The organism is Paraburkholderia sp. GAS334, assembly GCF_050436625.1.
GTDB lineage: Bacteria > Pseudomonadota > Gammaproteobacteria > Burkholderiales > Burkholderiaceae > Paraburkholderia.
The window spans coordinates 1-43,856 of record NZ_JBNDMO010000036.1 but is presented as its reverse complement, the minus strand read 5'-3'; the positions used below and the strand labels follow the sequence as shown (position 1 = coordinate 43,856).

Annotated in this window: 41 protein-coding genes and 4 pseudogenes; 14 read left to right on the top strand and 31 right to left on the bottom strand. The window is 59.6% G+C overall.

Annotated features, from left to right (window positions below; genetic code table 11):
* Together P3T21_RS33830 and P3T21_RS33825 are read left to right on the top strand one after the other, a co-directional pair.
* On the top strand, positions 1-681 hold a 681-nt coding region (locus tag P3T21_RS33830), incomplete at its 5' end, for a tyrosine-type recombinase/integrase (protein ID WP_429260279.1).
* A gap of 73 nt (positions 682-754) precedes the next feature.
* Positions 755-1,222, top strand: coding sequence for a hypothetical protein (locus tag P3T21_RS33825; RefSeq protein WP_429260278.1), 468 nt, complete (start codon positions 755-757; stop codon positions 1,220-1,222).
* 72 nt (positions 1,223-1,294) lie between these two features.
* Here the strand turns inward: P3T21_RS33825 and P3T21_RS33820 are convergent, their stop codons facing one another.
* From P3T21_RS33820 to P3T21_RS33785, 8 genes and pseudogenes are all read right to left on the bottom strand, one after another.
* Positions 1,295-1,549 (bottom strand): hypothetical protein, encoded by a 255-nt coding sequence (locus P3T21_RS33820; protein ID WP_429260277.1) that lies wholly within the window; start codon positions 1,547-1,549, stop codon positions 1,295-1,297.
* 106 nt (positions 1,550-1,655) lie between these two features.
* Positions 1,656-1,883 carry a DUF2471 family protein gene (locus P3T21_RS33815; RefSeq protein WP_429260276.1) on the bottom strand — a complete coding sequence of 76 codons (228 nt, stop codon included), beginning with the start codon at positions 1,881-1,883 and terminating at the stop codon, positions 1,656-1,658.
* Between the two features lie 21 nt (positions 1,884-1,904).
* Positions 1,905-2,303, bottom strand: a pseudogene (locus tag P3T21_RS33810) (HEPN domain-containing protein); the annotation flags it as partial.
* A 100-nt stretch (positions 2,304-2,403) separates the two neighbouring features.
* Positions 2,404-2,574: a hypothetical protein gene (locus P3T21_RS33805; RefSeq protein WP_429260275.1), complete on the bottom strand. Its 171-nt coding sequence runs from the start codon at positions 2,572-2,574 to the stop codon at positions 2,404-2,406.
* Between the two features lie 97 nt (positions 2,575-2,671).
* Positions 2,672-2,950 carry a transcriptional regulator gene (locus P3T21_RS33800; RefSeq protein WP_233468980.1) on the bottom strand — a complete coding sequence of 93 codons (279 nt, stop codon included), beginning with the start codon at positions 2,948-2,950 and terminating at the stop codon, positions 2,672-2,674.
* A 59-nt stretch (positions 2,951-3,009) separates the two neighbouring features.
* The gene (locus tag P3T21_RS33795; protein ID WP_429260274.1) at positions 3,010-3,294 is read right to left on the bottom strand and encodes a toxin-antitoxin system TumE family protein; all 285 of its coding nucleotides are present in this window, start codon (positions 3,292-3,294) and stop codon (positions 3,010-3,012) included.
* A gap of 323 nt (positions 3,295-3,617) precedes the next feature.
* Positions 3,618-3,827: a hypothetical protein gene (locus tag P3T21_RS33790; protein ID WP_429260273.1), complete on the bottom strand. Its 210-nt coding sequence runs from the start codon at positions 3,825-3,827 to the stop codon at positions 3,618-3,620.
* Positions 3,828-4,052: 225 nt separating this feature from the next.
* Positions 4,053-4,610: pseudogene (locus P3T21_RS33785) on the bottom strand (IS110 family transposase); the annotation flags it as partial.
* 825 nt (positions 4,611-5,435) lie between these two features.
* Here P3T21_RS33785 and P3T21_RS33780 point away from each other — a divergent pair.
* The gene (locus P3T21_RS33780) at positions 5,436-6,479 is read left to right on the top strand and encodes an acyltransferase family protein (protein ID WP_429260272.1); all 1,044 of its coding nucleotides are present in this window, start codon (positions 5,436-5,438) and stop codon (positions 6,477-6,479) included.
* 865 nt (positions 6,480-7,344) lie between these two features.
* On the opposite strand, the gene P3T21_RS33775 is transcribed toward P3T21_RS33780, so the two are convergent.
* From P3T21_RS33775 to P3T21_RS33740, 8 genes are all read right to left on the bottom strand, one after another.
* A complete protein-coding gene (locus P3T21_RS33775; protein ID WP_429260271.1) occupies positions 7,345-7,968 on the bottom strand; it encodes an MlaC/ttg2D family ABC transporter substrate-binding protein in 624 nt (207 codons plus the stop codon).
* Between the two features lie 595 nt (positions 7,969-8,563).
* Positions 8,564-9,628, bottom strand: a complete 1,065-nt coding sequence (locus tag P3T21_RS33770) for a mandelate racemase/muconate lactonizing enzyme family protein (protein ID WP_429260270.1) — start codon at positions 9,626-9,628, stop codon at positions 8,564-8,566.
* 112 nt (positions 9,629-9,740) lie between these two features.
* Positions 9,741-11,099, bottom strand: a complete 1,359-nt coding sequence (locus P3T21_RS33765; protein WP_429260269.1) for an MFS transporter — start codon at positions 11,097-11,099, stop codon at positions 9,741-9,743.
* A gap of 271 nt (positions 11,100-11,370) precedes the next feature.
* Positions 11,371-12,009 (bottom strand): 3-isopropylmalate dehydratase small subunit, encoded by a 639-nt coding sequence (gene leuD, locus P3T21_RS33760; protein WP_429260268.1) that lies wholly within the window; start codon positions 12,007-12,009, stop codon positions 11,371-11,373.
* Positions 12,009-13,442 (bottom strand): 3-isopropylmalate dehydratase large subunit, encoded by a 1,434-nt coding sequence (gene leuC, locus P3T21_RS33755; RefSeq protein WP_429260267.1) that lies wholly within the window; start codon positions 13,440-13,442, stop codon positions 12,009-12,011. Before leuC ends, leuD begins: the two co-directional genes overlap by 1 nt.
* A 203-nt stretch (positions 13,443-13,645) precedes the next feature.
* Positions 13,646-14,569 (bottom strand): LysR substrate-binding domain-containing protein, encoded by a 924-nt coding sequence (locus P3T21_RS33750; RefSeq protein ID WP_429260266.1) that lies wholly within the window; start codon positions 14,567-14,569, stop codon positions 13,646-13,648.
* Between the two features lie 416 nt (positions 14,570-14,985).
* Positions 14,986-15,450, bottom strand: coding sequence for a nuclear transport factor 2 family protein (locus P3T21_RS33745; RefSeq protein WP_429260265.1), 465 nt, complete (start codon positions 15,448-15,450; stop codon positions 14,986-14,988).
* A 30-nt stretch (positions 15,451-15,480) separates the two neighbouring features.
* Positions 15,481-16,131, bottom strand: coding sequence for a TetR/AcrR family transcriptional regulator (locus tag P3T21_RS33740; RefSeq protein WP_429260264.1), 651 nt, complete (start codon positions 16,129-16,131; stop codon positions 15,481-15,483).
* 346 nt (positions 16,132-16,477) lie between these two features.
* Here P3T21_RS33740 and P3T21_RS33735 point away from each other — a divergent pair, with 346 nt between their 5' ends.
* Complete coding sequence (locus P3T21_RS33735; RefSeq protein WP_429260263.1) at positions 16,478-17,365, top strand: alpha/beta hydrolase; 888 nt, start codon at positions 16,478-16,480, stop codon at positions 17,363-17,365.
* Between the two features lie 268 nt (positions 17,366-17,633).
* On the opposite strand, the gene P3T21_RS33730 is transcribed toward P3T21_RS33735, so the two are convergent.
* Complete coding sequence (locus tag P3T21_RS33730; protein WP_429260262.1) at positions 17,634-17,966, bottom strand: DUF1330 domain-containing protein; 333 nt, start codon at positions 17,964-17,966, stop codon at positions 17,634-17,636.
* 530 nt (positions 17,967-18,496) lie between these two features.
* Here P3T21_RS33730 and P3T21_RS33725 point away from each other — a divergent pair.
* From P3T21_RS33725 to P3T21_RS33710, 4 genes and pseudogenes are all read left to right on the top strand, one after another.
* Positions 18,497-18,949 carry a nuclear transport factor 2 family protein gene (locus P3T21_RS33725; RefSeq protein ID WP_429260261.1) on the top strand — a complete coding sequence of 151 codons (453 nt, stop codon included), beginning with the start codon at positions 18,497-18,499 and terminating at the stop codon, positions 18,947-18,949.
* Between the two features lie 187 nt (positions 18,950-19,136).
* Positions 19,137-19,307, top strand: a pseudogene (locus P3T21_RS33720) (alpha/beta hydrolase); the annotation flags it as partial.
* Positions 19,308-19,666: 359 nt separating this feature from the next.
* Positions 19,667-19,954: a DUF1330 domain-containing protein gene (locus P3T21_RS33715; RefSeq protein ID WP_429260260.1), complete on the top strand. Its 288-nt coding sequence runs from the start codon at positions 19,667-19,669 to the stop codon at positions 19,952-19,954.
* 124 nt (positions 19,955-20,078) lie between these two features.
* Positions 20,079-21,038 (top strand): alpha/beta fold hydrolase, encoded by a 960-nt coding sequence (locus P3T21_RS33710; RefSeq protein WP_429260259.1) that lies wholly within the window; start codon positions 20,079-20,081, stop codon positions 21,036-21,038.
* Between the two features lie 674 nt (positions 21,039-21,712).
* Here the strand turns inward: P3T21_RS33710 and P3T21_RS33705 are convergent.
* The 7 genes and pseudogenes from P3T21_RS33705 to P3T21_RS33675 form a co-directional block, all read right to left on the bottom strand.
* Positions 21,713-22,108 carry a VOC family protein gene (locus tag P3T21_RS33705; protein ID WP_429260258.1) on the bottom strand — a complete coding sequence of 132 codons (396 nt, stop codon included), beginning with the start codon at positions 22,106-22,108 and terminating at the stop codon, positions 21,713-21,715.
* A 189-nt stretch (positions 22,109-22,297) separates the two neighbouring features.
* A pseudogene (gloB, locus tag P3T21_RS33700) lies at positions 22,298-23,092 on the bottom strand (hydroxyacylglutathione hydrolase); the annotation flags it as partial.
* Between the two features lie 191 nt (positions 23,093-23,283).
* Positions 23,284-23,865 (bottom strand): DJ-1/PfpI family protein, encoded by a 582-nt coding sequence (locus P3T21_RS33695; protein ID WP_429260257.1) that lies wholly within the window; start codon positions 23,863-23,865, stop codon positions 23,284-23,286.
* Positions 23,866-23,959: 94 nt separating this feature from the next.
* Positions 23,960-24,241, bottom strand: coding sequence for an aldehyde dehydrogenase family protein (locus tag P3T21_RS33690; protein WP_429260256.1), 282 nt, complete (start codon positions 24,239-24,241; stop codon positions 23,960-23,962).
* Entirely contained in the window at positions 24,217-25,338 is a 1,122-nt protein-coding gene (locus P3T21_RS33685; protein ID WP_429260255.1) for an aldehyde dehydrogenase family protein, read from the bottom strand. The genes P3T21_RS33690 and P3T21_RS33685 overlap by 25 nt, the downstream gene beginning before the upstream one ends.
* A gap of 11 nt (positions 25,339-25,349) precedes the next feature.
* On the bottom strand, positions 25,350-25,724 hold the full coding sequence (locus P3T21_RS33680; RefSeq protein WP_429260254.1) for a GFA family protein: 375 nt from the start codon (positions 25,722-25,724) through the stop codon (positions 25,350-25,352).
* Positions 25,725-25,821: 97 nt separating this feature from the next.
* Positions 25,822-26,073, bottom strand: coding sequence for a hypothetical protein (locus tag P3T21_RS33675; protein WP_429260253.1), 252 nt, complete (start codon positions 26,071-26,073; stop codon positions 25,822-25,824).
* A gap of 155 nt (positions 26,074-26,228) precedes the next feature.
* Here P3T21_RS33675 and P3T21_RS33670 point away from each other — a divergent pair, with 155 nt between their 5' ends.
* Complete coding sequence (locus P3T21_RS33670) at positions 26,229-27,125, top strand: LysR family transcriptional regulator (RefSeq protein WP_429260252.1); 897 nt, start codon at positions 26,229-26,231, stop codon at positions 27,123-27,125.
* 626 nt (positions 27,126-27,751) lie between these two features.
* On the opposite strand, the gene P3T21_RS33665 is transcribed toward P3T21_RS33670, so the two are convergent.
* Together P3T21_RS33665 and P3T21_RS33660 are read right to left on the bottom strand one after the other, a co-directional pair.
* Positions 27,752-28,504 (bottom strand): hypothetical protein, encoded by a 753-nt coding sequence (locus P3T21_RS33665; protein WP_429260251.1) that lies wholly within the window; start codon positions 28,502-28,504, stop codon positions 27,752-27,754.
* Between the two features lie 574 nt (positions 28,505-29,078).
* Positions 29,079-29,795 carry a hypothetical protein gene (locus tag P3T21_RS33660; protein WP_429260250.1) on the bottom strand — a complete coding sequence of 239 codons (717 nt, stop codon included), beginning with the start codon at positions 29,793-29,795 and terminating at the stop codon, positions 29,079-29,081.
* 649 nt (positions 29,796-30,444) lie between these two features.
* Between P3T21_RS33660 and P3T21_RS33655 the strand changes: the two genes are divergently transcribed.
* On the top strand, positions 30,445-30,711 hold the full coding sequence (locus P3T21_RS33655) for a hypothetical protein (protein WP_429260249.1): 267 nt from the start codon (positions 30,445-30,447) through the stop codon (positions 30,709-30,711).
* Positions 30,712-30,900: 189 nt separating this feature from the next.
* Here P3T21_RS33655 and P3T21_RS33650 read toward each other — a convergent pair whose 3' ends face one another.
* Genes P3T21_RS33650 through P3T21_RS33640 form a run of 3 tightly spaced genes read right to left on the bottom strand, consistent with a single transcriptional unit; the run spans position 30,901 to position 35,134 of the window.
* Positions 30,901-32,331, bottom strand: coding sequence for an FAD-binding oxidoreductase (locus P3T21_RS33650; RefSeq protein WP_429260248.1), 1,431 nt, complete (start codon positions 32,329-32,331; stop codon positions 30,901-30,903).
* Between the two features lie 7 nt (positions 32,332-32,338).
* Positions 32,339-33,646, bottom strand: a complete 1,308-nt coding sequence (locus tag P3T21_RS33645) for an MFS transporter (RefSeq protein ID WP_429260247.1) — start codon at positions 33,644-33,646, stop codon at positions 32,339-32,341.
* A gap of 57 nt (positions 33,647-33,703) precedes the next feature.
* Complete coding sequence (locus P3T21_RS33640) at positions 33,704-35,134, bottom strand: sulfatase-like hydrolase/transferase (protein ID WP_429260246.1); 1,431 nt, start codon at positions 35,132-35,134, stop codon at positions 33,704-33,706.
* A 130-nt stretch (positions 35,135-35,264) separates the two neighbouring features.
* On the opposite strand from P3T21_RS33640, the gene P3T21_RS33635 reads away from it, so the two are divergent.
* The gene (locus tag P3T21_RS33635; protein WP_429260245.1) at positions 35,265-36,215 is read left to right on the top strand and encodes a LysR family transcriptional regulator; all 951 of its coding nucleotides are present in this window, start codon (positions 35,265-35,267) and stop codon (positions 36,213-36,215) included.
* Between the two features lie 549 nt (positions 36,216-36,764).
* Here P3T21_RS33635 and P3T21_RS33630 read toward each other — a convergent pair.
* Positions 36,765-38,012 carry an MFS transporter gene (locus P3T21_RS33630; protein WP_429260244.1) on the bottom strand — a complete coding sequence of 416 codons (1,248 nt, stop codon included), beginning with the start codon at positions 38,010-38,012 and terminating at the stop codon, positions 36,765-36,767.
* A gap of 127 nt (positions 38,013-38,139) precedes the next feature.
* Here P3T21_RS33630 and P3T21_RS33625 point away from each other — a divergent pair, with 127 nt between their 5' ends.
* A complete protein-coding gene (locus P3T21_RS33625) occupies positions 38,140-39,078 on the top strand; it encodes a LysR family transcriptional regulator (protein ID WP_429260243.1) in 939 nt (312 codons plus the stop codon).
* A gap of 18 nt (positions 39,079-39,096) precedes the next feature.
* Here the strand turns inward: P3T21_RS33625 and P3T21_RS33620 are convergent, their stop codons facing one another.
* Entirely contained in the window at positions 39,097-41,823 is a 2,727-nt protein-coding gene (locus P3T21_RS33620) for an ATP-binding protein (RefSeq protein WP_429260242.1), read from the bottom strand.
* A 221-nt stretch (positions 41,824-42,044) separates the two neighbouring features.
* Between P3T21_RS33620 and P3T21_RS33615 the strand changes: the two genes are divergently transcribed.
* The gene (locus P3T21_RS33615) at positions 42,045-43,190 is read left to right on the top strand and encodes an MFS transporter (protein WP_429260280.1); all 1,146 of its coding nucleotides are present in this window, start codon (positions 42,045-42,047) and stop codon (positions 43,188-43,190) included.
* Positions 43,191-43,290: 100 nt separating this feature from the next.
* Positions 43,291-43,560, top strand: a complete 270-nt coding sequence (locus P3T21_RS33610) for a hypothetical protein (RefSeq protein ID WP_074284595.1) — start codon at positions 43,291-43,293, stop codon at positions 43,558-43,560.
* Positions 43,561-43,856: the final 296 nt, after the last annotated feature.

Genomic DNA, 43,856 nt, shown 5'->3' with positions numbered 1-43,856 from the left:
CTCGTCGATCGCCTGTGCCGATACCTCGTGGAGTCAGGCGTGCGTAGAAGCAATCCTGCCGCCGACTTTGTTCGCAAGGAACAGTGGCCCGAGGACGAGCCGCAGCCCCTCTTTCTCGACCCGGCGGCCGACGAGAGGCTCCAATCTCACATCCAGCCGCAGGCCGCCGACAACGATCGCGAAATACGGAATCGGGCGGTCGTCGCGCTTCTGTTGGGCAGTGGCATCACTGCGGGCGAGATTCGTGTAGCGCGTATTGGCCACCTCGTCATTGACGCGGTGCGGCCGCACATTCATGTTCCCAAACGCGGGGCGCGAGCGGAGCGCAAGGTGACGCTGCAGGGATTCGCAATCGCAGCTCTGGAGCGCTGGTTGCGCCGGTCTGAATGCGACGAAGCAGAACGGTTGTTGTTCCCAGCTCCGAAAGGCGGAAAGTCCATGAATGACATGCTCCTCGGGATCATCGTTCGCGATGCACTGGAAGCAGTCGAGTTCCGTGCGCCGGACATGAGCCCTCGCGTCTTGCGCAACACGTACGCGCGTCGGCAGTTACTCAGCGGCCGCAGCAATGAAGATGTGAGCCGGTTGCTCGGACTCGTCAGCCAGCGCACGGTGGTTCGCCTGCGAGCGACCATCGAGCCCGTCTCCATCGACAACTCGGATACCTCTCCATCGACTTGACTTCCCGCCCCGCTCCGTAGGCTGGTTTTGCCGGTTCGTCCGAATCGGCATCATCACGCCACTAGGAGCGTTTATGCCGTTTCGAAGCTCGTTTGCCGACATCGTCTACCCGGACGAATCGGGCGCGCCCTGCGCACTGCGGTACCGGATCGCGTTCACCGATACGACTGACCGGCTGGTCGTGATTCATCTGCTCCACGCCGACCCGGCGCTCGCCAGTCCCGCCGACTCGGCAATAGCGCGGGATCACATTCTCAATCGCATTGTCGAGAGCACGCTGCCGGGCATCCATGTGAAGAGCATCCGTCTTGTCGTCGAGGACGCGCGCGGTGCTGCGGAGTACGCTATCGAGGCGGACACCGACGATTACATTCGTCGCGGAAACCCGTACAAGTCGAGCCAAGTGAAGGCCGCAGGCTCGCGCGTCCGCGAGAGCATCTCGATTCGATCCGAAAGTATAGTTGCGGGGCGAACTCGAGTGCAGACGGTGCATGCCGTCCCCGAACCGATGTCAGCCGAAGCAACTCGCGCACTGACATGATCGTCGTCCCGTCGCAATTGTGGAAACGTTGCGACGGTCAAAGAGCTTTTCCGTTAAATACCGGCCGTTACGTTACGGCTGTTCTCGAACCGTGCGCGGCGGCTTATGCGCGCCAAGTCGGTAGTTTGTGTCGATCCAGCGTTTCGCCCATTCGATGCCACGCTCGTCGGCTTGCCGTCGATAGACCCGGTTGCCGAGGTCAGAGAACACGAAGCGCTTGCCCTCATCGTGCTCGATTACCACGGCCGCCTGAAAGAGCCGCTGCTTCGCCAGGATGATCGGCAATGCCTCGATCTTCCAGCCCTCATATTCCGCGAACCTTTTCATGGCAACCTCCACACTTGGGGCGAAGCGCAATTTCTTCCGTTGTCAGTTGACGCGTCGCCACGCATCATCAATTGCACCGAACACCAGCGGCACAAAGTCGTGCCCTTCAAAGGACACCGGCCGATCGTCCTTCGGGGTAGCCCAACACCGCTGGCGCACGTAGCATGTTGAGCATCCGTGCGCTATGTTTCCCGGTCGCGGCAACCTCCGCGAGGACTTCAGACTCGATCAGATGGAGCAGCGCCCAGGTCAATACGCCAGCCGCTCGGTGACGCAGCACGACGGTGGGTATCGCTTCCTTTACAGCCGCATCGACGGCAAATAACACGTCCATTCGCTCTCCGCTTTTCCGTCCTCAACCTTGATCGTCGATCTTGCGTTTCATCAGTACCCTTCCGGCCTTCCTAGTAGGGTCTATTTTGCCCAACCCCTCGGCTATTTCTTGCGGCATTGAATTGCATAGATCGGACACCAGAAGCGCGATCGCATGCCAATGGTCCTGGCCAATTTCGACCGGCTTGTTTCGGTTCGGGTAACGAAGCTCACCAAACTGATTCAAAAGGTCAAGCGTCTCAGCGGACTGTTCCGGAAGCTCACCAAGATGCGTTCCCTCCTGCAGGGCTATCGCAAGCTCGCGAAGGTCATGCGTCCCGTCAAAACCGCCTGCAACTTCGAGCAGCCAGGCTTTTAGCAACAGTTCCACGCCCATATGCGATAGATACCCCGCCGCGTCAAAGTGTGCGCGTCGGACGCGAACAGGAGCTGCGCAGCGGTAAGATGATCAAGCCCACAGTGGACCATATCCGCCGTTGTCACGCCGTCATCTGCGGTGAATTTCTTGCGCATTGTTTTTCCTATACGGGATCGTTGGGAAGCCACATCAGCGCGCCATCGCCCTGATTGCCTGCAATAGCGGTCCACGTCCGACCTTGTTCATCAATCGCAATGCAGCCCGGTTGCCAGTGGTTCGGGTTGCGCAGTGTATTGACCCAGCTTTGCACCGCGCCATCAAACAGCACGATCACGCCACCCGCCCGACGTACCCGTTGTCTTCTCGCCAGCGGCGCGCTACTTCGATGGGCGTCATAAAGCTTTTCCGTTGTCTGACCAACTGTTAGACCTTCATGCTGCCTTGAGCATGAAATCGACGTGCACGGCGTCATATGGAAACTCAATCGCGCCGTCCGCGTTGCGCTCCAGAACTCCAACGCTCAGCAGCGCATGCACGTCCCGGTGTACGGCTTTGACATCCCGATCAACGCGTCGCGAGATTTCCCTGATGGAAAGCGGACCTGCTCCGGTAATCGCCTGAATGATGTTCCAGCGCAATTGCGTGAGTGTTTGAAACAGCAGTTCCGGTGAATCGAAGGTTATGAACGCTCCTTGTGCCTTGCCATTCATTGCGGCAAGGAAACGCTTCGTGACAGCATCGCGAGAAGCAACGCCAAGAGTGACTGTTTTCATTGCGACCTCCAGCTATCTATGTCTGCCCAAAAATCAACGATTAACTGCTCGGGCGATGAAAACTCATAGGGCGTTTCAGACTTTCCGACGTGCCGGTGATCACCCTTGCCTTGCTCGTTGTCGTATCGCAAGACACACAGTCCGCTCACGACAAACGCGAGGCTGTACTTGAAAGAATGCGTGCTTCCTCGTACCGGTGCAGGCACCTTCCATACAAGCAATTCAGCAAACGCTTCCCGGTCTACGGCGTGACGCTCTTTGAGCAAAAGAGTTGCTTTCATGTTGGACAGTATGACAACACTTCTTTGTGTTGTCAATCGGTCCAACACAGAGGTGCTCAACCCTCGCAACGCGCGCCGTCAGGCGGTACGTTACGAGGAAGTTTGTACGGGAGGAGCCGAAATCCTGCCCGTGCGCCGCACGCGGATTGATTTCGTCGGGAAAACGACGCCTTGCACCCACCCACGCGAGGTCGCATCCACCCGCAGGCGACATGACACCAGGATCGCCAGCCGCCGGTTTTTCTGGCACGCATCGACGGCAGTCCAGTTGCGCCGCCGGCACGCCTCGCGTCACTCCAGCAATGGCCCGCTCGCGGCTTCCTTTACCGGTTTGCGTGGCGGCAACGGATACGGCCCGGCCGCCATTTCTTCCGCGGGTACAGGTTCAGGAACGAACGCGCCTCGTCGGTGCTGCGACAACCCAGCCAGTCGTCGTATGCGGACGGCGACACGATGACGACCGAGCGCTTCTCATCGCCTGGCTTGTGGAAGCGCTGCATGAGCGGATAGTTCTGCGCATTGACCGTCAGCATCGTTTCTCAATAGCGGTAACTGTTACCAAGAGCCGCCCAACCGAAGCACAATAGCGCGGTCGGCCCGCGCACCGGCATACGAACCGTCGGTCTATCTGGTCCGCTGCACCCTTCGTGAACGGCCGTTGTCGCGCAGTCCTGCTCGGCTTGGTGGTGACCGACAGGCCGTTGATGCGCGTCAGGTCCACCCCCGCCCAGCGCGCCAGCGCCGCGCGCGCATCAAACTGCGGCGATGGCGCGGATAATCGCCTGGCCCGTCAGGCCCATCACGTCGGTGGGCACTTCGCTGAGTTGCAGGTTCATCTGCACCAGTGCCTTGTGCATGCGCAGCACCCAGCTGGCCTGCTCGGTGAGCAGCACCTCGCGCTGGCGCACCACCGCACACACCACGCAGACCTCATCGCCGGGACGCCAGGCCGCCCGCAGCAGCCCCAGACTCATCAGCTTCTGCAGCCACTGGCAGTCGAGCACGTCGCTCTTGCGACCCGGCACGTACTTCATCTGCCGCGCGTCAACCAGCCACACGCTCAGCCCGCGCTGCTCAAGCACCTCGTACACCGGTATTCAGTACACACCGGTCGATTCGAGCGCCACAGTGTCAACCCCGCACGCGAGCAGCCAGTCGGCCAGCGCGTGCAGGTCATCGGTCATCGCGCCGAACTCGCGCACCGGCTCATCAGCCGCCGCTGCAGGCACCGCCACCCAGTGGCTCGAGGCACCCACATCAATGCCGGCGGCATTCGGAAACACTTCGGGACTGTCTTCGCGCTTGCGCATCGCCATCGCCTGCTCCACACTGGTTAGTGAACGGCAGCGCCATGGGATGCGTCGATATTGACTCGATCTCGTGAACGGGATGCAGCTTGCGCTGCTCACCATTGTCGCCGACGAATCCCGGACCATGCTTCCAGGCGGGCTCACTTCACGGCGTGCAGGCCGCGAGCGCGCACCATTGGTCTGTCGGTCATTGCGGCGCCGCCGTTCACCTGTATACCTCATCCTTGCTTCTCCGCGCACGCCGGCCCCGGCACGGGGTTGAACTGCTTCCAGGGTACAGCGGTCATTGCTACCACCGTTGCCCGGATTAGCCCCCCGGGCAGTGGCGATCATGAGTCTGATCCGCTCGGCCCAGCTTCAGTAGCCCGATGGGTTGGCCGACGCTGCTGCCCCATCGCTGGACGCCTGCTGCAGCTTGATCGCGGCATCGACCGCTTCCGCCAAGGTTCCTTCGTCTGGCGTCTGGCGCTTGTCAAGTCTATGGCGCGTGTCGCACTTGCATGTGCATCATCTGCGGGGGCCTTACGCCACATCATCGAACCGCCGGGATTCATCTGCCGGGAAAAGGTGGGAGCACTACATCCTGCCGTGAGGCGCCGCCCTGAAGACAGATTCGTGATCGACGTGTCGGATACCCTCGACAGGCGATGCATCCAAGCTACAGCGCGCCGTCAAGGCAATCCCGCACAGCCGTTCGCTCCGATCTGTGGCTTGGTGCACGGAACGAGACCACCTTCCCGCTATGATTGCTACGTTTGCCTGTCGCCCGACCGCCGCCGTTGCGGCCCTCGCGCGCAATCGCACTGCCGGGAATTCGAAAAGGACAGCCATGTGAAATACGAACCGTCCCTCGACGGCCTGCGTGCCGTCGCAATCGCTGCGGTATTCGTTTACCATTTTTCATTTTCCGCACTGCCGGGAGGCTGGGCGGGCGTCGACATATTCTTTGTGCTGAGCGGTTACCTGATCACAACCATCCTCGCCAACGAAATCGACTCTACGGGCAGGGTTGATCTTAAGCAATTCTATTTCAACCGCTTTCTCCGGCTCGCTCCAGCGTTCGCCTGCCTGCTCGCGTTCATGGCGCTGCGCGCGGTCACCACGGCCGACGGCGCGCATCGACAGTCGATCCTCGAATCGATCGGCATCACGGCGGTGTACATGATGAACTGGAATCGTGCGTTCAGCTGGTTCGGCCAGGACATACTCGGGCATACGTGGTCGCTGTCGATGGAAGAGCAGTTTTATATTGTGTGGCCGCTCTTGCTGCTCTTGATCCACCGGAAGCACGCAATCCGCTGGACGATGTCGCTGATTGTCGTTATCACCGTGTGGCGAGTGCACCTGGCCTTATCGGGCGCTGATCCCGAACGAACCTACAACGGCTTCGACACGCACGCCGACCCACTGTTTATCGGCTGTACGCTCGCGCTCTTCAAGCCGGGCAAGCGGCTTGCCCGGCTCGCACAAAGGACGGCTGTGCTGCCGGTGCTCGGCATCGCCGCGATACTCGCGACCGTCGGGCTTCGCACGCTCGCGGCGCAAACCATCGGACTGACGCTCGCTGCACTGTGCACCGCATGGATCATCACCGCGGCGCTCGAAGACGGCTGGTTGAAGAGAACGCTGTCGCTTCGGCCCCTGGTTTACACGGGCAAGATTTCGTACGGCCTTTACTTGTGGCACTACCCGATCATTCGGATGATACACGCGCATGTCCATCTGCCGAGCATGCTTACGCTGCCGCTCGCGCTGCTGTCGTACCCGGTTGCGGCCATCTCGTTCTGGTACGTCGAAAAGCGGTTCCTCAAATTGAAGGCGCGCTACCGGGTGCCGGTCGTGACGGTTCCGTCGGTGGCAGGCGTACAGCCCTGATCGTGCGGTGCGCGCTTGCCCATTGTGGGTTGCCGTTCGATCCTTCGACTTCCTTTGCAGCCGGGATCGCTTCGATGTTTTATGCGTCGTCACTCGGCAACGCTCTGATCTTCCTGTCGAGCTCGCGCATGAAACAGCATGTAAAAGCATTTTCGGGAAGAATGGCAGCGCAAGAGGTAGGCGCGAAGGGCAGTTGCTGCCCTGTCTCGCTAATGCGGGTTGTTCTGCAGGCATGGCAGTGATCGTCCCCGTTCCAGGTTGAAGGATTCGTACATCGGCCCAGATCTCAGAACACGCCCCGACCTTGGAAAGCCCATCGCAAACTGCCCGAGGTGCCCGCCGTTGAGAAACCCCCTGGTTGCCTGGGCGCAATAGAAAAGGCTGGTGACAGTCGCGCCTTCGGAGTTGAGCAATTCGATCCGTGCGCAGACGGAGCCGGCCCGAGTCATCACCCGGTCCGGGCTGGAACTGTGGCCTCATCCCACATGCGCATAGTTTCGACCTGCGCATGTGGGTCGATCCAGACCGTTTGATCTTCTCGAAAATTACTACTCGCAAAAGGCCATTTCGATGACAATCCGAACGACGGCTATATAGGCCAACCACGCGACGAAACTGGTTTGCGCCCGAATTGCGCTCGAACGTCTGTTGTCGGAGCCGAGCCGACCTTCGAACGTCCGTCCAGGCGTGCGGTCGAACGGCCGGAAATGGCCGGGTCCAGACCTTTCACAGCCCGCGGGAATTTCCGCCGGCCCCATACTCTCGCGGGAGCCGCTCAAGCCACTTTCGGGCACGTCCGCGAAACGTCCATTGCACGACCGACATTCTGCTGTAAGCGTCCGCCGCCATCATACCCAGCGGTCACTTATTGCTTGCCCGAAGCGAGCTGCTGGTTGCGCTCAGCGAGAAACTTGATCAAACCATCAACGTCGCTTTCCTGGATCTTGTCACTAAACTGCTGCCGATATGTCTGGATTAGCCAGACGCCGAGTACATTCAGGTCATACAGCCGCCAGCCCTGCGGCGTGCGGTACAGCCGGTAATCGATCTCTGCTGGTTCACCGTTCCTGGTTGCAATCGTGCGCACCACCACGTCCGTATCGGTTGGAGCGATGTGTATCGGCGGGTAGTCGATCCGCTGGTCTGGACGGAGCTGACCGATAGCACCCGAATATGTGTGAATCAGGAGCATCTTGAACTGTTCGACGAGTTGCTGCTGCTGCGCGGGCGTAGTCGTCCGCCAGTAACGGCCCATCGCCAGTGACGTGGTGCGGCGAAAATCGGTGTAGGGAAGAATGTCCCGGTTTACGATATCCATGATGCGGGGAATATCGTCTGGCGCGATCGCTCGGGCGCGCACCTCGTCGAGTATCTGTTGCGTCGCGGTCTTGATCAGAAGCTGAGGCTCCGATTGGTCGACTTGCGCGTACGCCGCGCCGCCGAACGAGAACAACGCAGCGCAAAGAGTCAGTAGAGAAAGTGTCTTCATGTGCAGAATCCTGGCTGGATGCGTTGGCTTGCTGCTACGCAAGTATCCTCCATCTACGCCCGAACGCGTCGCGGCAGCACTCGTCGCTGTTTCAAGTCCGAAACTGGCCGAGCAAGGACCGATGTTCGATCGGCGAGGCCGTCCGAAGGTCGCTGGTCCGAGTGCGGCACAAGTCAACCCGGTCGGGCCCTGCAGTTGGTTTCTGGAACGTCACCACCACGTTCGCGAGACGAACCAACACGCGCCAACAAAGACGCGGCCAACGGATGATCGTCGCCGGCAGAGGTCACCTGCCGACCCTTTGCAGTCGGTGGATACACTCGCAATGGCTGGTGATGGTCGGACTCCGGCCGTTAGAATCAAGGCGTCTATCCACTCGACCAGAGCCTCGCCCACAGGCATTTGTAACGTAGCGCGACTGCCCTTGTGGGGCGGTTGCCGCCATAAATTCCCGCGTTCCAACTACACTCAGCCGTGGGTCGATACGAAGAAGGAAAACCATGGCTGACCTTAACGTCGCGCTGATCGCGTTTGCCGGTGTGCTTGTCGGCCGGTACTTCAACAACTTCCCGGCCGACCCTCTATCTTTTGAAGTTTATGCTTTAAAGCGCTCAAGGACGCCCTCGGCGAGCGTCAGCCCGTGTCCGGCCGCATTGCGCGCGGTCAGGTTTCCGTCTACAGTCTCCGGCCATCCGGTAAACAAAGGTTCAAGCAGCGGGAAGTCTTCGAGCCACGTCATATTTGGACAAGCGTAGCCTAAATGAACAAACAAACCTGGCAAAAAATGAGGGGAGACTTCAACGCCGAACGCGTGAGCAACTCGGGAGACCTCCAATGCGGGGGTAAGTCCGCCGATCATCGCAAGGTCAGGTTGGATTACGCTGCACAAACCCTCCGCCAGAAACGGCAGTGCGCCCTTCACACCTTGCAGGTGTTCGCCGAGTGCGGTCAGGCGTGGAAAAGCGCGAGCTATCGCGCGGTAACCCGCCACGTCATCAGATGGTAACGGTTCTTCTACGAACAGATAGCCGCACTCTCGCGCAGAGCTCATTAGTCGTTGAGCTTGGGACGCAGTGCATTTCTCGTTGACGTCGCACATCAGCTCCAGTCCCGATGGCGCCGCGTCGCGAACGGCCTCCAGCACGTCCATAGCGGACCTACCACCATTGATGCGCGGCTTGACGGCTTTGAATCCCGCCTCGGCGTGCATTTTGGTAACCTCCGCTGCCTCACTCGGACTTTGCCTCGCGTTGTATTCACCACTGCCATATACCGGAATTTCTCGCGCCATACCGCCTAAGCTGACACCGAGAACTTCCCCGCGCTCCCTGGAATAAGCATCCCAGCATGCGACATCGATGGCAGCCATCGCGATATTGTTGGGCCCCTGGCCGCTTCGGTTTAACGTCGCATGCATTCTTCGCCAGGTAGCCGCAGGATGGTCAAGCTTTGTATTGACGATGTTTTTCGCCAACAGCTCGGCTGAGGCGTAGGCGACCTTGCCGCTGCCGCCCAGGACGTACGAAAACCCCAAGCCTCTTGCTCCGGAGGTCAGCGAGAGCTCCGATATCAATACGTCCACGCTGGAAACACCCGAACCGCCCACAGGCGAGCGAAGTGGGAAATGCAGGAGATGATTCTTTATCTGCACGATTGTCATGTTTGGCCTCCCTCGACTCCGCTGCTTCAGTAAAGAAAAGGCTCTCGACACAGCCACGTCGACCAGCTTCCACATGGCCAATCCAGAGTATCGACAGCGCACTGCCAGATCGCTATTCCGGCATTCCTTTGCCAGTCGTCTCAGGCAGAAACCACGGGATAATCACCCCAAGTACATAGCATGCGCTCATCGTAATTGCGGCGTACGACACTCCACCGAACGTCTTGATCATCGAACCGGAGATGATCGGAAACACCCACGCAATCAGACGTGCGGCGTTGAATACAAAGCTAATTGCAGTCGATCGCACGGTCGACGTGAACAGCTCGCAGGGGTAGATCGCCATCCAGACGTATGCACATCCGAGCGTGAAAAAGCCATTTATCGGAGCAATTATTTCCATGGATACAAGTGAGCTTGTGTACCGGTACGTAATAATTGTTGTGACGAGCGCACCGACGAAGGTCAGGCACAGAAATGCGCGCCGTCCGATGGAATCGACGATGAATCCGGCTAACAGGTAGGCCACAATCGCGCCCGACGTATAGAAGATGGAAATCCTGGTGCCCCACGACGCTGCCTCCGATATCCCTTGCGCTGTTGCCAGACTCACTGTGAACGTTGGCAGCCAGGTTGAAATCGCCCACCAGCCTACCGTAGAGATGATGGAGAGCACGAGTGTGAGCAGGGTTCGACGCAGCGCTTCCCGTTCGGTGAAAAGTTGCTTGAGTGTGAAAGGGCGCTTGCCTTCCTGTCTGGAGCTTTCCGGATGCCGGGGCTCGGTATTCGTCGTCGCGTTCCAGCGTCTTTCACGGACGGCTTGCTGCCACTTTTCCGATTCGTTCAATCCGCGACGCAGATACAGCACAAACACTGCGGGAAGGGCGCCGACGATAAACATGAGTCGCCATGTCTCGGCTCCGAGCGGATGCGTCGACGCGAGAAAGGACCAGACGACCGCGGCCAGCAAGGTTCCCCACCCAAAGCCGGACTGCAGAAATGCCGCGCCTTTTGCGCGGGCCTGTTCCGGCCATGTTTCCGCGATGAGTGCTACCCCCGTGCTCCACTCGCTGCCCATCGCAAGTCCCGTGAGAAAGCGCAATGCGCAAAGGACAGCGAACGTCGAGGAGAACGCAGTCAACCCGGAAAACAACGCATACAGAAGTACCGACCATAGCATCATTGTCTTTCGACCGACGTAGTCAGCCATGATGCCGCCTACAAGACCTCCGACGCCCCAGCCGAGCAAGGTTATGCCAATCACAGTTCCGGCGTAGACCGGCGTTGAGATCGCCTGCTCTGGTGTCAAAAGCGATTTCAGCATCGGAACCAGGACGACAACGAGGGCGAGAGCCTCAAAGCCATCAAAAATCCACCCCAAAAAACCGCCCCGAAGGACACGCCAGTGGTCGGCTGTCAGGCCGTCGTACCAGCGCGTCTTGGTCGGCATCGCAAGCTGTGTCTTTTCCAAAGTGTCGCCTCCTGGAGGAAAGTTTCGTTGTTTTCCGTATCGCAGTCCGTACCCCGGCCGCGTCAAGCCTGTCTTCGTTCCAGCTTTTTACGAGCGCCCCCTGTTCGCATCGATACTCATTCCAGGCGGTTGACCGCCATCGAATCTCTGGACGATGAGCTGAAGGGTGGTAATGCGCGGCGGAATCAGCGAGCAACCACCAAAGAACCGAAAGCGACGAGCCCGAAGCTCCTTCGAGTTTTCGGTCTTTAGGCATAGGCGCGCCGACCCATTAGCTAAAAAGCCATGGCTCGTCGATTCGACGAAGCCGCTCGTATGCAAGTATCTGGTCTACCCGCTCAAGTGTCAGTGCTACGTCGTCCATCCCGCCTAGAAGCCGGCGTTTGCGTTCCGCATCTATTTCGAACGGGATTGGATCACGCCCAGCAGCGACGACTGTTTGGGCTTCCAGGTCGATCGCCAGGCAGAATCCTGGCGTACAGGAAACCTGGTCAAATAGCGACTGAACCAGGTCTGTGCCCAGAACGATCGGCAACATTCCGTTTTTGAAACAATTGCCATAGAAGATATCTGCGAAGCTCGAGGCAATTAGCGCTCTGATCCCGTAGTCCGACAATGCCCAGACCGCGTGTTCGCGACTCGAGCTGCAGCCGAAGTTATCTCGCGTCAGAAGAATTTGCGCGCCCGCGAAGCGGGGCTGATTCATTGTGAACTCAGGATTCACTTGACGGCAGGCCACATCCTGCCCCGGCTTCCCGTGGTCAAGATATCGCCATTCATCAAACAGGTTCACTCCGAATCCGGTGCGTAGCACCGATTTCATGAACTGCTTGGGCAAGATCGCATCAGTGTCGACGTTAGCGCGATCAAGCGGAACGACCAACGCGTCGAACTCGGCAAATGGTTGCATCAGTAAGCTCCCGCAGATACATCAACGAAATGCCCTGCGATTGCAGCAGCAGCGGCCATTGCAGGGCTAACAAGATGACTGCGTCCGCCAGCCCCCTGACGACCTTCGAAGTTACGGTTTGACGTCGAGGCACAACGCTCACCTGGTCCAAGCCGATCTTCGTTCATACCAAGGCACATGGAACATCCGGGCTCGCGCCATTGGAATCCTGCGTTCCGGAAGATGGTGTCGAGACCTTCGGCTTCGGCCGCAGCCTTTACCAAACCGGATCCCGGGACTACCAGCGCGAGCTGAATGCCCGGGGCGACACGCTTTCCTTTCACGACTTCCGCTGCCGCACGCAGGTCTTCAATGCGACCGTTTGTGCACGAACCGATAAACACCTTGTCCAGGGTGATGTCCCGAATCGGCGTACCCGGCTTAAGCCCCATATATGTGAGCGCCCGAACCATATCGGTACGACGTACCAGATCCGCTTCCCGAGAGGGATCCGGGACCAATCCATCAACTGAGGTGACCATTTCAGGAGATGTCCCCCACGTCACCATGGGACGCAGCCCACTGACGTCAACTGTCACGACCTCGTCAAAAAGTGCGCCCTCGTCACTGACTAGTGTCTGCCAGTAAGCGACCGCCTCTGCCCATTTGTCCCCCACGGGGCTATACGGACGATTTTTCAGATACTCGATGGTGACATTGTCGACGGCGACAAGGCCCACGCGCGCACCGGCTTCAATGGCCATATTGCAAAGGGTCATTCGCCCTTCCATCGACAGATTCCGGACGGCTTCGCCTGCGAATTCGATGGCATAGCCCGTGCCTCCCGCAGTGCCGATCTGACCAATCAAGGCTAATACCAGGTCCTTGGCAGTAGCTCCGAAGGGCATGTCTCCGTCGACGCGGACGAGCATCGACTTCATCCTCTTGACGGACAGACATTGGGTCGCCAGCACGTGTTCAACTTCTGAAGTACCGACGCCAAAAGCAAGAGCGGCGAATGCGCCGTGAGTGCTCGTGTGAGAATCTCCAGCCACGACAGTCATACCGGGAAGCGTAGCCCCTTGCTCGGGACCGATGACATGAATGATTCCCTGATTCCGGTTGGTCAGACCATACGAGGTAATGCCAAACTCGTTGCAGTTGCTGAACAACTGCTCGACCTGGATGCGCGACAATGGATCTGTTATAGACGCAGTGCTCGTCCGCTGCGACGAGATTGTCGGGACGTTGTGGTCCGCTGTCGCCAGGACAGTTTCCGCGCGCCACGGCTTTCGCCCAGCAATCCGCAAACCCTCGAATGCCTGTGGACTGGTCACTTCGTAGACCAGTTGACGGTCGACATAGAGAAGGACGTATCCGTCGGCACTCTCTGTGACTACGTGGCGCTGCCACAACTTTTCAAAAAGGGTACGTGGTGAATTCACGCGTTCCATTACTGGTCTCCGGACGGTTTGATTCAATTGCCTGGTTGCTTCCCGCCCGCCTTGTGTTTTGGTCCAAGACAGAGCCTGACTATTGTCAGTAGCAGCTGATGAGCGATCCCGGCTTATTGTCCCTGGGCCCAGCTAACAACGGAATGTCTGAATTCACAAATGAGCCTTCTCAAAACGCGAAAGCCCCTTTCCGGACCGCCAAGTTACTCGGCAGAAGTCCTTGATGGCATCGACGCCTTGCCGCAGAGGTGCTCGGCGAGCAGCCGGGCTGGCTTGGGGAGGGCGCTAAGGTCGCGCGCCCCTATGAGTAGTTCGCGATCGGCCCAGGGCTCTGCGAGGCTGATCCTGTTGAGCCCCATGGAACGAATATGAGGGCGCACCGCAGCTTCGGGAAGCACAGCAACGCCCAGCCCGGCTGCGACCATGAGACACATCGCGTCGAAACTTCGGGCCTGAATCTGAAGCTTTAGACGCTTCCCCGTGGCAACTGTAGCCTGATCGAGTCGATCGGCCAGTGAACTTTTCCGTGACAGGCCAACGAAGTCAAAATCCAAAGCATCACTAAAGGAAACGTTCTTCCGCCTAGTCAACGGATGGCCCGCCGGAACGACAAGTACCAGTCTGTCCCTTCGATAATGCGTAGTTTGCAAACCTAGCGTCGGTATTCCGTCGACAAATATGCCAAAATCAGCACGTCCATCGACCACTGCCATGATTACCTGATCACTGGTTTCCTCCTCAAGCTCGATTCGGATCTCCGGACTGGTAGCGGTAAAGGCAGCAATTTCTGCCGGAAGAAACTGGGTTATGGCAGACGTGCTCGCCCACAGCCGGACAACACCGATCACGCCGTTCGCATAGTCGGAGAGATCGGCGGCCAGCTGGTCAATGTCGTTAAGGATGCGTTGCGCATGCCTCTCCATGGCGTGACCTGCCGGGGTTAAAGTAATTCCCCTCGAATGGCGCTCGAACAAATCCGCGCCGACGGCAGTTTCCAAATCTGCAATACGCCTGCTCGCAGCGCCTACCGCGAGACGGGCAAGCTCGGCCCCCTTGCTGATACTTCCGCTTCTTACGATGAGCGTGAAGAGCGAGAGCGAGACGAGATCAATGCGATACAGATTCATATTCCCGACGTTCCGATATGGCTGGTCAGTGGTCTGACCGCCTGCCTTGAGCCGCTGGCGCTCACTATGCATCGGCAAGTGTTGGCGTCAAACTGACGAGAAGGCCAAGGTTTGGGTGATCCCGGCCAACCGCATGCGGCCGCGAGCATAAGGTGCCACTGACCGACGACGCCCTAGCCATCCTGACCGCCATGAAGCCGCTGAAGACTGAATGCTCTGACTTGGTGTTTCCCGGCCCCACCGGCGCATTGATGTCCGACGTGGCCATCAACAAGACCCTTCACGCCATCCTGCCCGACGTGACCGTTCACGGCTTCCGCAGCTCATTCCGCCAGCGGGGCGCTGTTGTCGGCCATGGCCGTCCTTCCTCGACAAGCTTGATGATTGACGATGCTGGAAGAAAACTCTCGACGGCCTCAGCTCCGGTAATCTGGGGGGACCGAGAAGATCACTTTCTCCGGATCGGGCAGGTCCTTGACGCCGCCGGGCAGGAGGGCCTGGGCCACGGCGACCGGGTTCAGAGACTCCCGCAGCAGCTTGATCTGACCGTTCTCGGCCACGAGACGGCCAGTAAACAGGTGATGGACGGTGCGCCCGGTCGCCCTCGCCGTCGGGTGGGCCATGTATTCGGCGAACACCTGCTCTGGGGTGTCGATCAGGACGTGGGTGTCCTCGGGCTCGAAGGCGAAGTCGAGATAAAGCCCCGCGAGAGAGTCTTGGAGCTCGCTGATCGCCTGGCGACCCCGGTGGCGCCAGGCGATGCCCAGCGAATGCAGGAACGGCAGTTCGACCGCCCCGTCCTCGGCGAACAGGGCGGCGGCGTTTTGGCCGTCCGTGACAGCGGCGAGGAATTCGAGCAGCAGGGTCTTGGCGTCTTTCATTGTGATGGCCTTTCGGAACCGGAGGTTTCCCTAGTGCTTCTTTCGTGGTTTGGCGGCCTGGCTCGAACGCTCATCGAGAGACGCGGTGATGTCTCGTTGAGCGTTCGCCAAAATCTCGTTTGAAAACTCTGGAGCGGTCTGCGCGACCGATCGTGCCAGGACCAGCGCACCCACCATTTCGCAATGCAAGCTCATTGCCCGTTCACGTAATGTTCTATGTTCCCCCGCCGTAGCAATCGACCCGTGCTCCGCGATTAGCCCTGCCAATATCGTTATCTGGTCATCGAGGCCGGCGGCGAAGTGCGACTGGGCCTCGGCGCCAACGCGAGGCGCGTCGCCAGCGAAACCTGCTACTGGACAGCCACGATCGATGTTGTCGCGATGAGCCGGCGAAAGGTAATAGGCTACATAGCGTCGAAGCGCAGTAGTCGAATCATCAACCGGTTCCCTGGCGGCCTGTGCAAATTCCGTCGCACCTTCGGCCATTGCTGATGCGACTACTTCAGCGACCAGCGCGGACTTTGACTTGAAGTGATTGTAAAAGCCTCCCACCGTAAAGCCAGCGTGCTTCATCAATTCGCTCAATCCAACGGCGTCCACTCCGCGTTCCCTGAAGAGCTGCGTCGCCGCAGCAATGATTGCGAGGCGATTTTCGGCAGCCTCTTCTCTCGATACTCCCAAGACACGCCTCCATTGAATTCATTCCGGTTCCAGTGTAGATCATGACAATGTCATTCGCAATTGTTAATTGATAGTGTCCAAAAAACTGCCATCCTGTAAAAAATCGGGGTGCTATCCAGTAAACCTGAAAAAACGGCTGAGGGCTGACGCCTGTCTTGACGATGGTCTCATGGCGGCGTAAAAAGACAATGTTGATCGAAATTATGATTTCGTGAGTCGGACAGTGTTTTGGCACTGGTCGCCGGGCGGGATTACTGATCACAAGTGGCTCGAGTCAACGCAAGGTTCGAGGGAAAAACGAGGTCAACCGAGGGCGAGTCGCCCCTGAATCAATAGGAGAACGAACATGTCAACTCAACAGCTGTCCAAAATTCTTGAGGCTAGTGCGAAGAACCCCCCTCCCGAAAACGCGACACCTGACATGATGCGCGCATGGATCGAGGAGGCTACAAGCCAGCTGCCTGTGGCCGAGAACATCAAGATCAAGCGCGTGAAGTGCGGACCTTGTGAGGGTGACTTGATCCTGCCGGAAGGTGGGGATGATTCGCGTCTTGTTATTTTCTATCACGGCGGTGGTTTCTTTTTTGGTTCGAGCCGGACACACCGCGTCGTCGCTTCCAACCTCGCGCGGGCAGCGGGCTGCGCTGTACTGGTACCTGACTACCGTCTCGCCCCCGAAAATCCAGCGCCTGCTGCCCATGATGACTCATTCGGCGTGTATCAATGGGCGCTGAGCCAGGGTTACACCCCTGGCAGTTTGGCCTTAAGCGGGGACTCGGCAGGCGGCAATCTGGCGCTTGCTACAGCGGTGCGCGCCAAGGAGGCTGGCCTTCCGCTGCCGGGGGCGGTGACGTTGGCGTCGCCCTGGTTAGATTACACATTGGAAGGGGCCTCCCACCAGGCAGTGACCGATGATCCAGTCATTACTACAGAATTGCTTGACATGTTGATCTCTTGCTATCTGGGGGATGGCGACCGTAAGTCACCCGCTGTAACGCCGTTCTATTCGGACTTTACAGGCCTGCCACCGACGATGGTGCATGTGGGTACCTGGGAGCGATTGCGTGATGATTCGATCACCGTCGTTGAGCGGATGAGGGCAGCGGGTGTTGCTGCCGAGCTGAAGATTTTCGATGGCATGTGCCACACCTGGCAGCTCTACGCTCCGATGCTTGATGAGGGCATGGCTTCAATTGAAGAGAGTGCGGCGTTTATCAAGGCGCACCTGGCGTAGTGACGAAATCGATGCTCCGGCTGGGTTGAGTGGTACGGCAACCTGGATGATCACCCTCTCTGGGGCAATCATCTGCGCGCCAGAACCGAGTCGGGGCACGAGACGCGTCTTTGCTGATTTCCGAATCTCTCATGGGGTGTGGGGCGTGGGCTCGAAACCGCTGGACAGGGGGGGCAGCGAGACGTGCCCCGTCGACACCCGCACGTCGATGCCGCGCGCCCGCTGGCGACATCTTGCAGTTGTCTGTTGCCGCGACTAGCTCCGCTAGCTAGCCGCCAGATTTGTGAGTGTCGGCTGCAGTCCCGCCGACAGGTGATGGCTTTTGGCCGACAAGTCGGATGCGGCAGTCGAGCGCAATGTCGCGAATGTCCAGAAGGGACTGGTAGGCCGGCGATTCGTACCAGGCTTTGGCAGTCTCCTCGCTCGCAAATCGAATAATCATCCCGTTGATGAATGCTGGCTCGCCGAACAGCATTTGCCACGGTCCGAAGGCGATGATTTCACCGCCGAATTCTGCTATTACCGGTCCAACCTGGGAGCCGTAACGGCGTAGGGCCTCTTCGTCTCGCACGGCCGCTTCGACAATCACATAAGCACTCATATCACTATCCTTTCTGGTGAGACGCGCAGCCGGTGTCTCGGGCATGACAAATCAACGGGGTTTAGGCTGACATCAAGCAGGCGAAGGTGAAAGTTCGGTAGGGTCTTGTGACGTCTATTTTTGCGGGCGGTATGTCAACGCTTCGAAACATCGACTCTCTCCATCTTTGCGTATATGAAAGCCGGATAGCGGGTTGTTCAACCTGCTTGGGATCCAACGTTCCGTGTTGAGCCGCCAGCCGGCCCCAAGCTCCTCGCAAAATCAGCGCGTCGAGCAACCTGCTCGTCTTCCTGCTTGCCGACGTCGCCGGTGTCGAGACGTGCAGCGCCAGCCTCGTTCGAGCATATCACGAGTTCGATCAACATCAAGATACTGATTCGCAACGTTGCTGCGATGCCGTGAATTCCCGCGCGCGGTGCTACCAATATCGAGGATTACCAAGGGTTTCTGCGGACAAAGATGGGTTGACACTTTCTTGGGAAGGGCATAATTTACGATTGTGATCGAAATTGTGTTTAGGTGCCTATCTCGTGGCTCTTGCTGCGAATTGGCGTTTTGGGGTTTATCGCAAGGAGCTGAAATTGACGCAGACGACTGGGGAACGAAACAAGGCAATCGTGCTGGAGGCATTCGAGACGCTTTTCAACAAGCGGGACTACGCTGCGGCCGAGCGTTTCTGGTCTTCGAATTACATCCAGCATGGTGCGCACATTCCGCCAGGGCGGGAGGGTCTCTTCTCGCTGGTGAAAGGAGTGCCGGCCGACTTCCATTACGAGAATGGACTCACTGTAGCCGACGGTGACTATGTGTTCCTGCATGGTCGCTTCACCGGGATCGGCATGCCGGCGAACTGGATCGTGGTGGACATCGTGCGCATGGAGAACGGGGTGTTGGCTGAGCACTGGGACGTCATTCAGGACGAGGCGACGAGGGAAGCGTCTTTGAGTGGACTTCCGATGTTCGGTGACGCGTTTCCGGCGTGACGACTTATCGTTGGCAAAGGAATCTGCTACCCCTTTCACAGGATCAGGACGAGAGAAATGAGTGACCTCCTGGCCTTGACTCTCGGGGGAAGTCCTGGCAATCAGAATCGGTCGATCAGCGCCATTCGAACAGCGCAGTTCGTGAACGCTAGCAAATTCCGAATCTTGAGACGCCCCCTTTTATGCGGACTTCAGTGGCCTGCCGCCTTCTCTTGTGCATGTGGGGACTTGGGAAAGGCTGCGCGACGATTCGGTCACGGTCGTTGAACGCATGAAGGCAGCGAGCGTAGCCGCCGACCAAAAAAATCTTCGACGGCATGTGCCACAACTGGCAGCTCTATGCCCCGATGCTCGATGAGGGCATGGCGTCCATCGAGAAATGCGCGGCGTTTATCAAGGCGTATCAGGCCTGACGTCCGCGGCTGTGTTTTCGTATCAGCAATAGCCGGCAGACCAACGGCCTGATGATCGACGTGGTCATCGACGTGCCATGGACCCGTGCGCGATGCCCGGAGAAGCCCGATGACATCTTCTTTCGGTCGACCTCGCCGACGAGGCCTGGCACGTCACCCACCAGCCACGCTCGGCCTGGTCGTTCCTCGCTGAGGTGCGTCCATTCCACGAGCCCTGGTAGTGAGCCCGCCGTCAGGACTGTTGAACATCCTCTTGCGTCCACCCTGCACGCCTCACCGCCCTCTATCCGAACAGGAGTCCCCGATGCCAGCCTATGTGATCCTCATCAACAACAAGACGACCGACGCCACGGAGCTCAGCCGCTACCGACCGAAGGCGGTCGCGGCGCGCGCCGGCCACTCGCTGACGCTCCTCGCCGTCAACGGAAAATACGAGGTCCTTGAGGGAGCTCCCGCCGAGAGCGTCGCCATCGCCGAGTTCCCGGACATGGCGGCCGCCAAGGCCTGGTACGACAGCCCCGCGTACCAGGATGCGAAGCAGCATCGGCTAAGGGGCGCGGACTTCCGCATCATTCTGACGGAGGGCCTCTAAGGGCGCTCGCATAGTCCGGCCCGCCGCGCGCGGCGCGGGCCGGACCCTCGCGGTCGACGGCGGCGTCACCGCTGCAATATGAACGAGCCGCCCTTGGGTCGCGGCGGTCCAGAGAGGAAGCATCATGTCCAATTTTCGTCAGGTTCAAGTGGGCGAGGTCACATTGCGGGTAGCCCTCCAGGGTGGGGGCCCGTTGGTTGTCATGGTCCACGGCTTTCCGGAGTCGTGGTACTCCTGGCGCCATCAGATGGGTCCCATCGCGGCCGCCGGCTTCACGGCCTGCGCGATCGACGTTCGCGGCTACGGCGGCTCTGACAAACCCCACGAGGTCGAGGCCTATAGTCTCGAACATCTGTCCGGAGATGTGGCTGGCCTGATCGCCGCCCTGAGCCCGGACGAGCCGGCGGTGGTCATCGGCCACGACTGGGGCGCGCCCATTGCCTGGACCACGGCCCTCGTTCATCCCGACCGGGTGCGGGCCGTCGCTGGCCTGTCGGTGCCCTACACCGGCACCCCCCAGCGGTCGGTGCGGGAGATCGTTGAGGCCGTCTACACGAGCCAGGATCGGTTCTTCCACATGCACTCTTTCGAGGCAGAAGGCGTCGCGGAGGCCGAATTCGATGCCGACGTGCGCGGGGGGCTTCGACGCTTCTTTTACGCCTGGAGCGGCGACGCGCCGGCCGAGGCCTGGCCCTCGGACAAGTGGGCCGGCGACCCAGTCCTGCTGCGCGTCCCCGATCCGGACCCCTTCCCGGCATGGCTCACCGACGCTGACATCGACTACTACGTCAGCGAGCTTGAGCAGTCCGGCTTTCGGGGGCCGCTCAACCGCTACCGCAATAACGATCGGGACTTCACCTTCCTAAGGGGTTTCGAGGGACGCCGCATCGAACATCCGGCGCTCTACATCGGCGGCGAGCGGGACAGGGTTCTCCAGATGTTCGGAGACCGCCTGCCCGTCATGCGAAGCGCATTGCCGGACCTACGGGGGCTTCACCTGCTTCCAGGCTGCGGCCACTGGACTCAGCAGGAGCGGCCTCAGGCGGTAAATGATCACTTGTTGACCTGGCTTCGCGGGCTTTGACGACTTCCTTGCCGAGCTCTTTTGACGAGGTGCATCTCGATCGCAAAATTGTGCGCGTTCCTGCGGCCGTGCGTGAAATGGCTGAAGCGAGCGCCAACGTTCTGCGGTGAGGCTGCGGCATGTTTCGACGAAGTGGCGACAAGGCGCTCGACCCGGTGCGACATGTGCAAGCGACATTGACAGTCGACTCGTTGGAGGCTGCGAACGCTTGGTTGGGGAAAGGCATGGTGTCGCGATTCCTGGCGCTCCACACGACACGCCGGCTGGACGCAACCTGATCGCGAGAAATCCCGACGGTTTGATCGTGGAGTATTTCGAAACGGCGAAGAACAGAGCCGCTGCAGCCGGTTGATTTACGCCGAGGGACAACCACGAGCCCGGAATGTCTGCTGCCAACCGAGGTTCGGCCGCTGAAATCAAGCAGGACGATCGGCCGCTCATGGTCGTTGAATCCGGTCCGACATTAAACAGGCCGTGTGGTTCGCCGTTGATCGATCCGCATCGGGCAACAGTCGACTCTGTCGCGGCCATTCGCATGCAAGGTTGGAGAAGTCCGCTTTACGCCTCGAAACGGCCGTTACCTTCGCCGTCGCACGCTGCGATCGAGTGACACTGCTGGCGCGGTCGTTGCCTGACACGCAGCGGTGGCGCGATTGATTCGCCACCGCGCCTCATCACACGTAATGCCCTGAGCGCTCCAGCACCTCTATCTTGTAGCCGTCGGGGTCCTGGATGAAGAAGAACCGCGCGAGCATCTCGTCGCCACGTTTGAATACCTTCACCGGGGTCGGATTGATGCCCAGCCCGGACAACCGTTCATGCTCTGACTCGAGGTCTTCGACTGCGACAGCGACGTGCCCATAGCCATCGCCATGCGTGTAGGCTGGCTCGCGCCCCTTGTTCCAGGTGAGCTCGATCTCGAAGTCGTTCTCTTCGTTGCGCAGATACACGAGCGAGAAGTCGGGGAAGTCCAGGCGGTGGCTGGTCGAGAGCCCGAGCGCATCCTTGTAGAACTGCAACGACCGGTCAAGGTCGTGAACCCGGATCATGGAGTGAATCATCTTGGCCAAATTTTTCTCCCAGAAATATACAAGTGCCGACGTGGACAGATCCGCGTCGGCTGTTACCGTTTAGACTGAGACCCGGCAAAGCGTTTCGCCACCGTCGATCCGAATCAGGTCGCCGTGGATGTAGCTCGACTCGTGCTTCAGTAGGGTCGGCGGCCAACGCCGCTTGACCGGGATGGCCTCTTCGACGCTGAAAAGATCCTTCCAGCCACGTAGCAGAATGAACGCAGCGAGCGGGTTCGGCACCGGAACGTTGAACTGATTGATCAGCGCGGCCCGGATCTCGGGACTATGCACGCGAAGAAACGGATTGACCGCCAATTCATGCCGGAGCGTGGTCGGCAACGTAGGCGCTCCTTCAGCACGTAACGCGCGGGCCTGATCGTACCAGTCGCTGACGTCATTGTTCGATGGGTCACATCGAAGCGAAAACTGGATGTTGGCGAGCGTGTACTCGTGCGCGCAGTGAACACGCGTCGATAGGGGCAGTTGCGCGAGCTCGTCCAAGGATGCAAGCATCTGCTCCGCGGTCCCTTCCAGGAGTCTTCCGCAGCCGCTTGCGAACAACGTATCGCCACAGAAGAGATGGGGCACCCCGGCGCCTTCACCGGCCTCGAAAAACGCGATGTGATCCTGGGTGTGTCCCGGGACCGCAATCACGGTCGCCTGGAAAGCTGGCTCTTCAAACGTCACACAAAAGCCATGTCCGATGCGAATCGAGACCCCGGAGATGTGCGTTTTTGCTGGCCCATACACCGGAATGGTGTAATTGCCCGACCATCCGAGCAGGCCATCAATGCCTCCCACATGGTCGGGATGATGGTGCGTAATCAGGATGCCCGCCAACTTCAGGTGATTTTCTTCGCAATATCGAATGACCGGGCCGGCATCGCCTGGGTCAACGACGATTGCCGCGCGTCCGTCAGTGATTAACCACGCGTAGTTGTCCTCGAAGAATGGGACAGGCACGTATTCCAGTTCTGACACACACCACCTCGCAGAGAAGCCATTGCATTGTCCGGTAATACCTGAACGACCGGAGTCAGACCGTCACCGGCCAAATCTCTAGACCAGCGCATTCTTGTGGATGCCCATTCGGTCTCCTTGGAAAACTAAAGCCTTAGCAACTTCGGCTTCCTCGGTTCAGACCGAGTGGGCAACCTCCTGAGACTTCATACCTAGAGCGCGATCCTGGTGCCGAGCACTGCCAGAAACTGGGCCAGCCATTGCGGATGGGCGAGCCAGGTCGGGGCGGTGACGAAATTGCCGTCGGTCACCGCCGCGTCGATATCGATCTCGGCATAGGCGCCGCCGGCCATGGTCACCTCCGGCGCGCAGGCCGAATAGGCCGAGATGCGTTTGCCGCGGACCACATCGGCGGCGGTCAGAAGCTGGGGGCCGTGGCAAACGGCCGCGATCGGCTTTTTCGCCTCGGCGAAATGCCGCACCAGAGCGATCACCTTGGGGTCGAGCCGAAGATATTCGGGGGCCCGTCCACCGGCGATGCACAGGGCGTCGTACGTGGCCGGATCGATCGCGTCGAAGCTGGCATTCAGGACGAAGTCGTGACCGCGCTTTTCGGTATAAGTCTGGTCGCCTTCGAAATCATGGATGGCGGTCTTCACCTTCTCGCCGGCGCGCTTACCGGGACAGATCGCGTCGACCCTGTGTCCGACCATGGTCAAGGCCTGAAACGGCACCATGGTTTCGTAATCCTCGGCATAGTCGCCGGTCAGCAGCAAAATCTTCTTGACAGTCATGATCTTCTCATCGGATATACGGGCACTTTCGAACCCGCGGGTTTGGGAACCCGGTTACACGTTCTTGTACCTGGCTGACGGGTGGCATAGGCGGTCAATAGTCCATCCATTTCGCCAGCTCCTGGTTCTTGGCGTCGGTGTAAGGAGGGAACAGATGGTCGATCGCTGAGTCGGGCGGCGATATGAGCATAGATTTCGCGTGGGTGAGCGCGTCGAAGCCATGCTTGCCATAATAGTGGCCGAGGCCAGATTGTCCTGTTCCTCCGAACGGCATGGATTCAACAAATAGATGAATGTTGACCTGGTTCACCGCGCCGCCGCCGTACGAAAGTTCGCTGATGAAGCGGTCGATCACCTTCTGGTCCCGGCTAAACACGTAAGCCGCGAGCGGATCGGGCGTACCGGCAATCCGACCCAATGCTTCGTCGGGGTCTTATAGGTGAGGATCGGAAGGACCGGACCAAACACCTCGACTTCCATGATTGGATCGTCCCATGTAACCGGATAGAGAATGGTCGGATCGAGGTATCGTGCTTCGGCATCGGACCGTCCGCCTGAAACGACCTTGGTTGGATCGATAAGCCCGGCCAGCCGTGAAACTTCCCGGGCGCTGATCACGCGCGAATAATCCGGATTGTTCTTCGGCTCAGTGCCGTAGAGCTCGACTACAGCTTTCTTGACCTCAGCAACGAATGCATCGGCGACAGACTCATGAACATACGCATAGCCCGGCGATGTACACCATTGGCCGCCCCAGGCCATGGCGCCCCAGACGATTTTTTTGGCAGCGTCCTGAATGTTTGCGGTCGCGTCCACGAGGGCGGGGTTTTGGCCGCCGAGTTCAAGCAGCACCGGGGTTAGATGCTCGGCTGCCGCCTTCATGACGATCTTGCCAACCTTGGTGCTGCCGGTGAAAAAAATGAAATTGAAGGGCAGTTTCAACAGCTCGGCGACTTCCTCGCGTCCGCCGCTCACGGCGGTCACAGCGCGTGGGTCGAAATAACGGGGTATGAGTTCCAGCAGTAGCGCGGAGGTCGCACCAAGTTGCTCGGAAAGCTTAAGTACACAGGTATTTCCGGCTGCCAGCGCAGAGATTGCCGGTCGGATGAGCAAGAGCAGAGGACCGTTGAACGGCCCAATGACGAGCGTCACGCCGTAAGGTTCACGGTAGACGACCCCTTTGTATCCAGTCTGCGCAAGAAATTTGGGGAGCGGCGCTTCTGCCGGTTCCATCCAGCTTTTCAGTTGGCTTTTCTGGAACTGCGTCTCACCGAGTGAAGCTGCAGTCTCGAAGACATATTCCTGGCTGGCGGTTTTGAAATCTGCTGCGATCGCCTTTTGAAGCGCGGCCTCGTTCTCGACAAGCAATTGGGCCATCCGATCGAGCTGCTCGACGCGCCAGTCGTAGGTTCGCGTAACGCCGGTTGCGAAATAGGTTTTCTGCGCATCAAAAATGGTTTGAAACGGATTCATTGGAGCCTCAACTAAAGTGTGGGATTGCCGTCGAACTGAGCCGCACCGGGAAGTGCACTGACCCATGGCATCCGACGGCTGACAAACATCTCGAAAGTCGGCCGTAGCCAATCTGTCTGATCGAGCCCCCCCGCCTTCACAAAGAACAACGTTGGAGTGACGTCGGCCTCCGTCATCAGAGGTGAGCCGCATTGAGGGCAATATCGCCGTAGGGCTTGCATGCCACTCGCTCCTACGTCCTCGAACACAGCGGTTTCGCCATTGATCTCGAACGCATCACGCTGCACGAACATCACTGTCGAGAAGGCGCTCCCCGCCTGCGGCCTGCAACGGTCGCAATGACACAGGCCGACGGCCACCGGCTGCGCGGAAATCTTGTAAGACACAGCACCGCACATGCAGCGGCCAGTCAGGGTTTGAGGAGGGGTAGAAGAATCTCCAGTCATAAGGATTCCTAAATTCGGTAATGTTAAAGGGGCCGGCTCATGTCATAGCCGACATCATGCGGAAGCGCGCCTCGCCGCTAGGCATGACTTTCCACTGCGCGACGATTGTGCCAGGGCGTACCACCGCGAGTGCCTTGCCTGCGCCAAAACGAAAGCCTGTGCGGAAGCGGCGGGTCGCGTCGTCATCGGTCAGCGTGTACTTCTTGCCGACGATGATGCGCAGCTCCGCAATCAGCGTGTGGGCCGGGTTGATCGGGGCGGCTACGAGTGGTGCGCGCGCTGCTGACATCGAATTCTCCTCATGAGACGTTGAGCGTGACGCGCATCGACTTCGTCCAGCTGATTCGGCTGCGCCCCTTGAGCGCATCGGGTTGACACAAAGGTTAAAATCAAACCGGTCATTAGTCCAATATCTCGAAGTCACTTTTTGGAGACGAAAAAGATATGGAATTTCGCCAGTTGCGTTACTTCCTTGCTGTCGCCGAGCACCTGCATTTCACGGATGCCGCGACGCATCTGGGAATCGCCCAACCGCCTTTGAGCCAGCAGATCCTGAAGCTCGAGCGGGAAATCGGCACTCAGCTGTTTATCCGGCATCCGCGTCGCATCGAATTGACGGAAGCGGGACAGCTCTTTCGCGAGCGCGCGCGGCGTATCGTCGAGGACGTGCAGCAGGCTTTCGTCGACGTACAGAACGCAGGACGCGGAGAGACGGGACGGCTTTCGCTCGGTTTCGCGGGTTCGACGGTGTTTCATCCAACGGTCGCGATGACAATGCAGCTGTATCGGCATGCATACGAGCGCGTGTCGATCAGTTGCGAGGAGAGCAACAGTTCGCTGTTGCTCGACAAAGTCGCCGAGCGGCAGCTCGATGCCGCTCTGGTGCGCATGCCGCTGAACTGCCGGGATCTGATCGTCGAACCGCTCGTCGACGAAGACATGTTGGCGGTGTTGCCGGCGAACCATCGCTTGAACCGGCGACAGCGCATCGATCTGGCAGACCTTGCGGACGATTCGTTCATCCTCTTTCCACGACCGATCGGCCCGGATCTATACGACTCGATCATCGGCGCCTGCCGCGAAGCCGGCTTCGCGCCCTCGATTAGCATGGCGCCACAGATCTCATCGGCGGCGAACCTCGTGGCGGCCGGATTCGGCGTTGCTATGGTTCCCGCATCGATCCGGCAGATCCAGGTCGAAGGCGTGTCGTATCACGAACTGAAGGGCAAACCGCTTTCGACGGGTATTGCGTTAATCCATCGGCAACGGGAAAGGTCGCCGACCGTGCTGAACTTCGTCAGGATTTTGCGGCAGCAGCGAGTGGCCGCCCGCACGGCATGATGGTTGCGTGCGTTGGCAATGCCGAAGCGGGTCAGGGCGCTGACGCGCCAACGCGGGCCTGTGAATTTGCGGCCTGACACTTCCGTGCCGGATCGAAGACCGCCAGTTTGCGAAGCGCCTATTTGGGCTCTCGTTGCGGCCGTAATCTGTCAGACACGAACGGCCGCAATAAACCGAGTACCAGCCGTTCGGCGCGACGAGACAGACGTCTGCAGTTGGCCGGCTGCTGCCCGATAGTGGCAATGCCAGATAGCGGTCGTTCGTTCCTTGCCGTTTGCGATGTACCGCGACCGGCGACAATGGTCCGGGGGACGTCCGACGAGCTTGAGGCCGCGAGAATGATCAATCTCGCGGCGCAGATTGGTACGCCAGTCATCTGACAGAAACCGTCACGGAGGATCAACAGCCAGTCTCGGGCATGGGAACCCTGGAACCAGGGATACCTCATCGGGCTCCCATACGCGAAGCAGGCGCGCCATCCACATCGCTCGCGAACGGCGGCTTGCGCGCAGACCGTATGAACCGGTCGTTTCGAATCCGTCAGGATCAGTGCGGCCTTCGGCAGGCTTCGGCCCGGACTGACCCCGCAGCCAAAGGTCTGCCGCTCTGCAGCGGGCGCCCGTGGATTATCGGCTTAGGGCGGCTTGGGCCCGTTGCAGCCACTCGCTGTTATGTTCGCGGGCGTGGCGTGGCCAATGCCTGGCATCCTGCACAATGTCAGCGTAAAGTTCGCGCGCACGCTGGCGGTCGGCCTCGTCCGGCTGCGCTGCTAGCCAATCGGCGTACAGGCAACGCGGTGCAGCGTCGCTTGCGCTCGCGAGAGCAATCTCGAACGCGGCGCGTGTGCCTGGCGCGCCAATCGCGGCCAAGGCCCGTGCATACAGCAAGGCAGGCTCCGGCTGCCGGCGGGTGAGAGGATGGGCGGCGAACAGTTTTTCCAGCGCGTCCTGCGTGGCCGAAGCATTGCCGTTGGCAAACTGCGCACGCGCCAGCCCTTGGAGTAAAGCCGGATCGGATGAGAACGGCCCGCTGGCCGCCGCTTGGTAATGCTCCAGGGCTTCGGCGGCATTTCCTGCATCGAGCAGCGCTGCAGCCAACCGCATGCGATGCGCGACGGTCGGCGCGCGATCGAAATCCGTGTGCGCCTCGCGCACCGCTCGGTTGGGATCGACAAGCTGCGAGATGGCCCTCGTTGCCGCCCTTGCCCCACGCGACTGGCGCAGGGAGGGCAAGTAAATGACAAAGAAGTAGACCGCACTGCCAAGGCCAGGGAAAAGAAACAGGATCAGCAGCCAGTACATGTTCTGCTGGGTACGCACGGCATGCACCGCAAAGAACAGGGCGATGATGACGTAAAGGCTGATTCCGAAGATGCGCATTTACGAGAAGGTCAGTTGTGGGGCGTTGCCGACGGTACGTCAGCGAAACGGCAGAGCGCTAATTGTGACAGAAGCGCGCTGCCATGCCTGGTAGCACAGCGGGACCGTTCCCGCGACCTGGCAGTTAGCCCGGCCCGCCAGACAGAGCATGCCCATCATCCGGCCAACGCTATCAGACCGGGCATCGGCCTTTGCGGACGTCCCGGTGCCGCTCCTGGTGAGCCAACTACAGAAGGTTGCTTTCCTGCCATTCGGACCTTTGCGGTCGCGAATGACTGGTCTCATCGCCAGCGAACGCGTACTCTCGACCCCTATGCGCAGATCGCAACTATGCGCATAGGGGTCGCTATGCAAAGATTTACATAGCGACCCGAAGCGGTCCTCGGTTATGCGCAACCCGATACCTCAAAGCGGTCGTTGAGTCTTCCGCGCGCGACCGCTCGTGGCCGATCGACGAGACACCTTGGAGCGTTGCGAGTACCACATGTCCGGCGACGAACGCTACAACCATCGCTGGCACGCGCGGACTTGGGTCACGCCGGTGCGGCCATCGACACATCGAACAATTTCCTGATTACTTGCCCTTGGCTGCTGCGGCACCCTTCTTGGCGCCCGCGGCCCCCGCTCTGGCCGTGGAGGTCGCTGTGGTGGCAGCGGCTCCTTGCGCCTTCGCTATCATGTGCTCAGCAACCAGCTCTGTCTGAAACCGATTGATAGTGTCGGGATCCGTAAATATGGTCTGCGTGTTGTTTTGCGCCTTGTAACCTGGGCCGCCCGGCTTACCCTTGACAACGAACGTCCCCTCGCCGGACGCCGACCAATTCGTTGATCCCTCCCCGCCGACCTTGCCATCGGCCACGAATCCCTTCGTGTGACTGATCTGATGGGTAGCCGATTGTCCGATCACAAAGTACGTGTTGAACTTAGTAGGGTTCTGTGCGATATCGGAATCGAGAAGCTTCTTTTCATGAACACCGCCAGCTTGGCTCTTGTCAAGGGTGATCATCATGGTGATGCTCGGGTCACGGGCTTGCTGCATGAGAATATCGTTGAGTTCGTCGTCGTCAAATCCAAACATGTTCATGTACAGGGAGACACTTGCACGGGAAAGGACGTACTTCAGGATGTCGTGAACGTCGTCACGTCCTACGTAGAACAGGTGAAAGTCCTTGCTTGCCGTGTTCGAGTAGCTTTTCTCGCGCGTGTATTGCTGCAGTTCAAGCAGATCGAACTTCTGCAGGGTCTGCGTGACATCGGATATGACGTTGCTCTTGCTGATTTTTCCTGCCATTTCGGAGCCTCCTCGCGTAGCACTGAGAAATCTCAGCAGTCGCGGCGGCCTGACAGACAGAAAACGAGCGACCGATGAGCGATAGAAAAACTTCGATGGGACTGCAGGACTTAGATAAAGCCGCCGTTCGAAACGTCGGCACTACCGCCGAACGATGAAAAGCGCGCCGTCAATGGGCCTCGGGAATGGTCGATAGGCGCTTGCCCGGGTTTGGACTGCGCGCTCGCCGAATTTCCCCGGATGCCCCATGGGGCAACGGACCGAGCACGTGTCACGCAGCGAGGATCGTGCCATGGTTCATTCTTGTCAAGTAGTAGAAGCGTGGCCGAGCTCGCGCCGCGGACGTGATCCGTCGATTGGGTGTGCCCTCGATATCGCGCGGTAACCACACTCGAAGCCAGATCGTCCGACGACGAGGACCCGGCGGTCCTCGACAAGCCCGATATCGGTCGCTACCGTTCGGCCGCTTGTGGCATTCCTCCGCCTCATGCAACCGGTGTAACGGGCGTCAACGCCACTACCCCTCTGATCTTCGATGTGCGCGGGTGCAAAGCATTTCATTTTTCACTCATCGCCGCCGCGTGGACTTTTGTAAGGTCCCCGTGCAAGAATCCAGGAACACTGTCATCGGACAGGAACGCGAAGAGCCATGGACCAACCCGGTACGAATTTGACTGCGCCCATCCTTTGCAACGACTCTACAGTCTTGTTTTCGGTGTACGGCTTCGATTGGGGGTACTGCGCCTTTGCGCTACCTTGCGAAGTCGTTTGCGAAAAACTCGGCGCCGCGAATCGCACCCCAAGGCAATTGCTGCTGGCCTTCGAGCTTGGCAAGCGCCGCCTGTTGGAGGCTGCGGAGGCGAAAGCAGTCCACGGCATGGGTGGACGTATACCGCTGTCCGCCACTGAACTGTAGCGCAAGACTGCGATTCCGCGGTCGCTCCCGGAAGCACGTCGCGCGCGCTGGGCTATACCTCGCTATCCGTTGAGTGCTGCTAAGAGTCGGTCGCCCTCTGAGGTGCCGATCACCACCGTCAGTACCCGACCCGGAGCTGCCTTTCAACGCATGGCGGCCGAACGGCCGGTTGCTGGAGTACAGCAGACGCTAGATATTCCTGGCGCTTGACTCAACAGCGGGTTCAATGACTACCCGGCCGCCATTGAGTATTCCGCACGGATCAAGCAAGGCTTTAAGCTTGAGCATCAGGTCGGTTTCCTCAGGAGACCGGCTCAGATGGAGAAACTCCTGCTTGACTACACCAATGCCGTGCTCGGCGGAAATACATCCGTCGGCGGCCCGCACCTCCTCATAGACGAGCCGCTCCACCTCATGCATAGCTCCGGCTTCAGCGTACGGACCCGACAGTAGATGCAGGTTGCCGTCGCCGAGATGGCCGAAGAACAGATGAGTCTGGTCCGGGAAACGCGACGTCAGCGCTTCCGTCATCGTTGTGACGAAGCGGTCCATCGCAATCATCGGCAAGCCCACGTCGAACGCCGCATGCGGTGCCAGGCGGCCCAGCAATTCGCCGATGGTTTCCCGATACGCCCATAGCTGCCTGGAGTGGTCGAGGGACTGCGCGACGATAACGTCATCGACGATTTCACTTTCGAGCGCATATTCGAGGACCTCTTCGAGCGCGCGTCGCTCGCTTTCTTCCGAGGCGCCCAACGTTTCGACGATCACGTACACCGGTGAGCGCCTCGCGAAGGGCGCCTTGAGTGCGCCGATCTCCATTGCGGCGCTCATGTAATCGTCCCACATCAATTCGAACGACGACAGCGCCGGTAAACGGCGCCGCAGCTCTTTCAGCAATCGTGTCGCGGCATCGAACGAACCAAGCGCACACAAGGCGGTATTCGACACGGTTGGCTTCGGCTCGAGTTTTAACACGAGCCGGGTGATCACGCCGAGAATGCCTTCGGAGCCGATGAACAGTTGCTGCAGATCGATGCCTGTCGTGTTCTTGGTGACCTTGTTCATCATCGAAAGAACGGTGCCGTCCGCGAGCGCGACTTCCATGCCGAGAATCAGATCGCGCATTACGCCGAAGCGCACGACGCGATTGCCGCCTGCGTTGGTCGCCGCATTGCCGCCGATTTGGCAAGAGCCGCGCGCGCCCAGATCAAGCGGAAAAAACCATCCCTGCGCTTCCACGTGCGTTTGCAATTGCTCGAGCGCGATGCCTGCCTGAACCGTGATCGTGCCGCCGATGCAATCAAACTCTTCGATCGCATTCATTCTGGCGAGCGAGACCGCAACTTCGCCAGCTTGTGGCGTAGCGCCACCCGCGAGACCGGTCAGGCCGCCTTGCACGACGACCTTCTGGCGGAGCTTCGAGAGTACGCCGAGCGCCTTCGCCACTTCGTTCGGCGTACGCGGCATCAGCACCAGTTCCGGGCGTCGCTTTTCGGCGTCGCTCCAGTCGCCAGCGTGCGCATCCAGCACGCCCGCGTCGAGCGACACGCACTGTTCGCCCAGTTGCTCGATGAGTGTCCGTTGCAAGTCCGTCATATCGTGTGTCTGCTGTGTCATGTATCGATCAACGCTTTTCCGAGGCGCGGCCGATCTGTCCGCCGAAGCGTTTCAAGCCCAATCCAGCAGCCAACGCAATCACGGCAACGCCGGTCAGAAAAAGTCCCGGGGCAGCCGCTGAACCCGTCTTGTGCAACAACTGGGTCACAACGAGCGGCGTGATGCCCGTGAAGATGACCGTAGCGAGATTGAGTGACAACGCGATGCCGCTAAAGCGCACGTTGGTCGGAAACAGATCCGCGAGCAGATAGGCATACGAACCGTTGACCAGCCCGCCGACAAAACCGATCACGACGAACGCGAAGACCGGATCGATTTCATGGGCGGCGATCAGCCGGTAGAACGGATAACTGCCGAGCAGCATGAGGATCGAGCCAATGCGATGCCAATGACGCGACGCCACGCGATCGCCGATCCAGGCAAAGAACAGCAGCGACGCCGACATCGTCGCAATGCCGACATTCTGGCCGGCGCTCGCCAGACCCGGCGAGATATGAAGCACCGTGGTCATATACGACGGCAACACCACGAACAGCAGACTGTTCGACGCGTTCACGATACCCGCCACGCCGACGCCCACCGCCACCTGCTTCGGATACTCCGTCAGCACGATCCGGAACGGACGCTTGACCTTATGGCTGCGCAAGCGCTGAAATTCCGTCGATTCCTCGAGCGACGTACGCAACCAGTACGAGACGAGCCCGATCACGCCGCCGAAAATAAATGCGATCCGCCAGCCGAACGACAACACGGCCTCAGCGCTCAAGCCCGCATGTAGCGCGAGGCTGATCAGCGTGGCCGTCAGCACACCCGAGTTCAGACAGAAGATGACGAGCCCGCTCACGAGACTCGCGCGTTGCGGGATTTCCTCCACCACATAGGTGATCGAACAAGGCAATTCGCCCGCGAGGAAAAAACCTTGCGCGAGGCGCAGCAGAACCAGGAGCACCGGCGCCATCACGCCGATCGACGCGTACCCGGGAATCAGTCCGATGCCGATAGTCGACGCCGACATCGCCAGCACGGAAACGAGAAACACCAGCCGCCGCCCGAAGCGGTCGCCGAGACTGCTGAGCACAATGCCGCCGAGCGGCCGCGACACATAGCCAATCGCGAACACGCCGAAGGTGCTGATCAACGAGGCGATCGGGTCCGCGGCCGGAAAGAACTGTCGCGCGATTTCACGGGCAAACACGCCGTAGATGATGAAGTCGTAAATCTCCAGTGAGCCGCCGAGGCTCGCGAGGATGACCGTCTTCCATCGGGTTTGGCGCGTCGGCTCATGCGCCGTCGCTGCCAGTTCTGCTGAGGCCATCGCGTTGTCTCCGTCGATCATTTGTCTTGTGTGCTGCACCGGCTATTGAGCCGGATCCTATTCGACCGGCACGGGCGTCGCCGCGGGTGTGCCGGTTCGCAGCGCTGCCTCTCGTCCGCCGAACGCCTCGACCAGACGCGCCTGATCTGCTTTCGCGAGCCGGTCCACGCCTTCAGGATCGAGCAGTTCCCGCAGACGCCGCTCGAACAGGTCCATGACACCCGCGTAGTCCGGCAACGCCGCGAGGTCGCGCAACTCCTGCGGATCGCGGCGCAGATCGAACAGCTCGGGCGGCAAGCCGACGTAGTGATGGTACTTGTAGTCGGCATCCGCGAGCATATAGGCCGCCGTCTCCGAGCCGACGGCATGGTACTCGCTGAACGCAAGCCGCCCGGGTTGATCCGGCGCATTGGCCAGTTTTGCCAGCGACTCGCCGGGGCTGGTGTTGCCGGGTGCCGCGCAACCGGTGCGCTCCAGAATCGTATTCTGGATATCGATCAGCGACACCGGTGTTTCACACGCCTTGCCTTTGGGAATGCCGGGGCCCGCGACGATCATCGGCACGCCGGTCGACTCGCGGTACATCAGGCATTTGTTCCACATGCCGCGCTTGCCGAGGTTATCGCCATGATCGCTGCTGTAGATGATCGTGGTCGTTTCGTCGAGACCGTTGGATTTCAGCGCTGCGAGAATCTTGCCGACCTGCGCGTCGAGGAACGTGACCAGCGCGAAATAACAGGCCATCGCCAGACGGCGCCGCCCGTCGCTGCCGATGGCGGCGTCGTGGTCCATATGGACCGCCTGCCGTTCGACCCACGGGTGCCGCGCATAACCGCTCGACGGATGCAGCAACGGCAGTTCGATGCTGTCGGGATCGTAGAGATCGAGGAATTCCTGCGGCACTACCAGCGGGAAATGCGGCGCGACGAGGCCCGCGAACAGCACCCAGGGCTTCGTGTTGTCGCCCTGCTCGCCGAGCCATTCGACGGCCGTATCGGCCACGCGCATGTCGAAGCGGTTGTAGTTCGACAGGCCCGGGCCGATCTTGTCGTAGAGTGGCGAGCGCCCCATGCTGTGCGGCAGCGGATTGCGCACGGAGCCCCAGACCTGGCCGATCCCATCGAGGATATGCACGGGATGATGCTGACGGCGGAACCCAACAGGCGCTGCGTCGCTCCTGTAATGCAGTTTGCCGATCGAGTCGGTCACCATGCCGCCCGCCGTCAGATATTGCGCCCAGCCCGGCGTGCCGCCGTCGTACGCGATGGCGTTATCCCAGCAGCGGATGTCGTGCACATAGCGCCCTGTCGCAAGGCTCGCACGCGCCGGCACACAGATCGGCGACGGCGTATAGGCGTTGCGAAAGCGCGTGCCGCGCGCAGCGAGCGAATCCAGATTGGGTGTGTGAATGAACGGATGGCCGGCACAGCCCATCAGGTTGTGCTGATGTTCGTCCGACAGAATGAACAGTACGTTCGTGGCATTCATGGTGGGTATGTCAGGGCGCGCTGTGGGTGCGGCTGTCTCCTGTGCTTGATGATGGTACGCGGACGCATGACAAGCAATTGACATTTTTTCGAAAGCGCATAACCATAAGTTATTCGCAATGAGGAGCGCCGTGGACCCGATCGAGCGGTTTTTTCAGGCCGGATTGAAACTGAACCACCTCAGGCTGCTGACCTTGTTCGACAGTCTTGGCCAAATCCGGCTGGTTGCCGAGAAGCTGAATGTGACGCAGCCCGCCATATCGAAACAGCTTGCCGAACTCGAGGCCGGCCTCGGCGTGTCGGTCATGACGCGGGTCGGCAACCGGCTTCAGTTGACGGCCGTCGGCGAGACGCTCACGAGGCGCGCGCGGGAGGTGTTCCATCAACTCGAGCAGGCACGCTACGAAGTGGACGCGCTCACTAGCGGCCTTTCCGGCAAGATTTCAGTGGGTGCAGTCGCCACGGTGCTGCCGGTGTTTGCGCCGGAGTTGATACTTGAGTTAAAGCGGCGCGCGCCGCACGTCAACGTTGCGTTGCACGAAGCGACTAGCGACCGGCTCTTTCCCATGCTCGCGAATGGATCGCTCGATTTCGTGTTGAGCCGCACCGAGCCGGTAGGTTTCGGCAAAAGCGAATTCGCGTCGCGCGCAATCATGGACGATCCGATCGTGGTGGTGTGCGGGCGAGATCATCCGCTGGCGAGCCGCAGAAACGTCGTAACTGAAGACCTTGCCGGTTTGCCCTGGATCCTGCCGCCGAAGGAGGCGCCCACCTACCTCGCTTTGCAAAGCTGGCTGGCCGATTCGGGGCTCGCGTTCCCCGACGGTTGCGTGCAATCCATTTCGTTGCCGACCAACGAGGCCATTCTGGCGAACTACCCATTTCTCGCACTGATGCCATTGGCCGTTGCGCGCAAGCGAGCCGGCCGCGTCGGTCTCGCCATCCTCGCGATACCTGGCTCGAGCTTTCTCGAGACCGTGCAATTGTTCTATAGCACTTCGTCCGTGAATTCCGTGTTGCCTGCGGCGCTGGAATGCGTCGGCGCGGTTCAGGAGCGACTATGCCGGTTGATAGCTGATTGATTGGGCCCCGTCCTATGGCGCGGAGGGAACGACGGCTTACGAGTCGAAGCCGGCCGCACCAAAATCAGGCTCGGGAGGCCGTTTCTGGCCGGTTTCTGCCCGTCACTGGCCAGCGACGTGGCAACCCGTTGGCGCCGCGATCGACGTTCGAATCAGGCGGCATTAACGAGGACCTGCCGGATTTTTCATTTAACGCGGCAGAGCAAGAAGGATATTTCACATTCCGTGACGACTGCTGGGCGCAAGGCGCCACTCTTCCTGAAAAATCCCTTTAGATTCAATGACGGACTTTTCACGAATCCTGGCAGCCGACATGTCGGGTGCCACACAAAGTGAAATCTGTGCCAGGTAAGTGAAAAACTACTGACACAGTTCGTGAAAAAATCCGGACGGCCGACACTTCTTGCGAGGACTCGGCCGTCCGCGACTGTCGCTGATCGACCCGGTCCTTCAGTTCGTTTCTTCGGATGTCCCAACAGCGATCAAAAGCGGTCGATCCATCCATACGCCTAAGGAAGTGCGATCCGTTTGAAGCGACCGCTCGATCGCCTATCGCGCTTCACGCCCCTTGTAGTCTGCGCTTGCCTCGCGTTGCGCCGCAGGCGGTCGCCGACCGGACGCGGGAATGATCTGCGGCAGCATCGAAGCGCTGGCAAAGACGAGCCCAACGCCGCACACGCCAGGCCAATGCCATACGCTCCACGCATAGTTGCCAAGCGCCGCGCCGATCGCCCCGCCCGCGAAGCGGCATGTCATGTAAAGCGTGTTGGCACGGCTCATCGCAGTGCTCTTAACCGCCAGGCTGCGCGCCATGTTCGAGACATGGGAGCTTTGCATGCCGAGATCGAGCAGGATCACCCCGACGATTAGCCCGCCGATGCTCGAGCCTTTCCACGCAAGCACCACGTACGAGGCAATGAGGACAATGCTGGCGGCGAAGATGATACGACACGGATCGCGCGTATCGGTCAGCTTTCCCGCAGCATAGGACGCGCTCGCGCCGGCGACCCCGACAAGCCCGAACAACCCCGCCGTCTCGCTGCCGTAACGGGGGTCGAGGGCGTGCAGGTGAAACGCGAGCGTCGTCCAGAAAGCGCTGAATACAGCAAATTGCAACGCCGCGATCGAAGCGGTCTGCCGTACGACGGGTTCCTCACGCAGCAACGCAAACAGCGAACGCATCAAGGCACCATAGCTGCCCGAGAAGGTCGGCTCGATACGCGGGAGCACGCGCGCAAGCATGACGGCAACGCCCACCATCGCGACTGCCGCGAACGCGTAGACAGAGCGCCATCCGAAATGCGCAGCGATCGTGCCCGATACCGTGCGAGAGACGAGGATGCCGCAAAGCAGACCGAACATCACGATTCCGACGGCCTTGCCGCGGTTTTGGGGGCCCGCAATCTTCGCCGCATAAGGCGTGAGCAGTTGCGGCGCGACACTCGCCATGCCCGCGGCAAAGCTTGCCGCTACGGCCCAGGGCAGCGTGGGCGCCGCCGCCATCGCGACAAGCGCGACAACGGCCGCCGCCAATGTGAGCGCGAAGAGCTTGCGCAGCTCGACCTTGTCCCCGAGCGGAATGAACAGGAGCAAGCCCAGCGCATAACCAGCCTGCGCAGCGATGGAAACCGCGCCGGCCTGACCTTCGGTAGCGCTGAACGTATGCGCGAAATCGACGAGCAGCGGCTGGTTGTAATAGTTGTTGGCGACGACGAGTCCGGCTGCGAGTGCCATGACCCAATAGATCGACTGTTTCATCTGCGTCCATCCTTTGCCGGAAATGTTCGAAGCGCTCACGCGCTCGATCCGAGACGTGGCGCGCGGGCTTTTGCGGTTTGCTCAAAGGGGAATGTAGACTATTCCTGATCTCGGGAGTACGGTCGTACAGCGGTAATGATTCTTGCGATTTAAGGAAAGGTGACCAATGGACCGATTCGACGCGATGAATGTGTTTGTCCGGGTGGTGGAAGCCGGCAGTCTGTCTGCCGCGGCCCGTGCGATTCCGATGTCGCTGACTTCGGTGAGTCGCCACTTGTCGGCGCTGGAGACGCAATTCGGCATGCAGCTGCTGCGCCGCACGACACGGCACATTGCGCTGACGAACGAGGGGCGCCTATTTTTCGAGCGCGCGAAGTCGATCCTCGCGGAGCTGGACGAAGTGGGCACTTTGCTCAGCGCGGGCCGCAACGAGCCGGCGGGCCGTTTGCGCATCGCCGCGCCCACGCTGCTCGGCCGAACCGTCATCGCGCCGCTCCTGCCGTGCTTTCTTGCGCGCCACACCGCTGTTTCGGTTGAGCTGCTGCTAATCGACCGCGCCGTGAATCTCGTCGAGGAAGACATCCACCTCGCGATTCGTGTGGGCCGCCTGCCCGATTCGGCGCTCGTGGCACGCAGGCTCGGTGACGTACGCATGATCGTTTGCGCCGCGCCGTCTTATATCGAGCGCCGCGGCGCGCCTTGCTCGCCTGACGAGCTGCGTCAGCACGACTGCCTCGTTTTCTCCGACCAGCCTGGGCCCGTCGAATGGCGCTTCAAGTCCGCTGGCACTCGCCATTCCGCGCGCATTGCAGGCCGTCTCTGGGCCAACGCGCTCGACGTCCTGGCGGCCGCGGCGATCGACGGTGCGGGCATCGTGCGCGCCCCCTCGTGGCAAGTGGCGAACGACATCGAGCGTGGCCGGCTGCGGCGCATCCTTCAGGATTACGAGACAATGCCTGCGCCCGTGAATGTGCTCTTCGAACGCGCGCGACGCACGTCGCCCTCTGTACGGGGCTTCCTCGACTACCTGGTCGAATCGACGAAAACGGGCCCGCTCGCGGACATGTCCCGCTCCAGTGAAGCGCTCGGCGCGGCAAACGGGTGATACCCCATTACGCGGCGCCTACTCTACGTGTTCGTCTGTGAGTCTTAGCTCCCACGCTTTCGCACCCTGAGCGCGTGCCAGCGTCAACGCTTGTTGCAAAATTATCGACCGTGGCGTTCGCCGAGATGACCCCTTCTCCGATAGCGTCCGGGACTTGATTCTCATCAGTTCGGGGGCGTTCCAAAACTGTCCAGCGGCGTCGCCTGCCAGCCGGGCATTAATGAGGTTGACTGCTTCTCGCGTACGTCCCTGTTCCAGCATTGCTTTCGCAAAGTCGGACAAGAATACGGAATAAGCCGGATCAAATCCACGGGCTTGAAGCGTCTCCAGTGTCGATCGAAGCTCTACAAAGGAGACCGCGTTCGGGTCCTGGAATACTTTCGCCCAAAGTAAAAAAGCCGAACCATAGAGTCCCCAAAAGTCCAGACCGTGATTTCCTGCCACCTGGATAAGCTGTTGCGACGCATGCTTGACTCCGTCCACGTCTCCTGAAAGTGCACCCACGTTACAACTTCCCTCCGCAAGTGCACAGCACAGGGTGCAGGCGTGATCCAGTGCCATAGCCTCGTCAATCGCTACCTGGGCAGCCCGTCGCGCTTTTGCCGTGTTCCCCATTAACCACAGAATGCGCGAAAGAAAGGCCCAACCTGCCACGCGCTGGTCCATTCCAAACCTGAAATGGGAACCATGACGTTCGTCGCGCGTATAACTGTCGAGCATGCACTCAATTTCAGACAAAGCTTCAGTGTGATTCCCCAGAAAATGACGAGATGTCCCAATCAAACGACGTGCGGTCAGAAGTGCCGCTTGATCGCGATGTCTCACGGCTAGATCTGCCATGTTTTTCCCGTGCTGTAGGGCCTGTGCGTAGTAGCCGCTGCGGAGATGATAAAGCCATAGACCGTATTCAGCCTGCAGTTGCGTTTCCGCGTCGTCCAGCCGGAGCGCGAGATCGCTGGCCCTGCTCCAGGCCCGCCCATTAGCCGGAACGGGTCCACGTGACCAGGTCAGCGAAGTGGCCAGCGCGGTCTGGATCATCATCTCCTGGCGCTCTTCAACGGGAGGAATTTTCGTTTCTTCCAGTACGTTCGTAATCCGCTGGCGACACTCGTCGTAGAGTGATAGTTGTATCCAGAATGGGGCGGAGTTCGCGAGAATGAGCAGACCCGAGGCACGGCGCTTACTATCTGACAATGACCAGTCAAGAGCGGCCCTGATATCGTCAATGTGGTGTTCGTATTGTCGCTTCCATTGCGTCGTGGGTAGCGACGTCCAATCCTGTTGGGCTTGAGAAGTCAATTGCTCAACGAATCGAGCATGCTTTTCAGTCACGGCCGCCGTGCGGTTCGCAAGCTGCTCCAGGGCGTATGCCCGCAGCATGCTTAGATAGCGATAGCGAATCGGCTGGGTTCCGGCCTGCAACGTGATCAGCGACTTTTCAACGAGGCTGCAAAGCACATCAACCAGTCGGGTGGGCCTTTCCAGCTTGGTGGATACGATACGTTCTGCGGCAGCGACGGTGAAATCGGCAGGGAAAATGGCCAGCTCCTGGAACACCGCTTGTTCCACGGAGTCGAGTAACTGGTAACTCCACTGCATCGCGTCACCAAGCGTCCGATGGCGAGCCGAGGTCTGGCGTTTCTGAGCGGCAAGCAATCCGGACGAAAGGGCTAAATCCTCGGTGACCGCTGCGAGACCCAGCGATGGCACGCGAGCTGCAGCGATTTCCAATGCCAGTGGGACACCATCGAGCGCCCTGCATAACGCCGTCACCTGCTCTACGTTCGTCTCCGTAAGCTCGAAGTGATAGTCCGCGGAAGTTACACGGCGGACAAACAGTTCAACCGCACTATAGCTTCTTGCGTTTGCTGCGTTGATGGTGCGCGGAGGTAACGTGAGAGGACGGAGCCGGTAGACCTGCTCACCGTCCAGCCCCAATGGGGTCTGGCTGGTGAGCAGCACGCTCAGTTGCGGATCTGATTCCAGAACCCGCTCAAGGGCCGCTGCACAGGCCGACGTAACGTGTTCACAGTTATCAACGACCAGTAGTGCCCTTCCCGGGTGAGACGCCAACTGTTGTGTGCTTGTCCCAGCAAGCCCCGCCAACGCACTCGAAATAGCTGGCGATACTGAGGCTGCGCTTAGTTGCGACAAGTCGGCGAAGTAAACCCCGTCGGGAAAACAGGGGCTGGATTCTGACGCGGCCTCTATCGCCAGGCGGGTCTTACCTATGCCGGCAGGGCCTGTGAGCGTGCATAACGTTTGGGTAGCCAGCAGCCGGTTTAATTCCAATAGCTCCTCAACGCGGCCGATCAAAGGAGACCGTGGGCTCGGCAGGCCAACTCGTGCTTGAGGTGCGCCTAGGGATGACGTGACAGCCCGATGCGCCTGCACTGAACCTGTAAAACGATAGCCTCGACCGAATTCCGTCGCGATAAGGTCCCGATCATCCCCCAGTATCTTTCGCAACGACGAAATCTGCGCCTGCAAGCCGTTTTCCTCGATGACCTCCTTCGACCATATCCGGGAGAGAAGCGAATCTTTGGATACGACCTGGCCTGCCGTACTGACAAGCTGGACTAGCACGTCCAGCGCACGCTCACCTACGTCCAGGCGTACTCCGTCTCTTAACAATAGCCGCAGACGTGGGAACAACTGGTAGCGGCCGAAAGCAACCATATCGTCGTCGCGGGCGTCAGGGCCCTTCGACGGCCTTTCATGGCGAGTCTTTGTACCTGTAGGCATTTGTCAATGTCACACAGCAAGATTGCAGGGATCAACAGGAATTTCAGACGTCTGAAATTGTAGGCCAAAGACTTCTTGTGTGCGCTGCATCACGATGAAGGTCCCTGTACTACGTCGTGAGTCTGGACATGTCACCCAATACAGTTGGTAGCGAATCTCCGGCGCAGTCCGCCGCCCCTGAAGAGCCCGGGTTAACACATCGCCTGGACAGTTCATTGCTGATGGTGATGGCGGTTGCCTGCGGTGTCTTCGTCGCTAATATTTACTACAACCAGCCGATCCTGGAACTGTTGCAGCAGGCTTTCCCACGATCGCTTGGCCTCGTCAATCTGGTTCCGACGGCGACACAACTGGGTTTCGCCTGTGGTCTGTTTTTTCTGGTTCCTCTGGGAGACCGGATTGATCGGAGAAAATTGATTCTCGGGCAAACGGCAGTGTTAGTCGTGGCGTTGGTATGCCTTGCTGCAGCCCCGAATGCCTGGTTGCTGGTAATCGCTTCAGCGGCAGTAGGTATTTCAGGATCCGCTGCCCAACAAGTTGTACCGTTCGCGGCAGAACTAGCCGGATCCAATCGCCGTGGCCAGGTCGTCGGTACCGTGATGAGCGGCTTGCTTTGCGGCATTCTGTTGGGACGGGCCGTCGGCGGATTTACTGCCGATCATTGGGGTTGGCGGGCCACGTTTTGGCTAGGGGCCGCGATGACCGCCATTATCTCGGTCATGTTGGTAGTCAAACTCCCACACAGTGAACCCAAGACGAACCACAGCTACTTTGGTCTCATGAAGTCACTCATCGAGTTGTGGCGAGAAGAACGGTCACTGCGCCGTGCAACGTGTATTCAAGCCGCAATGTTCGGTTCCTTTATTGGGCTATGGACGATTCTGGCATTGCGTCTGCATGAGGCCTTCGGCTTGGGGGCTGATGTGGCAGGCCTCATGGGGATCGTTGGTGCGACCGGTATTCTGATTGCGCCACTTGCCGGCCGTGTCGCTGATCGTCGTGGACCCCATGCCGTTATCGGGCTTGGTTGTCTGATCATGCTGCTGTCATACGCGGTTCTCGGCCTTTGGGGCAGCCTCGTTGGCCTGGTCGTCGGCATCATCCTGCTGGACTTCGGTGAACAGTCGGCCCTCATCTCCAACCAACATGTGGTGTACGCACTTCGCCCCGAGGCAAGAAGCCGACTCAACACGCTATTCATGAGCGGCATGTTCGTAGGCGGCGCCGCGGGTTCCTGGGGAGCAAGTCTCAGTTGGCGGCTAGGTGGATGGCACGCAGCGTGCGTATTCGGCGGCGCATTGGCATTGCTCGGGTTTGTTCTTCATTTCTCAGGGAGACTGGCTGCTTACGCCACCACCAGGAGTTGAAACGTCGACAGTGGCCGAAAGCAACCGGAAATAGAGCGGATGCCTCCCCCATAACAGCCGACGAACGTAGCAGTTCGAAGGAATCAGGAAACTTTCATTCATGAACTCCCCGCACTTTTCTGGCGCTCATGGCACGTTGTCGTTACTGACGGAGATTGATCCGCAGACAGAGACGATTAACCGTACGATGCGCCTCGAAGCTTCAGCGGATGGTCGCAGCGTGCTCCTGGTCGCACTAGATATTCGCAAGCCTGGCAGCCAGCGGGAATGGCGTGTCGAAATTACGCCGGAAGAGCTTATCGCACTGATTCACGCGCACGGTACAGAAGTATCGGGATATCTTGTCGATTTCGAGATTCAGGTGCGATAGGCAGGCACGATCCATCAAGTCAATGGGCTTGGACCATTGTCGAGGGCGAATCGCCACGTACTACCGGATTTCGCTCGAAGAAGTGCTGCGAGAGCAGTGCGCGACAGATCGAGTTGGCTGCGACGACGTTCCGAACGACCGCTTGCGGCTTTCAATGGGTCGTTGGGAACAGATTGGTCAGCGGCGGCTCCTGGCCGGGTACTGCCGCACAGCCCGGCAGCCGATGCACCCTGCCTGCGCGAACGCCTCGTGGTCGAACGTCGAAATTCCGCACGTGAAAGGCCGCCCGCTTCATG

What these genes read in the sequence shown, in the direction of transcription:
- P3T21_RS33825 (WP_429260278.1), top strand. Translation starts at nt 755, where the DNA reads ATGCCGTTTCGAAGCTCGTTTGCCGACATCGTCTACCCGGACGAATCG.
- P3T21_RS33820 (WP_429260277.1), bottom strand. Translation starts at nt 1,549, where the DNA reads ATGAAAAGGTTCGCGGAATATGAGGGCTGGAAGATCGAGGCATTGCCG.
- P3T21_RS33815 (WP_429260276.1), bottom strand. Translation starts at nt 1,883, where the DNA reads ATGGACGTGTTATTTGCCGTCGATGCGGCTGTAAAGGAAGCGATACCC.
- P3T21_RS33800 (WP_233468980.1), bottom strand. Translation starts at nt 2,950, where the DNA reads ATGAATGGCAAGGCACAAGGAGCGTTCATAACCTTCGATTCACCGGAA.
- P3T21_RS33795 (WP_429260274.1), bottom strand. Translation starts at nt 3,294, where the DNA reads ATGAAAGCAACTCTTTTGCTCAAAGAGCGTCACGCCGTAGACCGGGAA.
- P3T21_RS33790 (WP_429260273.1), bottom strand. Translation starts at nt 3,827, where the DNA reads ATGCTGACGGTCAATGCGCAGAACTATCCGCTCATGCAGCGCTTCCAC.
- P3T21_RS33775 (WP_429260271.1), bottom strand. Translation starts at nt 7,968, where the DNA reads ATGAAGACACTTTCTCTACTGACTCTTTGCGCTGCGTTGTTCTCGTTC.
- P3T21_RS33770 (WP_429260270.1), bottom strand. Translation starts at nt 9,628, where the DNA reads ATGACAATCGTGCAGATAAAGAATCATCTCCTGCATTTCCCACTTCGC.
- leuD (WP_429260268.1), bottom strand. Translation starts at nt 12,009, where the DNA reads ATGCAACCATTTGCCGAGTTCGACGCGTTGGTCGTTCCGCTTGATCGC.
- leuC (WP_429260267.1), bottom strand. Translation starts at nt 13,442, where the DNA reads ATGGAACGCGTGAATTCACCACGTACCCTTTTTGAAAAGTTGTGGCAG.
- P3T21_RS33750 (WP_429260266.1), bottom strand. Translation starts at nt 14,569, where the DNA reads ATGAATCTGTATCGCATTGATCTCGTCTCGCTCTCGCTCTTCACGCTC.
- P3T21_RS33745 (WP_429260265.1), bottom strand. Translation starts at nt 15,450, where the DNA reads ATGAAAGACGCCAAGACCCTGCTGCTCGAATTCCTCGCCGCTGTCACG.
- P3T21_RS33735 (WP_429260263.1), top strand. Translation starts at nt 16,478, where the DNA reads ATGTCAACTCAACAGCTGTCCAAAATTCTTGAGGCTAGTGCGAAGAAC.
- P3T21_RS33730 (WP_429260262.1), bottom strand. Translation starts at nt 17,966, where the DNA reads ATGAGTGCTTATGTGATTGTCGAAGCGGCCGTGCGAGACGAAGAGGCC.
- P3T21_RS33715 (WP_429260260.1), top strand. Translation starts at nt 19,667, where the DNA reads ATGCCAGCCTATGTGATCCTCATCAACAACAAGACGACCGACGCCACG.
- P3T21_RS33710 (WP_429260259.1), top strand. Translation starts at nt 20,079, where the DNA reads ATGTCCAATTTTCGTCAGGTTCAAGTGGGCGAGGTCACATTGCGGGTA.
- P3T21_RS33695 (WP_429260257.1), bottom strand. Translation starts at nt 23,865, where the DNA reads ATGACTGTCAAGAAGATTTTGCTGCTGACCGGCGACTATGCCGAGGAT.
- P3T21_RS33685 (WP_429260255.1), bottom strand. Translation starts at nt 25,338, where the DNA reads ATGAATCCGTTTCAAACCATTTTTGATGCGCAGAAAACCTATTTCGCA.
- P3T21_RS33675 (WP_429260253.1), bottom strand. Translation starts at nt 26,073, where the DNA reads ATGTCAGCAGCGCGCGCACCACTCGTAGCCGCCCCGATCAACCCGGCC.
- P3T21_RS33670 (WP_429260252.1), top strand. Translation starts at nt 26,229, where the DNA reads ATGGAATTTCGCCAGTTGCGTTACTTCCTTGCTGTCGCCGAGCACCTG.
- P3T21_RS33665 (WP_429260251.1), bottom strand. Translation starts at nt 28,504, where the DNA reads ATGCGCATCTTCGGAATCAGCCTTTACGTCATCATCGCCCTGTTCTTT.
- P3T21_RS33660 (WP_429260250.1), bottom strand. Translation starts at nt 29,795, where the DNA reads ATGGCAGGAAAAATCAGCAAGAGCAACGTCATATCCGATGTCACGCAG.
- P3T21_RS33655 (WP_429260249.1), top strand. Translation starts at nt 30,445, where the DNA reads ATGGACCAACCCGGTACGAATTTGACTGCGCCCATCCTTTGCAACGAC.
- P3T21_RS33650 (WP_429260248.1), bottom strand. Translation starts at nt 32,331, where the DNA reads ATGACACAGCAGACACACGATATGACGGACTTGCAACGGACACTCATC.
- P3T21_RS33645 (WP_429260247.1), bottom strand. Translation starts at nt 33,646, where the DNA reads ATGGCCTCAGCAGAACTGGCAGCGACGGCGCATGAGCCGACGCGCCAA.
- P3T21_RS33640 (WP_429260246.1), bottom strand. Translation starts at nt 35,134, where the DNA reads ATGAATGCCACGAACGTACTGTTCATTCTGTCGGACGAACATCAGCAC.
- P3T21_RS33625 (WP_429260243.1), top strand. Translation starts at nt 38,140, where the DNA reads ATGGACCGATTCGACGCGATGAATGTGTTTGTCCGGGTGGTGGAAGCC.
- P3T21_RS33620 (WP_429260242.1), bottom strand. Translation starts at nt 41,823, where the DNA reads ATGCCTACAGGTACAAAGACTCGCCATGAAAGGCCGTCGAAGGGCCCT.
- P3T21_RS33615 (WP_429260280.1), top strand. Translation starts at nt 42,045, where the DNA reads ATGGTGATGGCGGTTGCCTGCGGTGTCTTCGTCGCTAATATTTACTAC.
- P3T21_RS33610 (WP_074284595.1), top strand. Translation starts at nt 43,291, where the DNA reads ATGAACTCCCCGCACTTTTCTGGCGCTCATGGCACGTTGTCGTTACTG.